General features: G+C 60.9%; 49 protein-coding genes (1 of these 49 running past the window's edge). 27 read left to right on the top strand and 22 right to left on the bottom strand.

The window, feature by feature from the left end; genetic code table 11:
• Together AC1ECN_RS04145 and tsaD are read right to left on the bottom strand one after the other, a co-directional pair.
• A protein-coding gene (locus AC1ECN_RS04145) for an NAD(P)H-dependent glycerol-3-phosphate dehydrogenase (RefSeq protein ID WP_130673228.1) crosses the window boundary here: on the bottom strand, nucleotides 1-61 show its beginning. Its footprint begins 923 nt before the window's first position; the window shows 61 of its 984 coding nt (coding positions 1-61); its start codon is at nucleotides 59-61; its stop codon lies beyond the left edge, outside the window.
• Nucleotides 58-1167: a tRNA (adenosine(37)-N6)-threonylcarbamoyltransferase complex transferase subunit TsaD gene (tsaD, locus tag AC1ECN_RS04150; RefSeq protein ID WP_130673229.1), complete on the bottom strand. Its 1110-nt coding sequence runs from the start codon at nucleotides 1165-1167 to the stop codon at nucleotides 58-60. Before tsaD ends, AC1ECN_RS04145 begins: the two co-directional genes overlap by 4 nt.
• Nucleotides 1168-1239: 72 nt before the next feature.
• On the opposite strand from tsaD, the gene hemC reads away from it, so the two are divergent.
• Genes hemC through AC1ECN_RS04180 form a run of 6 tightly spaced genes read left to right on the top strand, consistent with a single transcriptional unit; the run spans nucleotide 1240 to nucleotide 7102 of the window.
• Nucleotides 1240-2169 carry a hydroxymethylbilane synthase gene (gene hemC / locus AC1ECN_RS04155; RefSeq protein ID WP_130673230.1) on the top strand — a complete coding sequence of 310 codons (930 nt, stop codon included), beginning with the start codon at nucleotides 1240-1242 and terminating at the stop codon, nucleotides 2167-2169.
• A 7-nt stretch (nucleotides 2170-2176) separates the two neighbouring features.
• Complete coding sequence (locus AC1ECN_RS04160) at nucleotides 2177-2893, top strand: uroporphyrinogen-III synthase (RefSeq protein WP_130656572.1); 717 nt, start codon at nucleotides 2177-2179, stop codon at nucleotides 2891-2893.
• 59 nt (nucleotides 2894-2952) lie between these two features.
• Complete coding sequence (locus tag AC1ECN_RS04165) at nucleotides 2953-4224, top strand: COG4223 family protein (protein WP_018482725.1); 1272 nt, start codon at nucleotides 2953-2955, stop codon at nucleotides 4222-4224.
• A 4-nt stretch (nucleotides 4225-4228) separates the two neighbouring features.
• On the top strand, nucleotides 4229-5857 hold the full coding sequence (locus AC1ECN_RS04170; RefSeq protein WP_130673231.1) for a heme biosynthesis protein HemY: 1629 nt from the start codon (nucleotides 4229-4231) through the stop codon (nucleotides 5855-5857).
• A gap of 17 nt (nucleotides 5858-5874) precedes the next feature.
• On the top strand, nucleotides 5875-6360 hold the full coding sequence (locus tag AC1ECN_RS04175) for a tellurite resistance TerB family protein (protein WP_477952267.1): 486 nt from the start codon (nucleotides 5875-5877) through the stop codon (nucleotides 6358-6360).
• The gene (locus tag AC1ECN_RS04180) at nucleotides 6338-7102 is read left to right on the top strand and encodes a glutamine amidotransferase (RefSeq protein WP_024320400.1); all 765 of its coding nucleotides are present in this window, start codon (nucleotides 6338-6340) and stop codon (nucleotides 7100-7102) included. Before AC1ECN_RS04175 ends, AC1ECN_RS04180 begins: the two co-directional genes overlap by 23 nt.
• 7 nt (nucleotides 7103-7109) lie before the next feature.
• Here the strand turns inward: AC1ECN_RS04180 and AC1ECN_RS04185 are convergent, their stop codons facing one another.
• Nucleotides 7110-8360 (bottom strand): MFS transporter, encoded by a 1251-nt coding sequence (locus tag AC1ECN_RS04185; RefSeq protein WP_130673232.1) that lies wholly within the window; start codon nucleotides 8358-8360, stop codon nucleotides 7110-7112.
• 139 nt (nucleotides 8361-8499) lie between these two features.
• Here AC1ECN_RS04185 and AC1ECN_RS04190 point away from each other — a divergent pair, with 139 nt between their 5' ends.
• A complete protein-coding gene (locus tag AC1ECN_RS04190; protein ID WP_245484748.1) occupies nucleotides 8500-8790 on the top strand; it encodes a YggT family protein in 291 nt (96 codons plus the stop codon).
• On the top strand, nucleotides 8787-9098 hold the full coding sequence (locus AC1ECN_RS04195) for a DUF167 domain-containing protein (protein ID WP_130673233.1): 312 nt from the start codon (nucleotides 8787-8789) through the stop codon (nucleotides 9096-9098). Before AC1ECN_RS04190 ends, AC1ECN_RS04195 begins: the two co-directional genes overlap by 4 nt.
• A gap of 4 nt (nucleotides 9099-9102) precedes the next feature.
• On the opposite strand, the gene ppa is transcribed toward AC1ECN_RS04195, so the two are convergent.
• From ppa to AC1ECN_RS04215, 4 genes are all read right to left on the bottom strand, one after another.
• Nucleotides 9103-9636 carry an inorganic diphosphatase gene (gene ppa / locus AC1ECN_RS04200; protein ID WP_477952270.1) on the bottom strand — a complete coding sequence of 178 codons (534 nt, stop codon included), beginning with the start codon at nucleotides 9634-9636 and terminating at the stop codon, nucleotides 9103-9105.
• Between the two features lie 203 nt (nucleotides 9637-9839).
• Nucleotides 9840-10346 carry a GNAT family N-acetyltransferase gene (locus AC1ECN_RS04205; RefSeq protein ID WP_024320403.1) on the bottom strand — a complete coding sequence of 169 codons (507 nt, stop codon included), beginning with the start codon at nucleotides 10344-10346 and terminating at the stop codon, nucleotides 9840-9842.
• A gap of 247 nt (nucleotides 10347-10593) precedes the next feature.
• Nucleotides 10594-12414 (bottom strand): translational GTPase TypA, encoded by a 1821-nt coding sequence (gene typA / locus AC1ECN_RS04210; RefSeq protein ID WP_477952272.1) that lies wholly within the window; start codon nucleotides 12412-12414, stop codon nucleotides 10594-10596.
• 157 nt (nucleotides 12415-12571) lie between these two features.
• A complete protein-coding gene (locus AC1ECN_RS04215) occupies nucleotides 12572-14659 on the bottom strand; it encodes a M3 family metallopeptidase (RefSeq protein WP_130673234.1) in 2088 nt (695 codons plus the stop codon).
• Between the two features lie 229 nt (nucleotides 14660-14888).
• Here AC1ECN_RS04215 and AC1ECN_RS04220 point away from each other — a divergent pair, with 229 nt between their 5' ends.
• The gene (locus AC1ECN_RS04220; RefSeq protein WP_075224988.1) at nucleotides 14889-15320 is read left to right on the top strand and encodes a hypothetical protein; all 432 of its coding nucleotides are present in this window, start codon (nucleotides 14889-14891) and stop codon (nucleotides 15318-15320) included.
• 5 nt (nucleotides 15321-15325) lie between these two features.
• Here AC1ECN_RS04220 and AC1ECN_RS04225 read toward each other — a convergent pair whose 3' ends face one another.
• Nucleotides 15326-15967, bottom strand: coding sequence for a LysE family translocator (locus AC1ECN_RS04225; protein WP_012759334.1), 642 nt, complete (start codon nucleotides 15965-15967; stop codon nucleotides 15326-15328).
• Between the two features lie 543 nt (nucleotides 15968-16510).
• On the opposite strand from AC1ECN_RS04225, the gene AC1ECN_RS04230 reads away from it, so the two are divergent.
• The 8 genes from AC1ECN_RS04230 (at nucleotide 16511) to AC1ECN_RS04265 (ending at nucleotide 25981) form a co-directional block, all read left to right on the top strand.
• Entirely contained in the window at nucleotides 16511-17278 is a 768-nt protein-coding gene (locus AC1ECN_RS04230; protein WP_245278415.1) for a GntR family transcriptional regulator, read from the top strand.
• Nucleotides 17279-17612: 334 nt separating this feature from the next.
• Nucleotides 17613-18926 carry an ABC transporter substrate-binding protein gene (locus tag AC1ECN_RS04235; protein ID WP_024320408.1) on the top strand — a complete coding sequence of 438 codons (1314 nt, stop codon included), beginning with the start codon at nucleotides 17613-17615 and terminating at the stop codon, nucleotides 18924-18926.
• A 127-nt stretch (nucleotides 18927-19053) separates the two neighbouring features.
• A complete protein-coding gene (locus tag AC1ECN_RS04240) occupies nucleotides 19054-19896 on the top strand; it encodes a carbohydrate ABC transporter permease (RefSeq protein WP_130673572.1) in 843 nt (280 codons plus the stop codon).
• Complete coding sequence (locus tag AC1ECN_RS04245; protein WP_163861915.1) at nucleotides 19896-20723, top strand: carbohydrate ABC transporter permease; 828 nt, start codon at nucleotides 19896-19898, stop codon at nucleotides 20721-20723. Before AC1ECN_RS04240 ends, AC1ECN_RS04245 begins: the two co-directional genes overlap by 1 nt.
• A gap of 12 nt (nucleotides 20724-20735) precedes the next feature.
• Nucleotides 20736-21806: an ABC transporter ATP-binding protein gene (locus tag AC1ECN_RS04250; RefSeq protein WP_130662412.1), complete on the top strand. Its 1071-nt coding sequence runs from the start codon at nucleotides 20736-20738 to the stop codon at nucleotides 21804-21806.
• Nucleotides 21807-21878: 72 nt separating this feature from the next.
• The gene (locus AC1ECN_RS04255) at nucleotides 21879-22868 is read left to right on the top strand and encodes an alcohol dehydrogenase catalytic domain-containing protein (RefSeq protein WP_477952276.1); all 990 of its coding nucleotides are present in this window, start codon (nucleotides 21879-21881) and stop codon (nucleotides 22866-22868) included.
• A gap of 112 nt (nucleotides 22869-22980) precedes the next feature.
• On the top strand, nucleotides 22981-24306 hold the full coding sequence (locus tag AC1ECN_RS04260) for an FGGY-family carbohydrate kinase (protein WP_130673236.1): 1326 nt from the start codon (nucleotides 22981-22983) through the stop codon (nucleotides 24304-24306).
• A 58-nt stretch (nucleotides 24307-24364) separates the two neighbouring features.
• Nucleotides 24365-25981, top strand: coding sequence for a dihydroxyacetone kinase subunit DhaK (locus AC1ECN_RS04265; RefSeq protein ID WP_130673237.1), 1617 nt, complete (start codon nucleotides 24365-24367; stop codon nucleotides 25979-25981).
• A gap of 519 nt (nucleotides 25982-26500) precedes the next feature.
• On the opposite strand, the gene AC1ECN_RS04270 is transcribed toward AC1ECN_RS04265, so the two are convergent.
• Both AC1ECN_RS04270 and AC1ECN_RS04275 read right to left on the bottom strand, forming a co-directional pair.
• A complete protein-coding gene (locus tag AC1ECN_RS04270) occupies nucleotides 26501-27280 on the bottom strand; it encodes a class I fructose-bisphosphate aldolase (protein ID WP_130673238.1) in 780 nt (259 codons plus the stop codon).
• A gap of 643 nt (nucleotides 27281-27923) precedes the next feature.
• Nucleotides 27924-29147, bottom strand: coding sequence for an argininosuccinate synthase (locus AC1ECN_RS04275; protein WP_130673239.1), 1224 nt, complete (start codon nucleotides 29145-29147; stop codon nucleotides 27924-27926).
• Between the two features lie 177 nt (nucleotides 29148-29324).
• Between AC1ECN_RS04275 and AC1ECN_RS04280 the strand changes: the two genes are divergently transcribed.
• The 3 genes from AC1ECN_RS04280 to AC1ECN_RS04290 all read left to right on the top strand — a co-directional run bounded on the left by AC1ECN_RS04280 (nucleotide 29325) and on the right by AC1ECN_RS04290 (nucleotide 31563).
• On the top strand, nucleotides 29325-30176 hold the full coding sequence (locus AC1ECN_RS04280; RefSeq protein WP_130673240.1) for an SDR family NAD(P)-dependent oxidoreductase: 852 nt from the start codon (nucleotides 29325-29327) through the stop codon (nucleotides 30174-30176).
• 84 nt (nucleotides 30177-30260) lie between these two features.
• Complete coding sequence (locus AC1ECN_RS04285) at nucleotides 30261-30902, top strand: LysE family translocator (protein WP_018243951.1); 642 nt, start codon at nucleotides 30261-30263, stop codon at nucleotides 30900-30902.
• Between the two features lie 295 nt (nucleotides 30903-31197).
• Nucleotides 31198-31563: a hypothetical protein gene (locus AC1ECN_RS04290; protein WP_130673241.1), complete on the top strand. Its 366-nt coding sequence runs from the start codon at nucleotides 31198-31200 to the stop codon at nucleotides 31561-31563.
• A gap of 132 nt (nucleotides 31564-31695) precedes the next feature.
• Here AC1ECN_RS04290 and AC1ECN_RS04295 read toward each other — a convergent pair whose 3' ends face one another.
• The 5 genes from AC1ECN_RS04295 to AC1ECN_RS04315 form a co-directional block, all read right to left on the bottom strand.
• Nucleotides 31696-32490: an ABC transporter ATP-binding protein gene (locus AC1ECN_RS04295; protein ID WP_011653880.1), complete on the bottom strand. Its 795-nt coding sequence runs from the start codon at nucleotides 32488-32490 to the stop codon at nucleotides 31696-31698.
• On the bottom strand, nucleotides 32487-33365 hold the full coding sequence (locus AC1ECN_RS04300) for an ABC transporter permease (RefSeq protein WP_011653881.1): 879 nt from the start codon (nucleotides 33363-33365) through the stop codon (nucleotides 32487-32489). Before AC1ECN_RS04300 ends, AC1ECN_RS04295 begins: the two co-directional genes overlap by 4 nt.
• A 130-nt stretch (nucleotides 33366-33495) precedes the next feature.
• Nucleotides 33496-34449, bottom strand: a complete 954-nt coding sequence (locus tag AC1ECN_RS04305; RefSeq protein ID WP_018481768.1) for an ABC transporter substrate-binding protein — start codon at nucleotides 34447-34449, stop codon at nucleotides 33496-33498.
• A 93-nt stretch (nucleotides 34450-34542) separates the two neighbouring features.
• Nucleotides 34543-35772, bottom strand: a complete 1230-nt coding sequence (rlmN, locus tag AC1ECN_RS04310) for a dual-specificity RNA methyltransferase RlmN (RefSeq protein WP_130673243.1) — start codon at nucleotides 35770-35772, stop codon at nucleotides 34543-34545.
• A 245-nt stretch (nucleotides 35773-36017) separates the two neighbouring features.
• Nucleotides 36018-36527, bottom strand: a complete 510-nt coding sequence (locus AC1ECN_RS04315; RefSeq protein ID WP_003543638.1) for an invasion associated locus B family protein — start codon at nucleotides 36525-36527, stop codon at nucleotides 36018-36020.
• 336 nt (nucleotides 36528-36863) lie between these two features.
• On the opposite strand from AC1ECN_RS04315, the gene AC1ECN_RS04320 reads away from it, so the two are divergent.
• A complete protein-coding gene (locus AC1ECN_RS04320; RefSeq protein WP_130673244.1) occupies nucleotides 36864-37424 on the top strand; it encodes a sigma-70 family RNA polymerase sigma factor in 561 nt (186 codons plus the stop codon).
• A gap of 56 nt (nucleotides 37425-37480) precedes the next feature.
• On the opposite strand, the gene AC1ECN_RS04325 is transcribed toward AC1ECN_RS04320, so the two are convergent.
• Complete coding sequence (locus tag AC1ECN_RS04325; protein ID WP_012759347.1) at nucleotides 37481-37873, bottom strand: YkvA family protein; 393 nt, start codon at nucleotides 37871-37873, stop codon at nucleotides 37481-37483.
• An 80-nt stretch (nucleotides 37874-37953) separates the two neighbouring features.
• Nucleotides 37954-38259, bottom strand: a complete 306-nt coding sequence (locus AC1ECN_RS04330; protein WP_130673245.1) for a 4a-hydroxytetrahydrobiopterin dehydratase — start codon at nucleotides 38257-38259, stop codon at nucleotides 37954-37956.
• A gap of 35 nt (nucleotides 38260-38294) precedes the next feature.
• On the opposite strand from AC1ECN_RS04330, the gene AC1ECN_RS04335 reads away from it, so the two are divergent.
• A complete protein-coding gene (locus AC1ECN_RS04335) occupies nucleotides 38295-38795 on the top strand; it encodes a low molecular weight protein-tyrosine-phosphatase (protein WP_130673246.1) in 501 nt (166 codons plus the stop codon).
• Here the strand turns inward: AC1ECN_RS04335 and thpR are convergent.
• Both thpR and AC1ECN_RS04345 read right to left on the bottom strand, forming a co-directional pair.
• On the bottom strand, nucleotides 38702-39295 hold the full coding sequence (gene thpR, locus AC1ECN_RS04340; protein WP_029870906.1) for an RNA 2',3'-cyclic phosphodiesterase: 594 nt from the start codon (nucleotides 39293-39295) through the stop codon (nucleotides 38702-38704). The genes AC1ECN_RS04335 and thpR overlap by 94 nt on opposite strands.
• A 68-nt stretch (nucleotides 39296-39363) precedes the next feature.
• A complete protein-coding gene (locus AC1ECN_RS04345; protein ID WP_130673247.1) occupies nucleotides 39364-40008 on the bottom strand; it encodes an arylesterase in 645 nt (214 codons plus the stop codon).
• A gap of 72 nt (nucleotides 40009-40080) precedes the next feature.
• Here AC1ECN_RS04345 and AC1ECN_RS04350 point away from each other — a divergent pair, with 72 nt between their 5' ends.
• The 4 genes from AC1ECN_RS04350 to AC1ECN_RS04365 all read left to right on the top strand — a co-directional run bounded on the left by AC1ECN_RS04350 (nucleotide 40081) and on the right by AC1ECN_RS04365 (nucleotide 44903).
• A complete protein-coding gene (locus AC1ECN_RS04350; protein ID WP_017966199.1) occupies nucleotides 40081-40788 on the top strand; it encodes an ABC transporter ATP-binding protein in 708 nt (235 codons plus the stop codon).
• Nucleotides 40785-43328 (top strand): ABC transporter permease, encoded by a 2544-nt coding sequence (locus AC1ECN_RS04355; RefSeq protein ID WP_164581980.1) that lies wholly within the window; start codon nucleotides 40785-40787, stop codon nucleotides 43326-43328. The genes AC1ECN_RS04350 and AC1ECN_RS04355 overlap by 4 nt, the downstream gene beginning before the upstream one ends.
• 180 nt (nucleotides 43329-43508) lie before the next feature.
• Nucleotides 43509-44237: a Bax inhibitor-1/YccA family protein gene (locus AC1ECN_RS04360; RefSeq protein WP_012759353.1), complete on the top strand. Its 729-nt coding sequence runs from the start codon at nucleotides 43509-43511 to the stop codon at nucleotides 44235-44237.
• Between the two features lie 108 nt (nucleotides 44238-44345).
• On the top strand, nucleotides 44346-44903 hold the full coding sequence (locus AC1ECN_RS04365) for a GNAT family N-acetyltransferase (RefSeq protein WP_130673573.1): 558 nt from the start codon (nucleotides 44346-44348) through the stop codon (nucleotides 44901-44903).
• Nucleotides 44904-44909: 6 nt separating this feature from the next.
• On the opposite strand, the gene AC1ECN_RS04370 is transcribed toward AC1ECN_RS04365, so the two are convergent.
• The 3 genes from AC1ECN_RS04370 to acnA all read right to left on the bottom strand — a co-directional run bounded on the left by AC1ECN_RS04370 (nucleotide 44910) and on the right by acnA (nucleotide 49292).
• Nucleotides 44910-45311 (bottom strand): DUF2794 domain-containing protein, encoded by a 402-nt coding sequence (locus AC1ECN_RS04370; RefSeq protein WP_041935591.1) that lies wholly within the window; start codon nucleotides 45309-45311, stop codon nucleotides 44910-44912.
• Nucleotides 45312-45626: 315 nt separating this feature from the next.
• Nucleotides 45627-46367, bottom strand: coding sequence for a DUF1223 domain-containing protein (locus tag AC1ECN_RS04375; RefSeq protein ID WP_017995441.1), 741 nt, complete (start codon nucleotides 46365-46367; stop codon nucleotides 45627-45629).
• A 234-nt stretch (nucleotides 46368-46601) separates the two neighbouring features.
• Entirely contained in the window at nucleotides 46602-49292 is a 2691-nt protein-coding gene (gene acnA, locus AC1ECN_RS04380) for an aconitate hydratase AcnA (RefSeq protein ID WP_012759357.1), read from the bottom strand.
• A 262-nt stretch (nucleotides 49293-49554) separates the two neighbouring features.
• Here acnA and ccmA point away from each other — a divergent pair.
• Nucleotides 49555-49963 (top strand): heme ABC exporter ATP-binding protein CcmA (gene ccmA / locus AC1ECN_RS04385; RefSeq protein WP_477952282.1); only part of this gene is annotated, 409 nt, incomplete at its 3' end.

Here is a 49963-nt window from a genome sequence, read left to right on the forward strand (position 1 = left end):
TGACGGCGGCAAGCGCCGTGCCGAAAGCCCCCGATCCGACGACGGCGATGGTTTCACTCATGCCTTGGCCCCTCGTTTTCCGAAGCCGATCAGCGTTTCCGCATTGGAATCGAGCGGCCAGCGCGAACGCGGCTGCACGTCGAACGGGTCCGGTGCGGCACCGGTCGCCATCCGTTCCAGTCCTGCCCAGGCGATCATCACGGCGTTGTCGGTGCAGAGGTGCAGCGGTGGCGCGACGAAGCGGAAGCCGTTCTTGTCGCACAGCGCCTGCAGCGTGCCACGCAGTTCGAGATTGGCGGCGACACCGCCGGCAACGACCAGAGCCGGCTTCTCGCCAGTCGCTGGGAATGTCGCCGGGAATTCCGTCTTGAACCGCTGCAGGCCACGGCCGATGCGGTCCTTCAGCGTCCGCGAAACCGCCTTCTGGAACGAGGCGCAGATATCCGCCACATCCTGATCGCTGAGCGGCGCGATGTCCTGTGCAGCCTGCCGCACAGCTGTCTTCAGGCCGGAGAAGGAGAAGTCGAGCCGTGCCTCGCCGACCAGCGGCCGCGGAAAATCGAAGCGATCGGGATTGCCGTCCCGCGCCATCCGCTCCACCGCCGGCCCGCCGGGATAGGGCAGGCCGAGCAGCTTTGCCGTCTTGTCGAAGGCCTCGCCCAGCGCATCGTCGATCGTCGTGCCCCAGCGCTCGTACTGTCCGACCCCGCGCACCAGGATGAGCTGGGTATGGCCGCCGGAGACGAGCAGCATCAGATAGGGAAAGGACAGCCCATCCGTCAGCCGCGCCGTCAGCGCATGGCCTTCGAGATGGTTGACCGCATAGAGCGGCTTGCCGGCGGCTCTGGCAATCGCCTTGCCGGTCATCAATCCCACAAGCAGCCCGCCGATCAGCCCCGGCCCCGACGTGGCGGCGATGGCGTCGACATCGTTGAGCGACACATTGGCGCGCTTCAGCGCCTCCTCGATCAGCTCGTCCAGCGCCTCGACATGGGCGCGTGCGGCGATCTCTGGCACCACGCCGCCATAGGCGCTATGCTCGTCGAGCTGGGAAAGCACCACGTCCGACAGCACGTTGGAACGCCCCTCAGCATCGCGCTCAACGACCGCGGCGGCGGTCTCATCGCAGCTCGTTTCGATGCCAAGGATGCGCAGAAAGGGAACCATGAAGCCTGTTCGTTGATTGCGATGGGATGGAAACCCGTTTACGAGAACTCCGGTAACAACGGAATAGAGCGGATGCAAACAAAACCTTTCCGGATCGGCACGCGGGGCAGCCCGCTGGCGCTTGCCCAGGCGCATGAGGCCCGCGACAGGCTGATGGCGGCGCATCATCTGCCCGAGGACATGTTCGAGATCGTCGTGCTGACGACCAAGGGCGACCGCATCACCGACCGGTCGCTGGCCGAGATCGGCGGCAAGGGCCTGTTCACCGAGGAACTTGAACAGAAGCTTACCGCCGGCGAGCTGGATTTCGCCGTGCATTCCGCCAAGGACATGGCGACGAAGCTGCCTGAGGGGCTTTATCTCTCCGCCTACCTGCCGCGTGAAGATATCCGCGACGCCGTCATCGGCCGCACCGCGCGCAAACTGATCGACCTGCCGCATGGCGCCACCGTCGGTTCCTCATCGCTCCGCCGCCAGGCGCTGATCCGCCGCATGCGGCCTGACATCAACGTCATCACCTTCCGCGGCCTGGTCGAAACGCGCCTGCGCAAGCTCGAAGAGGGCGAGGTTGATGCGACCCTGCTGGCGCTTGCCGGCCTGAAACGCCTCGGCAAGGTCGACGTACTGACCGATATCCTCGATCCCGACACCTTCCCGCCGGCGCCGGCGCAGGGGGCGATCTGCATCGAAAGCCGCATCGGCGATGCCAGGGTCGACGATCTGCTGGCGCCGGTTAACGATGGCCCGACCTTCGACACAGTCTCCTGCGAACGCGCCTTCCTCGCCGCACTCGACGGCTCCTGCCGCACGCCGATCGGCGGTTATGCCGTCTGCGAAGGCGACCTGATCCGGTTCTCCGGTCTCATCATCACTCCCGACGGCCGCAACCAGCATGCGGTGACGACCGACGGCCACCGCCGCGATGCGGCAGCGCTCGGCACCCGCGCCGGCCAGGACGTGCGCGCAAGAGCCGGCAGCGCCTTTTTCGACGACTGGCACTGAAGCGGCCATGCGTGTGCTCGTCACCCGCCCCGCGCACTCGGCGACGAGAACCGCACAACGTTTACGCGATTTGGGCCACGAGCCGCTGCTGCTGCCGCTGCGTCGGCCGCTGCACGACAGCGTCGCCGCCCTAGCCGCGCTTGCAACCACCAGCGGCGCAATCGCCGTGACCAGCGCCGAAGCCATCAGGGTCATCTCCGCACTCGGCGAAAAACTTCGTCCGCATCTCGCCCGCCCGCTTTTCGCGGTCGGCGAAACGACCGCGGAAGAAGCGCGCAGCCTCGGCTTCCGATCCGTCGCTTCATCCCAGGGCAACGGCCGCGATCTCGCCGATCTCGTCGCGGCGGAGAAACCGGGCACGCTGCTCTATCTCGCCGGCACCCCGCGCGCCGAAACTTTTGAAGGAAGATTGCGCGAACTCGGCATCCATTTTTCCGTCGCCGAATGCTACCGCATGCAACCGGCCGTCCCTGATCCCGCCGAGATCGACGCGATCTTCGCTAACGGTTACCCGGACGCCATCCTCTTCTATTCCCGCCAGACGGCAGAGGATTTCTTTCGCATGCCGGAACTCCTATCAGCCTGGCCGGAACACAGGGGAATCCGCCTTCTCTGCCTCAGCGAAGCGGTGGCGCAAGCCATCCCGACGGCTCTAAAAAAAAGCGTCGAGATTTCACCGATGGCGGATGAGAAAAGTCTTCTGTCGCTGCTTTCAAGGCTCTAACCGCCCAAATTTGATCTAACCTCTTCCCTTAACTGGCATCACTGTCTAGTTTCGTTGCAATGCAGGATAAAGAGGACCTCATGGTATCGGGAAACCCGCCACGCCATTCGAAGAGCGCCGACGAGCCGGTCACGATCGACCTCGATGCACAGGAATTCGCCGCTGCAGCCGATACCGAAAAACCGGTAGACAATGAAACTGCCGACGCCGACAGCACCGCTGCCGCCGATGTCGGCCTACCGCCCGAAACCGAGACTGCGTCGCATGCCGAAGATGAAGAGAAGCCTGTGATGGATGCGCCGGAGGAGGAACAGGCAGCTCCAGAACCTTCCTTCACCCCTCCTCCTGAACAGCCTGCGCCGAAGAGCGCCGGCACCTCCGGCCTCATTGCCGCCGGCATCGTTGGCGGCCTCGTGGCGCTGCTTGGCGCCGGCGCCATCCAGTATGCCGGTTACCTCCCGAGCTCGTCTGCGCCGCAGACGACATCGCCGGAGACGGCGGATCTTGCCGGCGAGATCGACGGCCTGAAACAGACCGTCGCCAACCTTGCCGCCAATCCGGCGAGCACGGATGACGGTGAGCTTGCGAAACGCGTCGCTGCGCTGGAAACAGCTGCAACGGCTCCCGCGGCCGGTGCGCCGGCCGATTCTGCTAACGTCGAGGCACTCAACCAGAAGATTGCGGAACTGACCGGTCAGGTCGATCAGCTGCGCTCGACGCTTGCCCAGTCTTCCGAGCAGCAGACGACGAGCGGCGCCGATATCAGCAAGCGCCTCGAAGAGGCCGAAAAGAAGCTGAACGAGCCGCGCGAGGACGTCGCCGTTGCCCGGGCGATCGCGGCTGCCGCCCTGAAGGCGGCGATCGATCGCGGTGGCCCGTTCCTGGCCGAACTCGACACCTTCGCCGGCGTCGCACCCGACGATCCAGCCGTCGCCGATCTCCGAACCTTTGCCGAGACGGGCATTCCCTCACGCACCGAACTGGTGCGCGAGGTTCCCGATGTCGCCACCGCGATCGTCGAAGCCGTCAACCAGCCGGACCCGAACCAGAGCTGGTCGGATCGGCTGATGTCGAGTGCCAAGTCGCTGGTGAGCGTCCGTCCCGTCGGCAATATCGAGGGCGAAAGCGTCGAAGCCATTGCCGCCCGCATGGAGGAGAAGGTGAAGAGCGGCGACCTGCCCGGCGCCTCCGCCGAATGGAATAACCTGCCCGCTTCCGGCAAGCAGGCGTCCGCCGCCTTCAAGCAATCGCTCGAAGCGCGCATCCGCGTCGAGGAACTGGTTGGCGGGGCGCTGTCGAAAGCGGTTTCCGGCACCGGCAAGGAAGGATAAGACCATGCTGATCCGCCTTGTCGTCTTCGCCCTCTTCGTATTGCTTCTCGCCTATGGCTTCTCCTGGCTTGCCGATCGTCCCGGCGACCTCTCGCTGATCTGGGAGGGCCAGATCTACCAGACGAAGCTGATCGTCGCCGCCAGCGCGATCATCGCTCTCATTGCCGCCGTGATGATCGCCTGGTGGTTCGTCCGTCTCGTCTGGACCTCGCCGCATTCGGTGACGCGTTATTTCCGCGCCCGCAAGCGGGACCGCGGTTATCAGGCACTGTCGACCGGCCTGATCGCCGCCGGCGCCGGCAATGCGCTGCTCGCCCGCAAGATGGCCGCCCGCTCGCGCGGCCTCATCCGCGCCGATCAGGAACCGCTGATCAACCTGCTCGAAGCTCAGGCCGCCCTCATCGAAGGCCGCCATGATGAGGCACGCGCCAAGTTCGAGGCCATGGCCAATGATCCCGAGACGCGCGAACTCGGTCTGCGCGGCCTCTATCTGGAAGCCCGCCGTCTTGGGGCCAACGAGGCCGCCCGCCAATATGCCGAAAAGGCTGCCGACAACGCGCCCTATCTGCCTTGGGCCGCGCAGGCGACGCTCGAATATCGCAGCCAGGCCGGCCGCTGGGACGATGCGATCCGCCTGCTCGAACAGCAGAAAGCCGCGCGCGTCGTCGAAAAGGCCGAAGCCAACCGTCTGCACGCGGTTCTTCTGACGGCGCGCGCCGGCGAGAAGCTGGAAAGCAACCCGACCGGTGCCCGCGACGACGCCCTGCAGGCGCTGAAGCTTGCCGCCGATTTCATTCCGGCAGCCCTCATTGCCGCGAAGGCGCTGTTCCGAGAAGGCGGCGTGCGCAAGGCCGCCTCGATCCTCGAACAGGCATGGAAATCGGCACCGCATCCCGAGATCGGCCAAGCCTACGTCAGGGCCCGCAGCGGCGATTCCACGCTCGACCGGCTGAAGCGCGCCGAGCGGCTGGAAGGGCAGCGCCCGAACAATGTCGAATCCCTTCTTGTCGTCGCCCAGGCAGCCCTCGACGCGCAGGAATTCGCCAAGGCCCGCGCCAAGGCGGAAGCGGCGGCCCGCATGCAGCCGCGTGAAGCCGCCTACCTGCTGCTGGCCGACATCGAAGAAGCCGAGACTGGCGACCAGGGCCGCGTGCGCCACTGGCTGGCCCAGGCGCTCAAGGCGCCGCGCGATCCGGCCTGGGTGGCAGACGGCTTCGTGTCCGACAAATGGCTGCCGGTATCGCCCGTGACCGGCCGTCTCGACGCCTTCGAATGGAAGGCGCCCTTCGGCCAGATCGAGGGTCCGCTCGAAGACGGTTCGGCGCCGGCCTCGATCGAAACGGCTTTGAAGACATTGCCGCCGCTGCGTGACGTCAGGCCGGAAAGTCCCGTCAACGACCATCGCATCATCGAGCTGGAACGCGCCGCGACGATTGCCGAGGCTGTGCGCCCCACGCCGGCACCGGCACCGGCACCGACGTCGGCCAAACCGAAACCCGTCGAACCGGCCGCGGGCGATAAAGCGCCAGCACCGAGCGAGACGAAACCTTTCTTTGGCGGGTTGCCGGATGATCCCGGCGTTCGCGATCCCAGGGTGGAACCGGAACCCAAGACACGGCTCCGCCTTTTCTGAAATGGAACGAAAACCGCATGTTCGAACGCTTTCAGGCATTCTTCCAGAATCTCACCGCCGACCACCMGAAGAAAGGTTTTGCCCCTGATGATCCCCGCATCGCAGTGGCAGCGCTCTGCATGCAGGTCATGGAGGCCGATGGTCAGATCAAAGCCAGCGAGAAGAAGCGGCTGCGTAAGCTCCTGAAGGAGCAGTATGCACTCGACGGCAAGCAGCTCGACGCTCTGATAGCCGCCGGCCTTGAGGCCGAAAGCTCCGCCGTCGACTATTATCGCTTCACCGCCGACCTGAAACGTCATCTCAATACCGAGCAACGGCTGGAGCTGATCGGCGTCCTCTGGGACATCGTCTATGCCGATGGTGAGCGCAGCGAGATGGAAGACCATGTGATCTGGCGTATCGCCGATCTGCTCGGCGTCTCCTCGCGCGAGCGCATCCAGAAGCGGCAGGAAGCCGCCGCCAGGGTGACAGACGTCCAGGTTGCGCAAGATGATACCGACTGAGCAAAATCCGAACCGCGACGGGCGCCCGATCCTCATCGTCCTGCATCAGGAACGGTCGAGCCCCGGCCGCGTCGGCCAATTGCTCGTCGAAAAGGGCTACCGCCTCGATATCCGCCGGCCGGTTCTCGGCGAGCCGCTTCCGGCAACACTTGAAGACCATGCTGGCGCCGTCGTCTTCGGCGGCCCGATGAGCGCCAATGATCCCGATGACTTCGTCAAGAAGGAGATCGACTGGATCAACGTTCCGCTCCGGGAAAAGCGCCCCTACCTCGGCATCTGCCTCGGCGCGCAGATGCTGGTGCATCATCTCGGTGGCAAGGTGCAGCCGAATGCCGATGGCTCGACCGAGATCGGCTGGTATCCGCTGCACCCAACCGAGAAGGGCCGCCTGCTGATGCACTGGCCGAGGATGGTCTATCATTTCCACCGCGAGGGCTTCGAACTGCCGCGCGGCGCCGACCTGCTGGCCGAAGGCGATGCCTATCCGAACCAGGCCTTCCGCTACGACGACAACGCCTGGGGGCTGCAGTTCCATGCCGAACTGACCCGGGTGATGATGCATCGCTGGGTCGTGCATGGCGCCCATCGCTTCATCCTGCCGAACGCCCAGCAGGGCCGCGAACATCTCGAAGGCCGCATGCTATTCGATGCGCCGCTGAGAGCCTGGCTCACCGAATTCCTCGACATCGTCTTCGAGGGAAAGACGGCGAAGGCGGCGTCCTCTATCGCTCTTCGCGCATAATCGGTTTCTAAATCGATTCCGACGATACAGTGGGCGCGTCCAGCGTATCGATCCTGCGCAGTTTGGGGAAACTCGACGCCCAGATCGCCGCCACGACAAGCGTTCCGATCCCGCCGATGACGACCGCCGGCACCGCGCCGAAGAGCGCCGCCATCGTGCCCGCCCTGAATTCCCCGAGCTCGTTCGAAGCGCCGACGAAGACCATGTTGACCGCATTGACACGGCCGCGCAGCTGGTCCGGCGTCCAGAGCGCAATCAGGCTCTCGCGGACATAGACCGACACCATGTCGGCCGCCCCCATCAGCGCCAGCGCCGCGATCGAGACCTCGGTATTGGTCGAGACGCCGAAGATGATCGTTCCGACGCCGAACAGGGCGACGCCGATGAACATGTAGATGCCGGCGCGATGTTTGAGCGGATAGGCGGCAAGGAAAATCGCCATGACGATGGCGCCAAGTCCCGGTGCGGCGCGCAGCAGTCCGAGCCCCCAGGGACCGAGGGTGAGGATATCGCGCGCAAAAATTGGCATCAGCGCCGTGGCCCCGCCGAGCAGCACGGCGAAGAGATCGAGCGAGATCGCCCCGAGCACCACCTTTTCGGCGCGGATGAAACTGAAGCCGCCGAGGATCATCGCCCAGCTCTTGGTCTCGCCCGTCGTCTTCTGCACCGGTTTCGGGATCATGTAGAGAAGGGCGGCACCCAGCACGGAAAAGATCACCGCCACCGTATAGGCAGTCGACGCACTGACGCCGTAGAGCAGACCGCCGAGCACCGGGCCGGTGATTGCCGCGAGCTGCCAGGAGGACGAATTCCAGGCGATCGCATTGGAGAGTGCCTGCTCCGGCACGAGATTGGGCGCCAGCGACTGCACTGCCGGCGACATGAAGGCGCGTTCAACACCGAAGATCAAAAGCATCGCGAAAACAGGCAAGGGAGTGAAGGTCCCCATGACAGTCATAACCAGCAGCGCCAGCGTGCAGAGCGCGCTTACCAGCGAGCAGAGGGCCGCGATCGCCCGGCGATTGTACCGGTCGGCCACAGAACCGGTGACGAGGATGAGCAGCAGTGACGGCAGGAACTGCACGAGACCGATCAAACCGAGATAGATCGCGCTGCCCGTCTGGTCGTACATCTGCCAGCCGACCGCGACGCTGACGATCTGCTGCGAGAAGGAAAGCAGGAAGCGCGCGAAGAAGAAACGCGTGTAGGACGAATGCCGGAACGCGGCAAAACGGTCTCCGGTGGGCGAAAACGACATGGATGTTTTCCGAGGAGACGGGCGCCGGAATAGCGGCAAAGCCGCCCGTTAAACATGATTCACCGTGCGCTTCCACACGGCACTTGCCCGTTTAGTCGCCAATGTCTACATGTCTGTCAACAACGAATTGGAGACGATGATGTTTGCGCTGTTTCAAACCATTGATTTGGCTTTGAATATTTACACCTGGATCCTGATTGCCAGTGCCATTTTTTCCTGGCTCTATGCCTTCAATGTTATCAATTCCAGCAATCAGTTCGTCAATTCGGTCGGCACATTCCTCTATAATGTCACCGAACCGGTGCTGAAGCCGATCCGCAACCGGCTGCCGAACCTTGGCGGCATCGACATTTCGCCGATCATCCTGCTGCTGATCATCTTCTTCCTGCGCACCTTGCTTTGGACCACGCTGTACCCGCTGGTCGCTTGAGCCGTCCCTGGAGCCTTTTCGATGACCATCTCCGCCTCGCCGTCCGGCTGATGCCGAATGGCGGGCGAGACGTGCTCGACGGCATCGAGGCCGACGGCGAGGGCGAAGCGTTCCTGAAGGCACGCGTCACCGCCGTGCCCGCGAAAGGCAAGGCCAACAAGGCGCTTATCCTTTTGATCGCAAAATCCCTGCGCATTCCCAAGTCCAGCGTCAGCCTCGTCTCGGGTGAGACCGCGCGCAAAAAAATCCTCCGGATCGACGGCGATCCGGAGGATTTGGTAAAAAAGCTCGAGATATTTTTAGGCTGAGCGATCAGCCTTTCTTCTTGGCGCGCTCGACGGCTTCGAGGATGAGTTCGCCTGCTTCCTTGGAGTCGCCCCAGCCGAAGATCTTCACCCACTTGCCGGGTTCCAGATCCTTGTAGTGCTCGAAGAAGTGCTCGATCTGCTTCAGCGTGATCTCGGGAAGATCGGTGTAGTCCTTCACCTTTTCATAGCGCAGCGTCAGCTTCGGCGACGGCACGGCGATGATCTTCTCGTCCTTGCCGGAATTGTCTTCCATCTTCAGGACGCCGATCGGGCGCACATTGATGACGCAGCCGGKAACCAGCGGACGGGTGCTGGCGATCAGCACGTCGATCGGGTCGCCGTCTTCCGACAGCGTGTGCGGCACGAAACCATAATTGCCCGGATAGGTCATCGGCGTATAGAGGAAACGATCGACCACCAGCGTGCCGGCTTCCTTGTCCATCTCATACTTGATGGGATGGCCGCCGACCGGAACCTCGACGATAACGTTGACGTCCTCAGGTGGATTATTACCGATTGCAATGGCGTCGATGCGCATAAGAAACTCCCGCGAGGTTGAATGTGCTGGCAGCCAGATAATCAGTTTCATGTGGCAACGCAACATCGCACAGCGCCAATGCTTGACTGCAGCGGCGCACATTCACATCAAAAGTTTCTAATAGGAGATAGTGGAACGCCGACTCCAGCGCCACTCGTCTTTTCAGACGCGCCAAGGACGCTGCGGGCACTTTGAATGGCCGTTCAACTCCAGATGAAGCCGATCTTCTTCAATTGCCTGTGGTCGAAACTTTCCATGCCTTCGCAGAAATCGACGCCGCCATGATGGCGGTAGAAGTCGCTGGCGGTCTCGTTATCCTCGAGGCACCAGACAACCAGCCCGTTGCAGCCGAGCGACTTCAAGAGCCGGCGCGCCTCGCCGAACAGCATCCTGCCAAGGCCGATACCCTGATACTCAGGCCGAAGATAAAGCTCGTAAATCTCGCCTTCCTGCGGCAGAGCGCGGGCGCGATTGAGCCCGAGTGTCGCGTAGCCGGCAACTGTTCCGGCAACATCGAGAACCAGCAGCGTTGCCGGCCCGCGCGTTGCCTTGCGCCACCAGCTTTCGCCGCGCCGCTCGATCATCTGCGTCAGCGCGCGATGCGGAATGATGCCCGCGTAGGTGTGTTGCCAGGCAAGCCTGTGTGTTTCCGATATGGCTCGGGCATCTTGCGGCTCGGCCCGCCGGACATCGATCGACAACGTCTTCATAACGTTTACTCTGGTCCCGCCGAAGGCAATTAACCATATGCACAGAGGCATTGTGATCGATTGCCCACAGACTTGATATGTGGACGACGATCAAAAGTTAACGCTTTTTTAACGATTGTCACAAGACGGAATCGACGCGGCGCACAATAAAAAACCCCGGCGCGCAAGCCGGGGTTTTTAGGGATTTCTCTCCAGCGCTGCGCCTCTTTTCGAGAGCCGCAAGACGCTATCGCACTTTGAATGGCTCTTAGAGCGCCGCCTTCGTCTTTTCGAAACGCTTGCGATCGTTTGCGTCGAGATACATCTTGCGCAGACGAATATTCTTCGGTGTCACTTCCATCAGCTCGTCATCCTGAATCCAGGAGAGCGCGCGATCAAGCGTCATCCGGATCGGCGGCGTCAGCTTCACCGCTTCGTCCTTGCCGGCGGCGCGGATGTTGGTGAGCTGCTTGCCCTTCAGCACGTTGACTTCAAGGTCGTTGTCGCGCGAATGGATGCCGATAATCATGCCGGCATAGACCTTTTCGCCCGGCTCGATGATCATCGGGCCGCGATCTTCCAAGTTGAACATCGCATAGGCGACGGCTTCGCCGGGAGCGTTGGCGAGCAGCACGCCGTTGACGCGGCCACCAATCACACCCTTGTAGGGCTGGTAGTCGTGGAACAGGCGGTTCATGATCGCCGTGCCGCGCGTATCCGTCAGCAGTTCCGACTGGTAGCCGATCAGGCCGCGGGTCGGTGCGTAGAAACGCAGGCGAAGACGGTTACCGCCCGACGGACGCAGCTCGACCATTTCGGCCTTGCGCTCGGACATCTTCTGCACGACGACACCGGAATGTTCTTCGTCGACGTCGACGACGACTTCCTCGATCGGCTCCAGAAGCTGGCCGTTTTCATCCTTGTGCATCACGACGCGCGGACGCGACACGGCAAGCTCGAAGCCTTCGCGACGCATGGTCTCGATGAGAACGGCGAGCTGAAGTTCGCCACGGCCGGACACGTAGAACGAATCCTTGCCTTCGGCTTCTTCGATCTTCAGGGCGACGTTGCCTTCCGCTTCCTTGAAGAGACGGTCGCGGATGACGCGGCTCGTCACCTTGTCGCCTTCGGTGCCGGCCAGCGGGCTGTCGTTGACGATGAAGGACATGGTGACAGTCGGCGGATCGATCGGCTGCGCCTGCAGCGGCTCGGTGATCGAGGGATCGCAGAAGGTGTCGGCGACCGTGCCCTTGGAAAGGCCGGCGATCGCGACAATATCGCCCTGATGCGCTTCTTCGATCGCCGTGCGCTCGATGCCGCGGAAGGCGAGGATCTTGGAAATACGGCCGGTTTCGATCGTCTTGCCGTCGGCGTGGAGAACCTTCACTGCCTGGTTCGGCTTGATGGAACCGGAATTGATACGACCGGTGATGATGCGACCGAGGAAGGGGTTGGCTTCGAGGATCGTGCCGATCATCGTGAACGGACCTTCGTGGACGGTCGGCTCCGGAACATGCTTGAGCACCAGGTCGAGAAGCGGCGTAAGACCCTGATCCTTCGGACCTTCCGGATTGACGTTCATCCAGCCGTCGCGGCCGGAACCGTAGAGGATCGGGAAGTCGAGCTGCTCGTCGGTCGCGTCGAGGTTCGCAAAGAGGTCGAAGACTTCGTTGATGACTTCTTCGTGGCGGCCATCAGGACGGTCGATCTTGTTGATCGCGACAATCGGACGAAGACCGACCTTCAAGGCCTTGGAGACAACGAACTTCGTCTGCGGCATCGGGCCTTCAGAGGAGTCGACGAGAACGATCGCGCCATCCACCATTGAGAGAATGCGCTCGACTTCACCACCAAAGTCGGCGTGGCCAGGGGTGTCGACGATGTTGATGCGGACACCCTTCCATTCCACCGAGGTCGCCTTGGCGAGAATGGTGATGMCGCGTTCTTTTTCGAGATCGTTCGAGTCCATCACGCGTTCAGCGACACGCTGATTTTCGCGGAACGAGCCGGACTGCTTGAGAAGCTCATCCACCAGGGTCGTTTTGCCATGGTCAACGTGCGCGATGATCGCGATATTGCGAAGTGACATATGTGAAATCTCTGAGGCTGGGGCGCACGCTCTAGAGGACGCGCCTATTAGTTTGGGGCGTCCATACAGTTTTTTTTGCGTTTGCGAAAGGGGGGAACGCGCAAAAGCTGCGGCAAGGCTGTCGCCCCGCCGCATCATAGCGTGTCATCAAATTGTCTTAGGCGTCGCTGCCTGTCAATTCCTCGAAGGTCGAAAGTCCCTTTTTGACAAGCATTGCATCCGGGCTCGGCAGCTTGCCGCGGAAGGCCGTGTAGGCGTCCTCCGGATCGACCGAGCCGCCGACCGAATAGATATTCTCCTTGAGCTTACGCGCCATCTCGCCGTTGAAGGCGTCTCCCGTCTCCTCGAAGGCGGCAAAGGCGTCGGCGTCGAGCACCTCCGACCACATGTAGGAGTAATAGCCGGCCGAATAGCCGCCGGAAAAGATGTGCTGGAAGTGCGGCGTCGCATGGCGCATGACGATCGACTTCGGCATGCCGATCTCGGCCAGTACCTCGGCCTGCACCGCCATCGGGTCCTCGACGGCCGTTCTCGTGTGAAACGCCATGTCGACCAGCGCCGACGAGGTGAACTCGACGGTATTGAAGCCGGCATTGAAGGTCCGGGCGGCAAGCACCTTGTCGAGCAGGGCCTGCGGCATCGGCTCGCCGGTTTCGACATGCACGGCGTAACGCTTCAGGATAGCGGGCACCGTCAACCAGTGCTCATAGAGCTGCGACGGCAGTTCGACGAAATCGCGAGAGACGCCGGTGCCCGCAACCGAGGGATAGGTGACGTTCGAAAGCATGCCGTGCAGCGCATGGCCGAATTCGTGGAACAGCGTACGGGCATCGTCGAGCGACAGCAGCGCCGGCTTGCCTTCCGCCGGCTTGGCGAAGTTGCAGACATTATAGATGATCGGCAATTCGCCATGGCGGCCGTTCTTCAGCTCCAGCCGGTGCTGCGATTGCAGCGAGCTCATCCAGGCGCCTGATCGTTTCGAGCTGCGGGCAAAATAATCGCCGAGGAACAGGGCGACGAGCTTGTCTTCGCGGTCCCTGATTTCGAACACCCTAACGTCAGGGTGATAGGCGGCCACGCCCTTCTTCTCGACGGCCCGGATGCCGAACAGCCGGCCGGCGACGTCGAAGCAGGCTTCGATAATCTTCTCGAGCTGCAGGTAGGGCTTGAGTTCAGTTTCGGAGAAATCGAACTTCCGCGCCCGGATCTTTTCGGCATAGTGGCGCCAGTCCCAGGGCATGACCTCGTGGTTCCGGCCCTCCTCGGCGATCAGCGCCGCAATATCGGCCTCCTCCTCGCCGGCGCGTTTCACCGCCCGCGCCCAGACAGCCCTCAGCAGGCCGTTCACGGCTTCCGCCGTCTTCGCCATCGTATTGTCGAGCTTCAGCTCGGCGAAATTGCCGTAGCCAAGCAGCGTCGCCACCTGATGGCGCAGCGCCAGCGTTTCCCTGATGACAGCGCGATTGTCCGTCTCACCATCATTTTCACCGCGCGCCACCCACGCCTTGAAAGCCTGCTCGCGCAGATCGCGGCGCTCCGAGAATGTGAGGAACGGCTCGATGATCGAGCGTGACAGCGTCACCGCATATTTGCCCTCCTCGCCGCGTTCGCGCGCTGCCCCCGCCATCGCGTCGCGAAGGAATTCCGGCAAGCCCTCGAGCTCGGCGCCATCGGAAAGCACCAGTGCCCAGGCCTTTTCGTCGGCCAGCACGTTCTGGCCGAATTGCGTCCCGAGGCCGGCAAGCTTTTCATTGATCGCCGCAAGATTTTCCTGCTCGGCCTTTTCAAGCTTGGCGCCCGATTTGACGAAGCCTTTCCAGTGGCGTTCCAGCACGCGCGTCTGTTCGAGCGTCAGGCCAAGGCTCTCGCGGCTCTCCCAGAGCGTGTCGATGCGGGCAAAAAGTGCGGCATTCATCCCGATCTTCGAATAGTGGCGCGACATCTTCGGCGAGATCTCCCGCTCCAGCGCCTGGATCACATCATTGGTATGCGCGCCTGCCTTGTTCCAGAACAGCGCCGAAACGCGCGACAGCGCGTCGCCGGCAATCTCCAGTGCCACGACCGTATTGTCGAATGTCGGCGCATCGCCGTTTCCGGCGATCTCGTCGATCTCCCTTTCATGCGCGGCAAGTGCGGCTTCGAAGGCAGCGGCAAAATCACCGTCATCCAGGGCATCGAAACGCGGCAGGCCGTGAAGACCGTCCCAGGTCACCAGCGCCGGATTAAAATCATGTGGAGAAGGCATCGGAGAATTCCTTTTTGGCATGCAAGTGAATCGGCAATATAGGAGAGCCGCCATAGAATTGGTATGTTACCGGGAAGAACCTTTTGCCTCGCCTGCCAAATTTGGCGGGCGCCAGCCAAATCTGGTGGACAACAATTGATACGTGAAAATTAACCAATCGTTAACGATTGACGCGAATCAGGCGCAGGCGCTAGTTTTCTGATGTTCTTCTTGTAAGGGGACATGCGCCATGGAAATTTTTTCTGTGCGGTCTTCTCAGAGTTTGCTTTTTAAAAACAATCCTAATAACGCAAAAAGTTCGAAGACCTCTGATATTCAAATCGAGACCAGAGCTCCCGCCCCGGCCTCGTTCCAGATCGAAGACGAAGTTGGCGAAGGCCCGGATTTCACCGCGGTCAGCCCTGGAGAGCTGCGCAATTACGCGCGCCAGAGTTTCGACAGCGGCCTGATCGATCAGAACACCTACGCCGCGATCTCAGAACCGCTGCCGATGCATGCGATCGATCCGCTCGGCAACATCGTCGATCTCTCCAGCGTCACCGACGGCACCAGCTTCAATTTCCTCGATTATTACAAGAACCAACTGCAGGTCGCCATGTCGATCGGCGATGCTGACGAGGTCCAGACGCTGAAATCGATCGTCAACTTCCTGGATGGCTGATCTAATCAGGCCTTGCGCCAGCCGAGCAGGCCGGGCGTTGCGTGCCAGAGCGCCTGGGCGGCAAATCCCATGAAAAGCACGCCGGAGCAGCGCACGATCAATCGCTCATGGGCACGATAGAAGCGCCGCACCGTACCGGCGCCGATGATGCCGATCAGGATGATGTCGGCAGTCACGAAACCGACGAACGACACGACGAGCAGCACCGGCAACGCCTCGAAATCGAGCGCGCCGGCCGAGCCTGCAACCAGTGCTGTGAAAGTGGCGAGCGCCACCGGATAACCCTTCGGATTGGTGACGCCGAAGATCAGACCACGGCGAAACGGCCGCTCAACCACAACAAGCGCCTGCCCCTCCGCTTTCGGCTTGGCATTGACAGCGCTCCAGCCGATCCAGGCGAGATAGAAGCCGCAGGCAAGGCCGAGCAGGTCGAAGACGAAGGTTCCGATCGTCTTTGCGCCGACGATCGCGATCAGCGCCAGCGACGACCAGATGAGATCCCCGACCAGATGCCCCATCATGAAGAAGGCGCCGGCCTTGCGGCCCTGCCCGGCGCCGATGCCGAGCAGCTGCAAAAAGGCGGGTCCCGGAATGAGCACGTAGAAGAGCGCCGCCAGAAAGGCGCCGAAGAGCAAAGACTGCGTCATGGAAATGCTCCGGAGGATGATGACAGCAGACTAAGCGATCACGGCCATCCGTCAAGGGTGGTGCACTGCCATGGAGAGTGGGATCAGGTAGCAAACGCTACCGGAGGCGGCTTTTGGCCCGAGGCGGACATCGGTTCGTTGTTGAAGGATGCGGCTGCTTTGCGCCCTCATCCCGGTCATAGAGGCAATTTTAGCCGCTCCCGGAAAGCGGCCATAGCATTGGTTTGACGCGACGACATCTATGCACCAAAAGCGGGCGACCCTTAGAATTACCCCTCGTGCCACATCCGTTCCGCGACGCGATGATCGCTCAACATGAAGTTCGGATTCGGAACGAAGCCTTTGATTTTTCTTGCTGCATCGACCCAACTCCCAAACGCCGGGATGGTTCGAAGAGGCTCTTTCCATCAGTATGAACGTAATGTACGATCAAGGGATACAAGATGGGCTTTCCCGATCTTGCGTACGGACAAGCCGGCGACGGACAATAATGTTCCCGCTGTTGCACGGCTAGAATCGCAATAGGTTGGCGCGGTGGACCAAGTGGCACAGAATTCCGGCGAAATCGACAGGACGTCCCCCGAGCCTTTCTATATGCAGTTGTCGAAGCTGATCGAAGACGCCATTGATCGAGGAACCTATCGGCCGGGAGACAAAATCCCGGGAGAGACCGAACTGTGCCGTATCTATGATTTGGCGCGCTCTACCGTTCGCGAAACCCTACGCGTTCTCGAAGACCGCAATCGAATTCGTGTCGTCGCACGTCGTGGAGCGTTCGTCATCGACCCCAAAGGTTCCGGATGGGTCCTCCAAGTCGCTGACGGATTCTTCGAAGGTGAGGTTCACAACAATCAGAGGAATGTCGAGACGCGGGTGCTTGAGACCAAGCTTGCTCCGCCGTCCGGAGCTGCCGCCCGGGCGCTCAACAGGTCGCCAGAGGCGAACTGCCTTCTGCTGCGCCGCCTTCGTCGCCTTGATGGGAATCTTGCTCTATACTCGATCAATTACTTGCTTCCGGAGTTTTACGACATGATTCTGGAGAGCGAAGTGATGCAACCCCATGGCTCGCTGAACCGGGTTCTCAAGGCGAACGGCTACCGAACCTTCGGGGCGAGGCGCACCGTTGAATCCATTGGAGCGCCTGCGCCTGTCGCGAAGCTTCTCGAAATTCCTGAGGGCACTCCGGTGCTTCTGATCACCTCGGTCTCATGGGATCAGGACCAGAAACCCTTCGATTTCTACACCTCCTGGGTACGGACCGACATCGTCAAGGTGACGGTTGAAGCATCCGCCAACATCGGCGCTCAATAACCTGCCAATCGTTTCCCCATACACCCCAACCAGAGCCAAGTGAGAATCCACTTGACCTTGGAACTCAGCCGTGGCACGGTCTGTACGTACAAGATGGACAATAGTTACAGATCAGACTGATCCGTCGTTACGGTCCGATGCTACGGGAGGGGGTTGCGTACATTTGGAGGAGTGCCCGCCTGCGTATGTCCGAACGGCAGCGCGGCTCAACGGCAAGGGCTCATCCAAAACTTTCCGAAGAAGTCGTCGCTCCGCATCGCCATCGCGAGCGGGGCGCAGGGATGGCCGCCATCGACATTTTGGGCGGTTTGATAGGAAACCTGAGGAGGAATCGATGCACTTGAAGAAACTTATGGCCTCGGCATCTGTGGCGCTCATGGCCATGCTGAGCGCGGCGCACGCCGAAACGACGCTGACCATCGCGACGGTGAACAACCCTGACATGGTCGTGATGCAGAAGTATTCGGCTGAATACGAGAAGGAAGCGGGCGTTAAGCTGAACTGGCTCGTCCTCGACGAAAACACCCTGCGCCAGCGCGTCACCACCGACATCGCCACCAACGGCGGCCAGTTCGACATCATCACCATCGGTCTCTACGAGACACCGATCTGGGGCAAGCAGGGTTGGTTGAAGCCGTTCGACAAACTGTCCACCGAGTACGACGTCGATGATATCCTGCCAAGCGTCCGAGACGCCCTGTCGTATGAAGGTCACCTTTATTCGGTGCCGTTCTACGCAGAAAGCGCGATGACCTTCTACCGTAAGGATCTCTTCGAAGCGGCCGGTCTCACCATGCCGGAAAACCCGACCTGGACCCAGATCGCCGAATTCGCAGCCAAGCTCGACAACAAGGAAACGGGCGTCCATGGCATCTGCATCCGCGGTCTGCCGGGCTGGGGTGAGAACATGGCTCTCCTGGGCCTCGTCGGCAACGTCTTCGGCGGCGTGCAGTTCAACATGGATTGGACTTCCGGCGTCAACAGCGAAGCCTGGAACAAGGCGATCCAGTTCTATGTGGACCTCGCCAACAAGTACGGTCCTCCTGGCGTCGTCGGCAACGGCTTCAATGAAAACCTGAACCTTCTCGCCGAAGGCAAGTGCGCCATGTGGAATGACGCCACCGTCGCCGCCGGCCTTCTCTTCGATCCGAAGCGTTCGAAGGTCTCCGACAAGCTCGGCTTTGCCCAGATGCCGATCGAGACCTGGGACAAGGGTGGCGCATGGCTGTGGGCATGGTCGCTCGGCATTCCGTCGTCCTCGCAGCATGCAGACGAAGCCCAGAAATTCATCGAATGGGCGACGTCGAAGAAGTACATCGACATGATCGGCGAGAAGGAAGGCTGGGTCACCATTCCTCCCGGCACCCGCAAGTCGACCTATGCGAACGAAAATTACATCAAGGCCGCTCCGTTCGCACTGCCAACCTTGAAGGCCATCGAAAGCGCGAAGCTGACTGACAACACGGCTGTTCCGAAGCCCTACGTCGGCATCAACTTCGCGATCATCCCGGAAATGCAGGCGATCAACAACTACCTCGGTCAGCAGATCGCCGCCGCTTTGACTGGAAAGATGTCGGTCAAGGACGCTCTCGATGCGGCGGCGGCTAACTCTGACAAGATCATGAAGAAGGGTGGTTACATCAAGTAATCCTTCTGCGCAGACCTGCGGCGGCCATCGTCGGCCGCCGCAGGTTTTCTTGATCTCGAGGGAGGATTTAATGGCTTCGACCACCACACCAATACCTGTTCCCGCACGTGCGAGAGCCGGGCGCGTCATGAAAACCTGGCCCCTCTTGCTTCCATCTGTGGTGGTTCTGGCGATCTGGGCCTTTGTGCCGCTCGTACTAACGCTCTGGTACTCGTTCCAAAACTACAATCTTCAGATGCCGCCAGCGGTATTCGGGGGTCTAATCAACTACGAGTTCCTGTTTACTGACTCCGACCTGCCCCTTGTGGTCCTGAACACGTTGATCATGGTGTTCGTGCCGCTGGTCGTCACCGTAGTGCTCGGAACCGCGTTCGCAGTCATTTACGACGGCCCGTTTCCCGGTCAGCCGATCGCGCGCATTCTCGTCATCACACCCTTCTTCGTGATGCCCACCGTCGCGGCGCTCGTCTGGAAAAACCTGTTCTTCCATCCGGTTTGGGGATTGTTCTCCTGGCTGCAACAGTCGCTCGGGATGCAGCCCATCGATTGGTTCTCCAGTCATCCCATGACCGCGATCATCACCATCATTTCGTGGGCATGGACGCCCTTCGCGACGCTCATTCTTCTGACCGCGATGCAGTCCTTGGACCGCGAACAGATTGAAGCCGCGCGTATGGACGGTGCCAGGAGCATAGCGCGCTTCTACTACGTAGTGCTTCCCCACCTCTATCGACCCATCGCCGTGCTCGTGATGCTCGAGACCGTCTTTTTCCTCTCCACCTACGCGGAAATCTACGTCACCACGATGGGCGGACCAGGATCGGCGACGACCAACATTCCCTTCTACATCTACTCGCGGGCGCTGATGGGGTTTGACGTCGGACTGGCGTCCGCAGCCGGGGTCTTCGCGATCATCATTGCGAACATCGTTGCTTTCTTCTTCGTTCGCATCATGTCGGAGCAAATCTGATGGCCAACTCCCAACAAAAGCGCCATGACAAGGTCCGCATGGTCCTCGGCTGGATCGTCGGCATCATCATGGCCTTCCCTGTTTTCTGGATGGGACTCGCGGCGTTCAAGACGGAGCAGGACGCGGCCGCGATCCCGCCCAAGCTGTTCTTCTCTCCGACCCTGGAAAACTTCGTCGAGATGAATGAGCGCGTGAACTATCTTCACCACGCTCTGAATAGTGTCCTGGTCTCCGGGACGTCGACCCTGCTCGCGATCCTGCTTGCCGCCCCCGCAGCTTATGTCATGGCGTTCTATCCGACCAAGAGAACCAGATCACTCATGCTCTGGATGCTGTCTGTCCGGTTCATGCCTGCGGTCGGCGCTCTTATCCCGGTGTAYCTCATCCTGGTGTACCTCCGCATGATCGACACGCTGAGTGCGCTGATCCTCATCACCTGCCTCGCCAATCTGCCGCTGATCGTCTGGATGCTGTTCTCCTATTTCAAGGAAGTCCCGGCTGAAATCCTCGAGGCGGCTCGCATGGACGGTGCCGGGCCGATCACCCAACTCCGGTACCTGTTGATCCCGTTAACGGCTCCTGGCATCTCCTCGACAGCGTTGCTTGGAATGATCTTGGCTTGGAACGAGACCTTCTGGTGCATCAACATCACAGCAACGAAGTCCGGCACCCTCGCGTTGGCTATCGCCTCGTTCGCGAATTCGGAAGGTCAGTTCTGGGCCAAACTCTCCGCGGCGTCGATCGCCTCGGTAGCCCCCATCCTCTTCTTCGGTTGGATCACCCAGCGCCAACTCGTGCGCGGACTGACCTTCGGTGCCGTGAAATAACAGGAAACGAACATGTCCACTCTTGAATTGCGTAACATCCACAAGTCCTACGGCGCTGTGAACATCATCAAGGACGTCAGCCTGAGCGTCCACGACCGTGAATTCGTCGTCCTCGTCGGTCCGTCGGGATGTGGCAAGTCGACCCTGCTTAGGATGATAGCGGGCCTTGAGGAGATCACCGGAGGTGAGCTCACGATCGACGGCGAACTTATGAACGACGTGTCCGCAGACGCCCGCGGCCTCGCAATGGTGTTCCAGAGCTACGCGCTCTACCCGCATATGTCGGTGTCCGATAACATGGGCTTCGCTCTCAAGCTCGCCAAGGTCCCCGAGAGCGAGCGCAATCAGAAAATCCTTCAGGCCGCCAAAATCCTTCAACTCGAGCACCTGCTCGAGCGTAAGCCCAAGCAATTGTCCGGCGGCCAACGGCAGCGCGTCGCGATTGGCCGAGCGATCGTCCGGCAGCCCAAAATCTTCCTGTTCGACGAGCCGTTGTCGAATCTCGATGCGGCATTGCGCGTCCAGATGCGCATCGAACTCGCGGAACTGCATCGCAGGCTCAAAGCGACGATGATCTATGTGACGCATGACCAAATCGAGGCGATGACCATGGCGGACAGGATCGTCGTCCTGCGTGATGGTGTCATCGAACAGGTCGGCACGCCGCTCGAACTCTACAACACCCCCGCGAACACCTTCGTGGCAGGCTTCATCGGCTCGCCCAAAATGAACCTCGTCGAGGCACGCGTCACCGAGGTCGAGGGCGGCAACGCCAAACTCTTCATCAACGGCGGTTCGACCCTCAACGTCGCAGCGCGGCCGGGCTTGAATGTCGGAGACACCTTGACCGTCGGTTTGCGGCCGGAGTCCATTGGACCAAGCGAGACAGGCACGGTGACGGGCGTCGTCGATGTCGTCGAGCACCTCGGCAGTGAGACCCTCTGCTACATCAATCTCGGTTCCGGCCCTTTGCTGACCGCCAAGCTCGATTCTGCCGCACCGGTCGCGGTCGGAGACACGATGAAAGTTGGGGTGCTCAAGGGCAAGCCGATTTTGTTTGCCCAATCAGGCGAGGCTTTGTGAGATCGCTGAACCAGCGAAACAACTGGAAACGCCCATCGGAATTAGTGGCGGAGCCGCCCGGAGAGACAGAGAATGAGAGCCATCCAAATCACCAGCGGTCACAAGATCAGCGTGATCGAATGCACCAAGCCGACGGTCGACTCCGACGAAGTTTTGGTGAAGCCTAGCTGCTGTGGCATCTGCGGAACCGATCTGCACATCCTGCATCATGGCTTCGTCGGAACCAAGTATCCCTGCACGCCCGGTCACGAATTCGYAGGACGGGTCGTGGAGGTTGGACGCGACGTCAAGCACCTCAAGGAAGGCGACTATGTCGCCGTCGACCCGAATGTGGTCTGCGGCACCTGCCGTTGGTGCAAAGAAGGACGACCCAACCTCTGCATCCATCTGACCCCCATCGGTGTCGGTCGGCCTGGCGCGGCGGCGGAATATGTCGCTGTGCCCGGAAAGAACGCCCTAAAGGTGAAGGAAAGCGTTGGCGATGGTCCCGCCGCGTTGATTGAGCCTCTGGCCTGCGCGCTTCACGCGGTGGAATCCTCTCGAGGCGTCGCCGGGCGAAATGTCCTCGTCATCGGTGGCGGGACGATGGGTCTTCTCATTGCGCTGTCGGCCAAGGCTCAGGGCGCGGGAGCGATCTCGATCTCTGATCCCTCCACCGCCAAGCTGGAGATTGCCCGGAAAGCGGGCATCGCCGACGCCAGAATCCCCGGTGAATTCGAAGGAAGCCACTTCGACGTCGTCTTCGAGGCCGCAGGCGTGCCGCGTGCGCTTGCTCAAGGCATCGAGCTTTTGGAGAAGACCGGGACGCTGGTGCAGGTCGGCGTTCACGATGCGGATAAGACTGTGCCGATCAACCCCTTCCTGCTCTACGAACGCGAACAGACATTCGTCGGCTCGAACTCCTGCGCAGCGATGTTTCCGACTGCCGTGGACCTCATCGAGGACATCAAGGCTCAAACTGAGCTGATGATCGGCGAGCCCTTCAGTGTTTGGGATTTCGAGGCGGCCGTCGATAGTATGAGCCAGGGTAAATCGATCAAGACCCAGCTCAAGTTCGATTGATGGTGCGGATGCCTTGTGGGTGCAAGTCAACCTTCGGCATCCATAATAGGGTCGCCGCTTCGACATTGGGTCGGAGTCTTGGTTCCTGTTTAACGTTTAGGCCGGGTGCGAAATGTCGATCTGCGGTATCGATATGGGAACGACCAATCTGAAGGTGGCGCTCTTCGACGACGCCAATCGGATGATATGGATCAAGTCGGTACCGACGCCTCGGATCGAGGATCGTTTTGGGGTCGCCACAGATGTGCGGAAGCTCGTCGAGATGGTCGAAGACTTGGTGATTGAGGGCTGGGCTGAGACAGGCCGCCGAGGTCCAATTCTCGCGATCTCGACAGCCGGGGTTGGCGAGGACGGCGTCTATGTCGGCGAGAACCTTGAGCCCATTGCCTACTCCATACCTTGGTTCGACATGCGGGCGAGCGCCGAAGCGACCGAGCTTGCGCAAAGCGACGCCGCCACGCCTTCCGCCGGGATCGAGATGGAGCCCACCCGAACGGCCGCCCTATGGCTGTGGACATCAAAGATAATGCCGGAGACGAGCCGACAGGCAGATCGGTGGCTCTGCCTTACGGACTATCCTCTTGCGAAATGGGCGAAGAAGGACTTCGTCAGCGACACGCTCGCGTCGAGGACGGGATGCTTCAACCCCACCACGCGCGAGTGGATCGATCCTCTGCTTCGAGAGAGCCGTGCACCCGCGCTGCCACACGTCGTTTCGGCGGGAACGGTAATCGGCACGATGAAAAGCGAGCGGCTTCTCTCCAGCGGAGCCGTGGACGCCAACACGCTCCTCGTAGCCGGCGGACATGATCATCCTGTCGCCGCCCACGCGATACACAAGCTCGCGGCGGACGCCCGCGTCGACTCGATGGGCACCGCGAACGTCATCTACGGTGATGCTCCGAGATTTGAGACAACGGCATTCGATCCCCAGATCGCGTTTACCGCGTCGATCGAGGGGCCCGAGAAGGTCGGTTGCCTTGGAGTTTTCGAGTTCACCGGAGCGGTCAACAAATTCTCCGGCGGCATGGAGGCCATCAGGCGCGAAATGGCGCTTCCGAAGATTTCGGGAACACCGGGCGATCCCGCACTCAGTCGGTTCGCGACTGAACGGCATCTCCTTGAGTGGGCGACCTTTAATGCGCGCCGCATGCTGGAAAAGCTTGAGCGATATGGCGTGCCCGAGGGACCTGTCTATGCCACTGGCGGCTGGAGCCGATCGCGGGCGCTGCTGGAATTGAGGGCAAGCATATTCGGCCGTGAGATATACGTGCCGGAAGAGAGGGAGCTCTCAGTCCTGGGTGCAGCTCTGTTCGCAGCGGAGGCAACGGGCCAAAAGGCTACATTCGACACGTCAGTCTCCATCATCGAGCCGGACAGCGCGTGGATGACGGTCTACGGCGATCTCTACGGTCAGTTTCTCGAGCATAGAAACTGAGAGGCGAGCTTCGACACCCAGATTGCAAATATTTCGGAAATTGAATGGAGGAACTTGGATGTCCCAGTTCGTAAATGCCTGCGAAGTCATGGTCACCGAGGCAATCGATGGCTTGATAAGAAGTTCGGGCGGCCGCTTGAGCCGGCTTGATGGCTTTCCACACACCAAAGTGGTGCTGCGAAGCGACTGGCGGGGTTCCAAGGTCGCGCTTGTTTCTGGCGGCGGTTCCGGACATGAGCCGAGCCACGCAGGATTCGTCGGCAAGGGCATGCTCACCGCCGCCGTGTGCGGCGACGTCTTTGCCTCACCTTCTGTTGATGCGGTCCTGGCTGGCATCCTCGCGGTGACGGGGGACTCGGGCTGCCTTCTCATCGTCAAGAACTATACCGGGGACCGCCTGAATTTCGGTCTCGCCGCGGAACGCGCAAGGGCGCATGGCAAGAAAGTGGAGATGGTCATCGTCGACGACGACATCGCTCTCCCCGAACTGCCTCAGGCCCGTGGCCTGGCGGGCACGCTGTTCGTCCACAAGATCGCCGGGGCCTTGGCCGAAGAAGGCGCGGACCTCGACAAGGTCGCCGCATCAGCACGCCGTGTCATCAAAGGCATCCGCAGCATCGGCATGTCCCTGAGTACCTGCACCGTCCCCGGTTCTCCGAGAGAAAACAGAATTCCGGAGGGCAAGGCCGAACTCGGGTTGGGCATCCATGGCGAACCCGGTGTTCAGCAGGTGCCGTTTGACGGTGCCCGTGGTGCGATCGACGCCGTCGCTGAAAAGTTGGCTTCGGGGCAGAACGGCCTTCCGTTGGTGGCCCTGCTGAATAACCTGGGCGGAACCTCGGTTCTCGAAATGAGCGTGTTGGCTCATGACCTCATCGGCTCCAAGCTCGCGGGCCTCCGCTACATGATCGGACCCGCCGCGATGATGACGTCGCTCGACATGCGAGGGTTCTCGGTATCGACGCTTCCGGTGACGGAGGAGGATGTCCGCGCTCTGTCATCTCCAGTCGCAGTGATAGCATGGCCTGGCATGTCGGAAATCGGCGAAGCCAAGACGGTCGGCATGCCCGCGATACTTTCGGCAAAGGTGGTCCCGGCTTCGGAAAATGCCGCGGCCAGACGCATCCTGAAGAAGGCGTGCGCCACGTTGATCGCCTCCACAGCTGATCTCAACGCTCTCGACGCCAAGTCCGGCGACGGCGACACCGGGTCCACGCTTGCTCGAGCGGCCAATGCATTGATCGCCGATGTCGAGAAGATGCCTTTCGCCGACATCACGGCGCTTTTCCGGGCCATCAGCCAGACCCTGAGCCAGACCATGGGTGGGTCGTCCGGCGTCCTCCTAGCCATCTTGTTTGCCGCCGCCAGCGACGCGGCGTCGAAGGGTATGGATGTCGCGGAGTCTTTGTTGGAAGGTCTGTCCAGAATGCAGGTGATCGGCGGAGCCGGCATCGGCGACCGTACCATGGTCGACGCCCTGCTGCCTGCCTTGCTTGCTCTCAAACTTGGCCTTGCGCAGGCAGCGAAGGCCGCTCGCGAAGGCGCGGACAATACCGCGTCGATGCTCAAGGCGCGCTCTGGTCGCGCGTCATATGTGGGAGCGGATCAGCTCGCCGGACATGTCGATCCGGGGGCGGAAGCCGCGGCTCGCTTGTTCGAAGCCATTGCCGACTAGCTCTCGCGGTATTGAAAATGATTTCGATAAGAGCGGTTGCCGACACAGGCCGGCGACCTCTCTTTGTTTGTGGGTTTGTCAAGAAGCTGGACGCCTGAGGTCGGTCGTCCAGAAGTCAATCTCAAACATCTAAATGAAAAAGCTCGCCACGGTGCCGGTGCGGAGTCGTTCGCTCGCTAGACCTTATTTATTTGGTCAGTATTATCGGCGGTTGCACAGCTCGAGGACTCCGAGGGGACGATGGCGAAGTACTCAAAGGGCTCGAAATGGAGGCGATGGGACCTTCATGTGCATTCGCCCGCCTMGCTTCTTTGGGAGGGCATAGCTCTATCTAATCGAGGAGACGGCCTGTCGCTTGGCGCGACGTACTTAGATTCCCCATCACGTTTGCACGAAATTCAACTGCGTCCGATTACCTACTGACAACTGAAATCGTGCAAACAAAAAACTGCGGGCGAAGATCACCCGCAGTTTTCCCGGCTCTGGGAGGGACGCCGGATTCCGCTACGCCGAGCGGAATTAATCGTTGAACTTCACGGCCCGCGTGAGCTTAGCGATCTGAGCGATTGTCTCCTCGCCCTTCTTGCGTTCACGCTGCCAGATGTTTCGGCCGACGATGACGCCTCGAGCTCCGGACCGGATGGTTTGGGCTACAGCATCAACAGTGTCAGCCGGATCGCCTGCCAGTGGTCCGCCTGCGATGACCAGTGGCACCTTGAGTTCGTCGACTAGACGCTTCGTGCGCTCTTCGCCGGGGAAGGCGATCTTGATGATGTGGGCGCCGAGGTCATAGGCGATACGAGCGACTTTTTCTTCCTCGGCAATGACTTCCTCAGTACGGGGCGCGCCGATGATAACCGGCTCCAGAACGAGCGGGATGTCCCAATGGTCGCAGGCGGATACTACCTTGCCGACGCGGGTGCACATTTCGACACGCTCACGATTGTTCATGTTCCAGGGGAACAGCATCTTAACGGCGTCGACGCCCATGCGGACGGCCTCTTCCACCGTGGTGATGAGGCCGTGGGAGCCTCCTTCAAGCACGCGATAGTCGTAGTATGTGTCGATGGTCAGCACACGGGTCAAATGGGGGTGTGCAGCGAAAAACTTCTCAGTCTGCTTTACCTGGCCCGGGGTCATCATAAAGCCCGTGACGTCGTTGTTCGCCCAAGCGACAAAAGGGGCCGAAGGCGTTTCCAAGCCTTCGATACGGTCAAAAATCAGTCCATGATCGACTGGCATGATGATCGCCACGCGATCGCTTGGGAGAGTACGACGTAGACGATATTCCATCGACATGACGATAAATCCTATCTTTCGTTGGCACAGTTATGCCAACCTCCTCCATTCGTGTCCTGTCCCTGCTGTACGGACAAGACGGACGTTGCGTATCTATGCCCTGTCAGTGGAAACTGTCAAGCGACAATTGCTGCCTCGAATGTCTGCGGAACAGTGAAGCGGGGCCTCCCTTATCTTGATGCCCGAGCTGGATGGCACTCCTCAGAAACGGCTCCATTGACACCTGATCGATAAAATACCTACCGTCCTGATTGTACGAACAAGGTGGCAGCATGGTCCAACACACGATATGGGTCCAACACACGAAATGACCGTCCACGGCCGCTTGGGTAGTTTTCCGATGTTGCCAGGGCCGGTTGACGGGGCGATGCTCAAATATTCCTAGCCTCAGCTTCGGGCCAATCCCAGATCTTGGCGCGCCCTTTACCCAAATGTCCGCTTTTGCGTTGCGTGTCTTAGCAGCGGACGGTCTGATGTCGGCCCCGTAGCGGTCGTCTATCCAAGCCGAGCCGATGTCCGTTGTTGATGCAATCCGACCATCCAGAACGCTCTAAGAGTTTGGTGGCGTTTGCCACCTCACTCCACGAAAAAGCCCGCGCGGCAATGCCGGCGGGCTGATATCCGGTTCGAAGGTGAACCGTGATTATTTCACGAGGTTGCGCTTGGCGAGCGTGCGCAGGCGCAACGCATTGAGCTTGATGAAGCCGGCCGCATCCTTCTGGTCGTAGGCGCCCTGATCATCCTCGAAAGTGACGAGCTTGTCGGAATAGAGCGACTTGTCGCTTTCACGGCCGATGACCATGACATTGCCCTTGTAGAGCTTCAGCGTCACTTCGCCTTCGACATGCTCCTGGCTCTTGTCGATCAGCGCCTGCAGCATCTCGCGCTCCGGCGAGAACCAGAAGCCGTAATAGATCAGCTCGGCGTAACGCGGCATGATGTCGTCCTTGAGATGGGCGGCACCACGGTCGAGCGTGATCGATTCGATGGCGCGGTGCGCCGTAAGCAGGATGGTGCCGCCTGGGGTCTCGTAGACGCCGCGCGACTTCATGCCGACAAAACGGTTCTCGACGAGGTCGAGACGACCGATGCCGTTGTCTCGTCCGTAATTGTTGAGCGCAGCCAAGAGCGTCGCCGGGCTCATGCGCACGCCGTTGATCGAAACCGCGTCACCCTTTTCGAAGCCGACCTTGATGGTCGTTGCCTTGTCGGGTGCAGCCTCAGGCGAAATGGTGCGCATATGCACATATTCAGGCGCCTCCTTGGAGGGGTCCTCGAGAACCTTGCCCTCGGAAGAGGAATGCAGAAGGTTGGCGTCGACGGAGAATGGCGCCTCGCCCTTTTTGTCCTTGGCAACAGGGATCTGATGCTGCTCGGCGAAAGCCAGCAGGTCGGTGCGGCTCTTGAACGCCCAGTCGCGCCACGGCGCGATGATCTTGATGTCGGGGTTCAGGGCATAGGCGGAGAGCTCGAACCGGACCTGGTCGTTGCCCTTGCCGGTCGCGCCGTGGGCGATCGCATCGGCGCCGGTCTTCTTGGCGATATCGATCAGATGCTTGGAAATCAACGGACGGGCGATCGAGGTGCCGAGCAGGTAGACGCCTTCGTAGACGGCATTGGCGCGGAACATCGGGAAGACGAAATCGCGCACGAATTCCTCGCGCACATCCTCGATGTAGATCTCCTTGATGCCGAGCATCTCGGCCTTCTTGCGCGCCGGCTCCAGCTCTTCGCCCTGGCCGAGATCGGCGGTGAAGGTGACGACTTCGGCGCCGAGTTCCGTCTGCAGCCACTTCAGGATGATCGAGGTGTCGAGGCCGCCGGAATAGGCGAGAACGACTTTCTTCACGTCTTTGTATGATGCCATGATGATGAGGTCCGTTGCATAAAAGGCCGGCGAAAACCCGGTGTCGCGGCACTTTTAGCGAGATTGGCGCGTGACGCAAGACCAAGTGCGACGGGATGGTGCCGATACCGTTTGACAGCGCCAAAGCGGAGCCCATATTCGCCAGCGTCCGCAAATGCTCGAGGAGAGGTTGCCCCCGTGACGAATATTCAAGACATTTTCAAGAAGTCCAATGTTGCCGTCATCACCGGCGGCGCCTCCGGCATCGGTCTTGCCGCGGCGAAATATTTCGCCGGATGCGGCATGAGCGTCGCCATTGCCGATCTCGGCGGCGATCGGCTGGCCGACGCGGCCAATGAACTCAAGGCCATTGCCGGCGAGGAGAATGTGATGGCGGTCGAGACCGACGTCGCCAGCAGAGACTCGCTGGAATCGCTCGAGCGCGCCGTGCTCCAGCGTTTCGGCCGTGTGCACGTACTGATGAACAATGCCGGCATCGGCCCGGAAACCTCGATCTTCAGCCCGCAGGCGAACTGGGACAATATCTTTGCCGTCAACCTGATGGGGGTGATCAACGGCACGCGCACCTTCGGCCCGAAGATGCTGTCGCACGGCGAGCCGGGCCTGATCATCAACACCGGCTCCAAGCAGGGCATCACCACGCCGCCCGGCAACCCCGCCTACAACATCTCCAAATCAGGCGTGAAAGTCTTTACCGAAGCGCTGCAGCACGAGCTTCGCAATACCGAAGGCGGAAAGATCTCCGCCCATCTTCTGATCCCAGGCTTCGTCTTCACCGGCCTCACCAAGGGCGACCGCGCCGAAAAACCGGCCGCTGCCTGGACCGCCGAGCAGACGGTCGATTTCATGGTCGAGAGCCTCGAACGCGGCGATTTCTATATTCTCTGCCCCGACAATGACATCGCGCGTCCGGTCGACGAGCGCCGCATGCTCTGGGCAGCCGGCGATATCGTCGAGAACCGGCCGCCGCTGTCACGCTGGCACAAGGATTATGCCGACAAGTTCAAGGCCTTCCTCGAACAGAAGTAATCGGCGCCATCAGAAGGTTTGATTGGTAATTTTCCGAAAGCCGGGTAAGAGATCGTCGGATCTTTCCGGCTTTCGGAGCATGTCATGGATTTCCTGCCCAGCCTGCCGACCCTTCTCGCCTTCGCCGCCGCGACGCTGCTGCTTGCGGCAACCCCAGGCCCCGATATGACGCTGTCGATCAGCCGCGCGCTCGCCCAGGGCAAGAAGGCGGCGCTCTTCGTTGTCGTCGGCACCAGCCTCGGCATCGTCGTCCACACCATGCTGGTCGCTTTTGGTATTTCGGCGCTGATCACCGCCTCGCCGACCGCCTTCCTGATCCTGAAGACCGGCGGTGCCGCCTATCTGCTCTGGCTGGCGGTGCAGGCTATCCGCTTCGGCTCGAAGCTCACCGTCGCCAAGGTCGAGGAGCAGAAGGGCACGCCACTTTCCAACATCTCCTCGGGCTTCTGGGTCAATCTTCTGAACCCCAAGGTCATCATCTTCTTCATGACCTTCCTGCCGCAATTCGTCAGCGCCGGCGATCCGGCCGTCACCCAAAAGCTGCTCTTTCTCGGCTTCTGCTTCATCCTGATCGGCATGCCGGTCAACGCCAGCGTCGTCTTTGCCGCCGACTGGCTGGCCTCATGGCTGCAGAACAACAAGAAAGTGCTCCGCGGCATGGACTACACCTTCGCCGGCGTCTTCTCGGTCTTCGCCGCAAAGATCCTGCTCACCCAGGCGAGATAGCCGCGGTTGCGCAGCAATCCCGCGGTTGCGCAGCAATCCGCCCGCGGTCGGTTGATCGATCCGCCCGTGGTCGGGAAACGATCCGCCGCCAGCTACACCAATATTCGCGAGACGCCATGCCGGAGCAGGCAGTCACCCCGAATTTCGTCGTCTTCCAAAATTATTCCATGCCTTTCGCGCGATTACTTGTGATCAACATATGATCGTAAGTCGGCAATTGTGGCTAGGCCACGCCACCTTCGCTGCCCACATATCCTTTACGGCTCACGAAGAGCTGCCTTGAAAGGATAAGTCCATGATTACGTTCCGCAATATCATAACAGCAGGAGTTGTTGCGCTGACGCTTGCAGCCACGTCCCTTACAGCGACAACACCTGCCTTAGCTCACGGCGGCGGAGGCCATGGCGGTGGCGGCTTCTCGCGGGACGGCGGCCATTTCGGCGACGGTTCCCATATGGGCGGAGGCAATTTCGCCGATCGCGGCTTCGGAGCGCATCATTTCGGCGGAGCCGGCCATTTTGGCGGACATCGCGACGGCCGTTTCGTCTTCCACGATAGAAATCGTCTGTTGTTCGGCGATGACGACTATGACCCGGAACAGTGCCAGCCGGAATGGCTCAACCAGTACGGCCATCGCGTGCTGGTGGAAGTCTGCTCTTGATGACGGTCCCCCTGGCCTCTGAGGACAATCCGCCGCGGTCGGTTGATCGATCCGCTCGCGGTCGGTTGGCCGATCCGCCCCCGCGGTCGTGAAACGATCAGCTGCCCGCTAACCGATCAGCCCGCTGTCGGCCTAGCCGATCAGCAACGCGTCATCATCCAACGTCTGGCCGCGCATCTTGCGGAACATCGCGATCAGGTCCTCGACCTGCAATGTCTTGCGGCTGTCGCCGGCGACATCGAGCACGATCTCTCCGCCATGCAGCATCACCGTCCGGTGGCCGTAGTCGAGCGCCTGGCGCATCGAATGCGTCACCATCAGCGTCGTCAGCTTGCGCTCGGAAACGATCTTCTGGGTCAGGCCCATGATGAATTCCGCCATGCCAGGGTCAAGCGCAGCTGTATGTTCGTCGAGCAGCAGCACCTCCGAGCCCGCCAGCGTCGCCATGACGAGCGAGACCGCCTGCCGCTGGCCGCCGGAAAGCAGGTCCATGCGGTCCTTCATGCGGTTCTCCAGCCCGAGATTGAGCTCGGCGATCCTCTCGCGAAAATGGTCGCGCCGTTTTGCGCCAAGCGCCGAAACGAGCCCGCGCCGTTCGCCGCGACGCGCCGCAAGGGCCAGGTTCTCCTCGATCGACAAGGCGCCGCAGCTTCCGGTCAGCGGGTCCTGGAAGACACGGGCGACCAGTCCGGCGCGCGCCGCCGTCGTCTTGCGCGTCACGTCGGCACTGCCGATCAGCACCTGCCCTTCGCTCGCCAGCACATCGCCGGCGAGCACACCGAGCAGCGTCGATTTGCCGGCGCCGTTCGAGCCGATGACGGTAACGAAGGAGCCTTCCTCGATCGTCAGGCTGACACCCGAAAGCGCCTGCTTCTGCAGCGGCGTGCCGCGCCCGAAAACGACCTTGATGTTCTTGAGGTTGATCACGACGCGGCACCTCCGCGCAAACGGGGAAGGATGAGCGCCACGGTCACCAGCACGGCGGTGACGAAATTGAGGTCGGACGCCTGCAGGCCGATGACGTCGCTCGAAAGCGCCAGCTGGATCGCGATGCGATAGAGGATCGAGCCGAGCACGCAGCCGATTAGCGCGATCAGCAGACCACGCCGCCCGAGCAGCGTCTCGCCGATGATGACGGCCGCCAGACCGACGACGATCGTGCCGACGCCTGAGGTGACGTCGGCAAAGCCGTTCGTCTGGGCAAACAGGGCGCCGCCGAGCGCCACCAGCGCATTCGAGATCGCCATGCCGAGATAGATCTGCCGGCTGGTATCGACGCCCTGGGCCCGCGCCATCCTTGCATTGGCGCCGGTCGCCCGCATTGCCAGCCCGGCATCGCTTTCCAGGAAACGCCAGACCAGGATGAGCGCGATGACGACGAGAACACCGACGAAGAGCGGCCGCACGTAGAAATCGCGAAGGCCATGACCGAAGAACGGGCTGATCATCGTGTCGGCATTGATGAGGGCGACATTGGGTTTGCCCATCACGCGCAGATTGACGGAAAACAATGCGATCATCGTCAGGATAGAGGCGAGCAGGTTGAGGATCTTGAAGCGCACGTTGAGCAGCGCCGTCACCATGCCCGCGGCGGCACCGGCCGCCATGGCGATCAGCGCTGCAAGCCAGGCATTGACGCCGGCAATGATCAGCACGGCCGTCACCGCCGCGCCAAGCGGAAAGGAGCCATCGACCGTCAAGTCGGGGAAATCCAGAACACGGAAGGCGAGATAGACGCCGAGAGCGACGAAGGAATAGACCAGTCCGAGTTCGACGGCCCCCCAGAATGCGATTTGGCTCAAGGCTTCCGCCCCTCTTCTGTCCGTTTCCGCTCCGCGCCCTGCGCGAAACATCAGGCTTTTAATACCATCAGCCGCGCCCGCGTGGAACGGGAGCGGCTGCAAACTCGATCAGCGACGGCAGTCGCCTTGTTTATTCGATGACTTTGGTAGCGCGGGAAAGCACGCTCTGCGGCAGCGTGACGCCCATCTTCTCGGCCGCCGCCTTGTTGACGACGAGGTCGCTGCCGGCGGCAGTCTTGACCGCGATGTCGCCGGGGTTCTCGCCCTTCAGCACACGCACGACGATCTCGCCGGTCTGCTTGCCGACATCATAATAGTTGAAGCCGAGGGCGGCGATCGAGCCACGCGAAACCGAATCCGTATCGGCGGTAAAGAGCGGCAGCTTGCTCTCCTCGGCCACCGCGACAGCGCCTTCGAGCGCGGAGATGATCGTGTTGTCGGTCGGAATGTAGATCACATCGGCGCGGCCGACGAGCGCGCGTGTCGCACCCTGGACCTCGGCCGATTTGGTGGCAGCCGATTCGACTACCTTCAGGCCAGCCTTTTCGGCTTCAGCTTTCAACACGGCGAGCAGCGAAACGGAATTCGCCTCGCCGGAATTGTAGAGATAGCCGATGGTTTTCACATCGGGCAGGATTTCCTTGATCAGCGCTAGGTGCTCGGCGACCGGCGACATATCGGAAAGGCCGGTGACATTGCCGCCGGGCTTGTCCATGTTCTTGACGAGCTGGGCGCCGAGCGGATCGGACACGGCCGTGAAGACGACAGGAATGTCGCGCGTCGAGGAGACGACGGCCTGGGCCGAGGGTGTCGAGATCGGCACGATGACATTGGGCTCGTCGCCGGCGAACTGGCGGGCGATCTGGGCCGCCGTCGCCGGATTGCCCTGCGCCGATTCGAACACGAATTTCAGGTTCTCGCCTTCCTTGTAGCCGGCGGCCGTCAGCGCATCGAGAACGCCCTTGCGCGCCGCATCCAGCGCCGGATGTTCGACGATCGCCGTCACGGCGACGGTGACATCATCGGCCTTTGCGGGCAGGGAAAGGGCCAAAGTGGCGGCAAGAGCGAGCAAAATCGGGCGCATGGGTATCCTCCTGAATGATTTTGGGGGCACTTTTAGGAAAAGTGCCCCCTGAAATCAATCGCGGAGAATTGTAGCGAGGATCAAACTTGCTGATCAGTCGTCGGCACCATGATTGGCGATCATCATCGCCTCGAAGGCCAAACGATCGGTCTTGCGCATGCGTTCCGACTCCGATTTCAGCTGGCCGCAGGCGGCAAGAATGTCGCGACCGCGGGGTGTGCGGATCGGCGAGGCATAGCCTGCCGAATTGATGAAATCGGCGAACTTCTCGATCTGCTCCCAGTCCGAACACTGGTAATTGGTGCCGGGCCACGGATTGAACGGAATGAGGTTGATCTTTGCCGGCACGCCCTTCAGGAGCTTGATCAGCCCCTTGGCGTCTTCCAGGCTGTCGTTGACATCCTTCAGCATCACATACTCGAAGGTGATGCGCCGTGCGTTCGAAAGGCCAGGATAGGTCCGGCAGGCTTCGATCAGCTCCTTCAGCGGGTACTTCTTGTTGATCGGCACCAGAATGTCGCGCAGATCGTCGCGCACCGCATGCAGCGAAATCGCCAGCATGACGCCGATTTCCTCGCCGGTGCGGAAGATCTCCGGCACGACACCGGAGGTGGAAAGCGTCACGCGGCGCCTGGACAGCGACAGGCCGTCACCATCCGTGGCGATCAGCAATGCCTGCTTGACGGCATCGAAGTTATAAAGCGGCTCACCCATGCCCATCATGACGATGTTGCTGACCTTGCGGCCCTCGGCAGGCATGATCGTGCCCTGCGGCGCTTCACGGTCCGGGAAATCCCCAAGCCGGTCGCGGGCAAGCAGCAGCTGCGAAAGAATTTCCTCCGCCGTCAGGTTGCGCACCAGACGCTGTGTCCCGGTATGACAGAAGGAACAGGTGAGCGTGCAGCCGACCTGGCTGGAAAGACAGAGCGTGCCGCGGCCCTCTTCCGGAATGTAGACGGCCTCGATCTCGACGGGACGCCCGGCGCCGCGGGCGGGAAAGCGCAGCAGCCACTTGCGCGTGCCGTCGTTGGAGACCTGCTCCTCGACGATCTCCGGACGTTCGATGGTGAAATGCTGCTTCAGCATCTCCCGCATGTCCTTGGCGACATTCGTCATATGGTCGAAGTCAGAGACCCCGCGCACATAGATCCAGTTCCAGAGCTGCGAGACGCGCATCTTGATCTGCTTCTCGGCCACACCCTTTTCCCGGAGTGCCGCCCCCATCTCCTCGCGTGACAGCCCGATCAGGGACGGCTTCTCGAAGCCGGAAGCGGCACGAGGCGCCTGAGGCGTGATGACATCAATCGCATCCATGACGGACATAGTCTTTCATCCCGAATTCGAACACGTAACCGCCCCGCAAACCCTGCGAACTTCAGGGCTGAGCCGGAAGACTGGCGGGTGCATGACGGCACATTGGCAGAAATTGAATGGCGGAACGGCGACTGATATCGCGATCTGTCCGCTGTTGCGCGGCCTTTAGCATCATTTTGCCCGCGCGTCACTATAGATGGAAACGACAAGAGCCGGCGCAAGGCCGGCCCTCGAAGCTCTGACAACAAAAAAGCTTACTTGCAGGTTTCGATCTGCTTCAGCGCAGCCGAGATACCCGAGAGCGAATAGCTGTAGGAGGTGCCGGTGCCCTTGCGCGAAACGGCATTGACCGTCATCGAATGACCGGTCTTCATCGCGGCGACGAGGGCCGGCTCCTGGGCAGCGTTCTCGACCCAGCCGGCCTTGTCCTTGGTGAACATTACGAAGGTCTTGTTGTCGATGACGACGTTGATCTTCGAATTTTCCTTGACCGTGTAGCCCATCATCGCCTGCGGCTCGTAGGAGATGTTCTGGCCCGGACGTTGGGAGACGATGAAGAAATTGTCGCCGTGGTCGACGCTTGCCGGCTGCTTTGCCGTCGGAACGGACAGCACGTAGCAGACGGTGCTGCTGCCCGACTTGTAGGAGTAAGCGCCCCATGCCTGGAACTGCTGGATGCGGTTCGGCGCGGCCTGCTGCGCTGTCGCAACTCCGGCCATAACAAGGGTGAGTGCGAGAGCGGATACGATACTTTTTACAAACATGGATTCCTGCCGGTTCTTGCGATTCAAGGCCCGAAGCGATCATAGCGGGCGCCGCATAATCACGATCTGCTTTATTTTGACTTAATTCAGGTTACCAAATGGTCAACGATAGCTGCGATTTGTATGTGCCTGTGTCATTTCAGCTCGAGTGTCAATTTTCGCCCCTTTGACGGTATCGACCGCGACACCGTGCCCCAATGGCACTGGCCGTCCGTTCGGCTGAATTTAAGACACAAAGATTCAGGCAAGAGTTTGACCTTTCCCAAATCCGTTGTACCTCAGTAAGACTTGGAAATCCGAGACGAAATTATTGCCGCAGGGGGCTGGTGAGGGGATATGGATGCCGAGGAAAGACAGCGTTTCGCTGCCCTCGCGAAGGCCGTCGCGAACGATCGCGACCAGCAGGCCTTTTCCATCCTGTTCGACTATTTCGCACCCCGCCTGAAAGCCTGGCTGATGCGCCAGAGGATGACATCAGGCGAGGCTGAGGAACTGGTCCAGGAGATCATGATCGTGCTCTGGCACAAGGCAGAGCTCTACGATGCCACGCGATCTTCCCTCTCGACCTGGCTTTTCCGCATTGCCCGCAATCGCCGCATCGACATGCAACGCCGCGCCAATACCCGCATCTTCGATGAGACTGATCCGGCCCTGCAGCCGCCGGGCGATATCGGCGCGGAAGAAATCATCGCCAATGACGATCGCGACGCCAAGATACGCGCCGCCGTCGGTCAATTGCCGGAGGAACAGCGCGACATGCTGCGCGCCGCCTTCTTCCTCGGTCAATCGCATTCGGAGATCGCCGAATCGACCGGCCTGCCGCTCGGCACGGTGAAGTCGCGTATCCGGCTTGCCTTCGGCAAGCTCCGCAAGGTGCTGGAACGCGAAATCGCCTGACGAATGTCGCCCAAAGTGGGCAGCGGTTTTGGAAGGACGAAAGATCGCGACGCGCTTTAGATCGTCTTCATCGCTTCTTCCGGCCGGTCGGCGAGAACGCGGTCGGCCGCTTCGTAGTGGCCCGGCCGGATGTGGCCGCGAACCATGGCGAAGGCAGCCGAGAGCACGGCGATGTCGTCGGAAAAGCCGATGACGGCGAAAATATCCGGGATCATGTCGATCGGCATGACGAAATAGGCGAGTGCTGCAAGCAGTACGCCGCGCACCTTCGTCGGCGTCTGCGGATCGAGCGCGCAATAGAAACCGGCAACGACATCGCGCGAGAACGGGATCTGCCGCACGGCCCGCCGGAATGTCGGCCAGAATTTCTGCCTGACGGTCTTCTCGCGCCGGCTCTGGGTGTCCTCGTCGCCCGGCAACAGGATTTCCCCGAATTTGACCTCGTCCATCCCTGCATCCCTTTTGTCCATGCGAACATATGGTGACGGCGCCCAGTCTTTCAATCGGCCCCTTTCAATCGGCCCCGCTTTCAAGCAACACGTCGCGCCGCCGCCTTCTCCATGGCTTTGGCGAGCTTGAAATCCAGCTCCGTCAGCCCGCCGGCATCATGCGTGTTCAGCGTCACATCCACCCTGGAATAGACGTTGAACCATTCGGGATGGTGGTTGAGCTTCTCGGCCACGAGCGCTGCCTGCGTCATGAAACCGAAAGCCTCGACGAAATTTGCGAACTTGAACGTCTTCGATATTGACGAACCCGCATCATTGAGCGCCCAGCCCGAAAGCTCGGTCAGCTCAGCCTCAACCGCCGTCCGTTCCAGTTTTTCCATTTTCATGCCATGCTCCTCTTCTCTGTCCGACAGGTTCACCGATGAAACGCATCAGCATCCTTTTCGTTTGCATGGGCAATATATGCCGTTCTCCACTCGCGGAGGGAATTTTTGGCCACCTCGTCGCGGAGGCCGGCTTGACCGGCGATTTTACGATCACTTCCGCCGGCACCGGCGGCTGGCATGAAGGCGACCCGCCCGACCGGCGTTCGATCGCCACCGCGAAAAATCACGGCATCGACATATCGGGGCAGCGCGCCCGGCGCATTCAGCCGAGGGATTTCACGGATTTCGATCTGATCCTCGCCATGGACCGTGACAACCTGGCGGCACTCGAAAAGAGCGCGCCGCATGGGGCGAATATCCGCCTTTTCGGTGATACCGCGCTGGGAACCGGAGAGGATATTCCCGATCCCTATTATGGCGGCCCTGAAGGTTTCGAGCTGGTCTACACCAGGCTCTTGACCGGCTGCTGCAGGCTGCTCGAAACGCTGGGCGTCGAGCGTGCCTCGTGCAACGGGAACACTTCCTCGGTGAGGTAAGGCCCTCCACCGACCGATTCGCGCGACGAAAGCAGCACGAAGCGCGGTGCGGTGAAGGTTGTTGTGTGGAAGTTGCCGCGTCCGGCCAGATATTGCACGACATCGTCGAGCCGCGAGGATTTCAGCCGCGCCAGCGTCACATGCGGCATGAATTTGCGGGGATCCGGCGGCAGCCCGATGCGCTGGCAGATCCGCTCGATCTCGCCCTGCAGGGCATACATTTCAGGCGATTGCGAGACGCCGGCCCAGACCGAATGCGGTTTCTTCGAGCCGAAGGAACCGATGCCTTCCAGCCGGAACTGGAATTCCGGCCGGTCGATCCGGTCGAGGCGTTCAACGATTTCATCGGCCGTGCGGCCGTCGACATCACCGATGAAGCGCAGGGTGATGTGGTAATTCTCCACATCGATCCATCGTGCTCCGGGGAGGCCACCGCGCAGCAATGAAAGACTCATCGCCGCATTGCGCGGAATTTCGAGGGCGGTAAACAGTCTCGGCATCACGAGCACTCCCCGAATCTTTTGCAGGTGCTCACACGGAATCATGCAATCAATAACCGCGCAAGCCCCTATTTCTTCACAGAAGAAATCGTTTCGACGAAATTTGTGACAGCAGGCTCCATCTTTTCGACCATGACGTCGACACCTTTCGTATTTGGATGCATGCCGTCGTCAAGCTTCAACCCAGCCTGCAGCGCGACGCCGTCGAGGAAGAAGGCATAGAGTGGAAGCCCATGTTTTTCCGAGAGCTTCTGGTAGATCGGGTTGAATCGTGCGGCATAATCCGCTCCCATGTTCGGCGGCGCTATGATACCGGCGAGCAGCACGGCAATCCCTCGCTCCTTTAGCCGGATAATCATCTGATCGAGATTCTTCGCGCTCTCCTCTGGCGGGATGCCGCGCAACGCATCATTGGCGCCAAGCTCGAGAATGACCCCATCGGTGCCGTCGGGTACCGACCAGTCGATACGCGCAAGGCCCCCTGTCGTCGTGTCGCCGGAGACCCCGGCATTGGCGATAGTGACGTCGAGGCCCTTCGCTTTCAGGGCCGCCTGCAACTTTTCCGGAAAGCCGTCGCCGGGCGGCAACTGATAGCCCGCCATCAAACTGTCCCCGAAACCGACGAGATTGATCGTCCGGGCATTGGCTGCAGTGGCAAGGATCAGCGAGACAGCGATGACGGTGAATTGAAGGGCGGCAACTTTAAATCTCATTCCAGCTTCCCTAGATTGGCGAAGTGCCGTTATGCGGCCATTCGATTACGGACTTATATAGGGCGATTTCTGTTGGCAAAAACCATTATCGAGTTGAAGGGCGCCGATCTGACCCTCGGCAGCGCAGCCGCCTCCGTTCATGTGCTGAAGGGCATCGATCTCGATATCGCGGCCGGCGAATCCGTCGGCATCGTCGGCCCTTCCGGCTCCGGCAAGTCCACGCTGCTGATGGTGCTTGCGGGACTGGAGAAGCTCGACAGCGGTGAGATCAACATCAATGACACCCCGCTCCATAGCCTCAGTGAGGACCAGGTCGCCGATTTCCGCGGCCGCAACATCGGCATCGTCTTCCAGTCCTTCCACTTGATCGCCAACATGACGGCGCTGGAAAACGTCGCCGTGCCGCTCGAACTCGCCAATGTCGGCAACGCCTTCGAGATCGCTCATCGCGAGCTGAAATCAGTCGGCCTCGGCGAACGGCTGAACCACTATCCCGGTCAGCTTTCCGGCGGCGAACAGCAGCGCGTGGCGATCGCCAGGGCGCTCGCCCCGTCGCCGGCCCTGCTGATCGCCGATGAGCCGACCGGCAATCTCGATACCGAGACCGGCCGCCAGATCGCCGACCTTCTGTTCTCCAAGCAGGCCGAACGCGGCATGACCCTGCTTCTCGTCACCCACGACGTCTCGCTTGCAAACCGATGCTCGCGCCAGATTCGCGTCCGCTCCGGCCGGATCGAAGGCGACAGCGCCGCCCGCCGCAGCGAAGCGGCGATCGCATGAGGATCATCACGCCACGCGTCTCGCTCGCTTTTCGCCTGGCACTGCGCGAGCTGCGCGGCGGCATCCGCGGCTTCTACATCTTCCTTGCCTGCATCGCGCTCGGCACCGGCGCGATTGCCGCCGTCAATTCCGTTTCGCAGTCGATCACCGATACGATCGCCTCGCAGGGGCAGGAACTGCTGGCCGGCGACGTCCGTTTCGAACTCAACAACCGCGAAGCCACGTCTCAGGAAATCGGTTTCCTCGAAGGCCTCGGCACCGTTTCGGTGTCGACAGGCCTGCGCTCGATGGCCCGCAAGCCCGACGGGTCCGATCAGGCGCTGGTCGAGGTCAAGGCCGTCGACGACGCCTACCCACTCTACGGCAAGTTCGTGGCCGAGCCGGACTATCCGCTTGCAGCCCTGCTTTCGGGCCAAGGCGGCACCTATGGCGCGGTCGCAGCGCCGCTGCTTCTCGATCGGCTCGGGCTTGCGGTCGGCGACGAATTGCTGCTCGGCAACGTCAAGCTCAGCATCACCGGTACGGTGAAAACCGAGCCGGATGCGCTGTCGGAAGGTTTTGGCTTTGCGCCGCGTCTGCTCGTCAGCCGCCAGGCGCTTCAAGCCTCCGGGCTGATCCAGACGGGAAGCCTGGTTGAACACGCTTACAAGATCCGGCTGGAAGACAAGGCCGCGATGTCGGGCATCCAGGCGCGCGCCTCCAAGGAATTCCCCTCCGCCGGCTGGGCGATCCGCACCAGCGACCGTGCCGCGCCCTCGCTCACCGAAAACATCACCCGCTTCTCGCAGTTCCTGACGCTGGTCGGCCTCACCGCACTGATCGTCGGCGGCGTCGGTGTCGCCAATGCGGTGCGCGCCTTCCTCGATGCCAAGCGCACCACCATCGCCACTTTCAAATGTCTCGGTGCGCCGGCGCAGGTCGTCGTCCTGATCTATCTCATCCAGATCGCCATCATCGCTCTCGGCGGCATCCTGATCGGCCTCGTCATCGGCGCCCTGTCGCCGATGCTCGCCGCGCAGTTCCTGGCGCAATTCCTGCCGGTCTCCACGACGCCGACCCTCTACCCCGGCGCCCTGCTGCTCGCCACGCTCTTCGGCATCCTGACGACGCTCGCCTTCGCCATCCTGCCGCTCGGCCACGCCCGCGAAGTGCCGGCGACCGCACTGTTCCGCGAGCAGGGCTTCGAGGCCCGCCGCCTGCCCTCCTGGCCCTACATCCTGCTTGCCACCTTGTTCATGGTCGCCCTTGCCGGGCTTGCCATCCTCACCGCCTATGATCGCTTCATCGCCGTCGTCTTCGTCGGCGCGATCGTCTTCGCCTTCGTCGTCCTGCGTCTGGTCGCCGCGCTGATCGCCTGGCTCGCGCGCCGCAGCCCGCGCGTCAATTCGCCGGCACTGCGGCTTGCGATCGGCAACATCCACCGCCCCGGCGCACTGACGCCCTCGGTCGTCCTCTCGCTCGGCCTTGGCCTGGCATTGCTGGTGACGCTGACCCTGATCGACGGGAACCTGCGCCGGCAGCTGACCGGCCGCATGAACGAGGGTGCGCCGAACTTCTTCTTCGTCGATATCCAGAGCGCCGAGGTCGGCGCCTTCCGCAATCTCGTCCAGGGCCAAGCGCCACAGGGCAAGCTCGTCGAAGTGCCGATGCTGCGCGGCCGGATCATCGCCTTCAACGGCGAGGACGTCACCAAGATGAACGTGCCGGCCGCCGGCCGCTGGGTGCTGAACGGCGATCGCGGCATCACCTATGCCGAAAACCTGCCTGACAACACCGCCCTCGCCGAAGGCAAATGGTGGGACAAGGATTACAGCGGCGAGCCACTCGTCTCTTTCTCCTCGGAAGAGGCACATGAGCTCGGCCTCAAGATCGGCGATAAAGTCACCGTCAACGTGCTCGGCCGCAACATCACGGCGAAAATCGCTAATCTGCGCCGCGTCGAGTGGGAATCGCTGTCGATCAATTTCGTCATGGTCTTCTCGCCGAATACCTTCCGCGGCGCCCCGCATGCGTGGCTGGCGACCCTGACCGATCCCTCTTCGACACCGGCCGAAGATGCGGCGATCCTGAAAACCGTCACCAACACCTATCCGACGATCACCAGTGTGCGCGTCAAGGACGCGATCGATATCGTCAACCAGCTGGTCGCACAGCTCGCGACCGCGATCCGCGCTGCGGCCTCCGTCGCCCTTTTCGCTTCGATCCTCGTCCTTGCCGGCGCGCTTGCCGCCGGAAACCGGGCGCGCACCCACGACGCGGTGGTGCTGAAGACGCTCGGCGCCACGCGCGCCATGCTGATCCGCGCCTTCAGCTACGAATATCTGATCCTCGGGCTTGCGACCGCGATCTTCGCGCTGATCGCCGGCGGCGTTGCCGCCTGGTTCATCGTCGCCCGCATCATGCGCCTGCCCTCGACCTTTCTGCCCGACGTCGCGGGACTGACGCTTGTCACCGCGCTCGTCCTGACCGTCGGCATCGGCCTGATCGGCACCTGGCGCATCCTCGGGCAGAAGGCGGCACCCGTCTTGCGCGAGCTTTGACCGGGCAGCGGCACCCAAACCCTTCACCTTACGGCGATTTAACCGATCGAGCCTTTGCAAGCCTCTTGTTTGCAAAGGGCGAAAGCCTCATATTATCCGCAGGCATGCTGGAGCTCCGCAGCGGCGCCCGGGTCGAAAACCCCGACACCGTATTTCCATCGGAGCTTGTAAGAGGAAACTATGGCTGATCTTCGTAACTATCAAAGCCGCGCTCAGACCGGCGAGATGATTGATCAAGGCCTGCGCGCTTATATGCTCAAGGTCTACAACCTGATGGCGCTGGGTCTGGCGATCACCGGTGTGGCCGCATATCTGTCGTTCCAATTCGCCTTCGCCAATGGCGAGCTGACCGCTTTCGGTCAGGCGATCTATGTGAGCCCGCTGAAGTGGGTGGTCATTCTGGCGCCGCTGGCTCTGGTGTTCTTCCTGAGCTTCCGGATCAATACGATGACGGTGGCCGCCGCTCAGACGACCTTTGCGGTCTATGCCGCGCTCGTCGGCCTGTCGCTCTCATCGATCTTCCTGATCTACACGGGTCAGAGCGTCGTTCAGACCTTCTTCGTCACCGCCGCCTCCTTTGGCGCGCTGTCGCTTTACGGCTACACGACGAAGCGTAATCTGTCGGCGATGGGTTCGTTCCTGATGATGGGTCTTTTCGGCTTGATCATCGCCTCGATCGTCAACATCTTCCTGGCGTCGTCTGCCGTGCAGTTCGCCATCTCGGTGCTCGGCGTCCTGATCTTCGCAGGCCTCACCGCCTACGATACCCAGCGGATCAAGGAATTGTACCTGGAAGCCGATGACGTTGCCGTGGCTGGTCGCAAGGCGATCATGGGTGCGCTGACGCTCTATCTCGACTTCATCAACCTCTTCATGTTCCTGCTGCAGTTCATGGGCAACCGTAAATAAGCAGGACCGACTGATCGAAAAGGCGGCTTCGGCCGCCTTTTTTGTTGCGCAGGCTTTCGCGGGATGGTTTTAGGAAGACACATCCTCGCCAACGGACCTGCCGCCAAAATGTCCTTCCTCCTGCGCGACGCCACACAAGCCGATATTCCCGCCATTGCCGATATCTATCGCGAATCCGTCCTGAACGGCGTCGCGAGCTATGAGATCGTGCCGCCCTCCGAGGCCGAGATGGCGTTGCGTTTTTCGGCGATCGTCGGCCAGCAATATCCCTATATTGCCGCAACCGATGCGGATGGAACTCTGCTCGGCTACGCCTATGCCTCGGCCTTCCGCACGCGTCCTGCCTATCGCTGGCTGGTCGAGGATTCGATTTATCTGGCGCCGCAAGCCCGCGGCCGCGGTATCGGCAAGGCGCTGCTCGCCGAACTGATCATCCGTTGCACCACCCTCGGCTTTCGGCAGATGGCAGCTGTCATCGGCGGCGCCAGCCCCGCCTCGATCGCGCTCCATCGCACGGCCGGCTTCGAGGAGGTTGGTCTGATGAAGGGCACCGGCTACAAGCACGGCCGCTGGCTGGATACGATGTTCATGCAGCGCGCCCTCGGTGAGGGTATGAGCACAGATCCGGACCCGTCGACCTATCCCGGCACGCTGTTTAACGGCTGATGCGGCTTACTTGTCGACGAGCTTCAGGGCCTTGTCGAAGACCTTCAGCACCTGGTTCAGCTCGTGACCGCGCTTCAGGATCGTGCCGTTGACGCTGATCACGCAATAGGCGCCCTGCTTGGCGGCGAGCTTCGGGTTTTTTTCGATGCGGAAGAGCGGCATTTCGCCGGAACGCTTGAAAACGGAAAAGACCGCCCTGTCCTTCAGGTGATCGATGGCGTAGTCGCGCCATTCACCATCACCGACCATCCGACCGTAGATCCAGAGGATCGCGTCCAGTTCGCGCCGGTGGAAGGTCACCGGAAGCGGGTCCTTGCTTTGCTTGTATTCCCTGAGATCGACGACGACTGAGGAACTGTGGTCGACGGAACGGCTTTCGCCGTGTCGCAAATCCGGCTGATCTGTCATCAGTCTCACAAGGCCTCCACATGTGACAGGAGGGTGACAGTTTGCCCGAGCCGCCGCAAATTGCAAGAGTGCCGGCTGTCACATTCAGCCGCACTACAGCGCCGCGCGTCTCTCGGGCAAGGGCGCTGGGCAGGCCAACGCTTTCTCCGCAGCGCCGCATTTCAGTCAAAACAGCGCCTCATTTGCAGGAGATTTATGAGCTCCAGTTTGGCGCCAGCGCGCCAAAGGGCCCGGCGGAGCGTATCGACCTTAACCCCAGCCCCGAATACGCTCGGCCGGGCCGCCCCAGCATTTCATCCGCAGCCGGATGAAATTTCAGATATTTTTGCCAGCCATCACCACGGTCGCGCCAAGGATCGCAGCCGGATCGCCGTCTGCGGTTGCCGATTGAAGAAGAATCGCGCAGCCCTCGAGCTGCGGCCGTTGCAGCACGCTAGCCGGCAGCGTCAGACTGGTCGCCTTGCCGTCCCACATGCCGACGGTTTCGACATTGGTGACGCTGTGGAGATAGGAGATCTTCTGGCCGCTGTTCTCGCCCTTTTCGACGTCGATGGTCTTTTCCTTGTCGAAATAGACCATCACGACATTGGCTTTGCCCTGTCCCGCGCCGATCTTGATCTCCAGCTCATCGCCGCGCATCGCGGCACTGATCGGAACGGTCAGCCCATTGCCTTCGCTGCTATAGGTGTTGATCTGGCTGTTGATGCCATTGAGATCGGCGCCAGCCAGATGGCCGCGTCCATTGACGATCGCCTGCGGCGTGTAGACGTTGCTGCGGCCCATTGTCTTGGCATAGCCATACTGCCGCTCGGTATTTTCCTTGGAACTCAGCGTATCGGCCCAACCGAGATAGTTCCAGTAATCGACATGATAGGCGAGCGCGATGACATCGCCCTGGTTCACCAGCTTGCGGAAAGCGGCATCAGCAGGAGGACAGGAGGAGCAGCCCTGCGCCGTGAAGAGTTCGACGACACCTTTCGGTGTGCCGTCTTCGGCCTGCAACGGGCCTGAGAGAACAACGCCGGCGATCAGCGGAATCAAAAAACGGGGGGACATTCACCTGCACCTCTTTTTCAGCGCCGACGGCATGTTGGAACCGGAGGCCCTGACATATGAACGTACGAATAATCCTTCCGGGTCCAAACGAAAAGTCACGAACGGGTGAGACGTAGCTAGACGGGAACTTGCGTAAAACAAATCATCGTGAGCCCCGTTTAAAGACTGTCGCCGCAAAGAAAAACCGCCGGAAACTGCTCTCCGGCGGCCATTATCATGTGAGTGTCTTAAAAATCAGGCAGCGAGGTCGCGCAGAACCGTCTGCAGGATGCCGCCATTGTTGAGGTAGACTACCTCGTCGAGCGTATCGACGCGCGACAGCAGCGGAACCTCCTTCACGGTGCCGTCGCCATAGGTGATCCTGGCGATCTTCTTCTCGCGTGGCTTGATCTTTTCCAGACCTTCGATGGTGACGAGTTCGTCGCCCTTGAGGCCGAGGCTCTGCCAGGTCGTGCCCTCTTCGAAGACGAAGGGGATGATGCCCATGCCGACCAGGTTCGAGCGATGGATGCGCTCGAAGGATTGGGCGACCACCGCCTTGACGCCGAGCAGGTTGGTGCCCTTGGCAGCCCAGTCGCGGGAGGAGCCATTGCCATATTCGACACCGGCGAAGATGACGAGCGGCACGCCTTCCTGCTTGTACTGCATCGCGGCGTCGTAGATCGAGGTCTCTTCCTTCGACGGGTAATGGATGGTGTAGCCACCTTCCTTGCCGTTCGGGCCGAGCATGTGGTTGCGGATGCGGATATTGGCGAAGGTGCCGCGCATCATCACTTCATGGTTGCCGCGGCGCGTGCCGTACTGGTTGAAGTCGGCAACGGCGACGTCGTGGTCGATGAGGTAGGCGCCGGCCGGCGATGCCGCCTTGATCGAACCGGCGGGCGAGATGTGGTCGGTGGTGATCTTGTCGCCGAACAGGCCGAGGACGCGGGCGCCCTTGATGTCGGAAACGCCGCTGCCCTTCTTGCCCATGCCGACGAAGTAGGGCGGGTTCTGCACATAGGTCGAATTGTCGTCCCAGGCATAGGTCTGGCCCGGCGGGATCTGAACGGCCTGCCAGTTGACGTCGCCCTTGAAGACGTCGGCATACTTGCTTTCGTAAAGCTCGCGGGTCACGTATTTCAGGATGAATTCCTGAACTTCCTTCGAGGTCGGCCAGATGTCCTTGAGATAAACCGGGTTGCCGCTCTGGTCCTCGCCGATCGGCTCCTTGGTCAGATCCGTCTGCACCGTGCCGGCAAGCGCATAAGCGACGACCAGCGGCGGGGATGCGAGATAGTTCGCCTGCACGTCGGGCGAGATGCGGCCTTCGAAGTTGCGGTTGCCGGAGAGAACGCCGGAAACGATAAGGCCCTTGTCGTTGATCGTCTTCGAGATCGGCGCCGGCAGCGGGCCGGAATTACCGATGCAGGTGGTGCAGCCGAAGCCGACGAGGTTGAAGCCAAGCTTGTCGAGGTCGGCTTGCAGGCCCGACTTGGCGAGATATTCGCCGACGACCTGCGATCCCGGTGCCAGCGAGGTCTTCACCCACGGCTTCGTCTTCAGTCCCTTGGCAACGGCGTTGCGGGCAAGAAGGCCGGCGGCGATCAGCACTGACGGGTTGGAGGTGTTGGTGCACGACGTGATGGCGGCGATCGCCACGTCGCCATGGCCGAGATCGAAGTCGGTGCCTTCGACCGCATAGCGGTTGTTCAACTGGCCGGGCTTCTTGTAGTCCGCGTCCATCGAGCCGGCGAAACCGGTCGCGATATTCTCGAGCGAGATACGGCCTTCCGGACGCTTCGGGCCGGCCATCGACGGCACGACGTCGTTCAGATCGAGTTCCAGCGTATCGGTGAAGACGAGCTCGGAACCGTCGCCCTCACGCCACATGCCTTGTGCCTTCGAATAGGCTTCGACGAGGGCGATTCGGTCATGTGTGCGGCCGGACATGGTAAGGTAGTTGATGGTTTCGCCATCGACCGGGAAGAAGCCGCAGGTGGCGCCATATTCCGGGCCCATGTTGCCGATCGTCGCGCGGTCGGCGAGCGGCATGTTGTCCATGCCGGGGCCGAAAAATTCGACGAACTTCGAAACGACACCCTTCTTGCGCAGCATCTGCACGACGGTGAGAACGAGGTCGGTCGCGGTCACGCCTTCCTTGAGCTTGCCGGTCAGCTTGAAGCCGATGACTTCGGGCAGCAGCATCGAGACCGGCTGGCCGAGCATCGCAGCTTCCGCTTCGATACCGCCCACACCCCAGCCGAGAACGCCGAGACCATTGATCATCGTCGTGTGGCTGTCCGTGCCGACGCAGGTATCGGGATAGGCGATCGTCTCGCCGTCCTCTTCCTTGGTCCAGACGGTCTGGCCGAGATATTCGAGATTGACCTGATGACAGATACCGGTGCCGGGAGGCACGACGCGGAAATTCTTGAAGGCCTGCTGACCCCACTTCAGGAAGCGGTAGCGCTCGCCGTTGCGCTGGTATTCCAGCTCGACGTTACGGGCGAAAGCCTGCGGCGTGCCGAATTCGTCGACGATGACGGAGTGGTCAATGACGAGATCGACGGGAACGAGCGGGTTGATCTTCTCGGGATCGCCGCCGAGCGACACCATCGCGTCGCGCATCGCGGCAAGATCGACGACGGCGGGAACGCCGGTGAAGTCCTGCATCAGCACGCGCGCCGGGCGATAGGCGATTTCGTTTTCGACCGCACCCTTGTTGTTCAGCCATTCGGCGACAGCCAGGATGTGCTCCTTGGTGACCGACTGGCCGTCTTCGAAGCGCAGCAGGTTTTCGAGCAGCACCTTCATCGAATAGGGAAGCTTCGACACGCCGGCCAGACCGTTTGCCTCAGCCTTGGGCAGGCTGTAATAGACATAGTCCTTCCCGTTGACGGAAAGCGTGGAACGACAATTGAAACTGTCAAGAGATTTAGACACGAGATACCCCGTTTCTGATAGCCAACACAGTCGTGCGAACGCCTATGCACTTAATGCACATCAGGATGYGGGTACGGCCATTTCCGCTGTCCGCACGTGGAACAGACGCTCCAAGTTCGGCGCAAGGATGAAATTCACGCCGACCGCTGGCGTGGTTGCAGGTCTTATAGATAATTTCCTAAAAACTTGCCATACCCGAGGACGGTCAAAATCGGACATTTTTTGACCCCGCCGCAAGCCGAAACCAGGAAAGAGCCGACGCATGCATCTCACCGCCGAAAATCTGGCTGCAAGGCGCGGTGAGGATCTCATTTTCGTTAACATTTCCTTTCACTTGGCAGCCGGCGAGGCGCTTGTCCTCACGGGAAGAAATGGATCGGGAAAGTCCACTTTGTTGCGTGTGGCCGCCGGCTTGCTGAGGCCGGAAAAAGGCACCGTCATCTTCCACGATGGAGAGAGCGGGGCAGACAGACATGCCGGCGAAGTAAGCCACTACCTCGGCCATAGAAATGCGATGAAGGATGAACTTACGGTTGCAGAAAACCTCGGTTTCTGGCGCACCTTTCTCGGCAATATCGGAAGCGGTGCCGGTCTCTCCATCGAGGACGCCGCTGACGCCGTTGGCCTTTCGGAAATCACCCGCCTTCCCTTCGGTTATCTCTCCGCCGGCC

The sequence above is a fragment of the Rhizobium sp. 01N447_2 genome, from assembly GCF_056399245.1.

What these genes read in the sequence shown, in the direction of transcription:
- AC1ECN_RS04185 (WP_130673232.1), bottom strand. Translation starts at nt 8,360, where the DNA reads ATGTCGTTTTCGCCCACCGGAGACCGTTTTGCCGCGTTCCGGCATTCG.
- tsaD (WP_130673229.1), bottom strand. Translation starts at nt 1,167, where the DNA reads ATGGTTCCCTTTCTGCGCATCCTTGGCATCGAAACGAGCTGCGATGAG.
- AC1ECN_RS04220 (WP_075224988.1), top strand. Translation starts at nt 14,889, where the DNA reads ATGGAAATTTTTTCTGTGCGGTCTTCTCAGAGTTTGCTTTTTAAAAAC.
- AC1ECN_RS04190 (WP_245484748.1), top strand. Translation starts at nt 8,500, where the DNA reads ATGTTTGCGCTGTTTCAAACCATTGATTTGGCTTTGAATATTTACACC.
- AC1ECN_RS04165 (WP_018482725.1), top strand. Translation starts at nt 2,953, where the DNA reads ATGCAGGATAAAGAGGACCTCATGGTATCGGGAAACCCGCCACGCCAT.
- hemC (WP_130673230.1), top strand. Translation starts at nt 1,240, where the DNA reads ATGCAAACAAAACCTTTCCGGATCGGCACGCGGGGCAGCCCGCTGGCG.
- AC1ECN_RS04225 (WP_012759334.1), bottom strand. Translation starts at nt 15,967, where the DNA reads ATGACGCAGTCTTTGCTCTTCGGCGCCTTTCTGGCGGCGCTCTTCTAC.
- AC1ECN_RS04320 (WP_130673244.1), top strand. Translation starts at nt 36,864, where the DNA reads ATGGATGCCGAGGAAAGACAGCGTTTCGCTGCCCTCGCGAAGGCCGTC.
- AC1ECN_RS04355 (WP_164581980.1), top strand. Translation starts at nt 40,785, where the DNA reads ATGAGGATCATCACGCCACGCGTCTCGCTCGCTTTTCGCCTGGCACTG.
- AC1ECN_RS04205 (WP_024320403.1), bottom strand. Translation starts at nt 10,346, where the DNA reads ATGAAGACGTTGTCGATCGATGTCCGGCGGGCCGAGCCGCAAGATGCC.
- AC1ECN_RS04345 (WP_130673247.1), bottom strand. Translation starts at nt 40,008, where the DNA reads ATGAGATTTAAAGTTGCCGCCCTTCAATTCACCGTCATCGCTGTCTCG.
- AC1ECN_RS04290 (WP_130673241.1), top strand. Translation starts at nt 31,198, where the DNA reads ATGATTACGTTCCGCAATATCATAACAGCAGGAGTTGTTGCGCTGACG.
- AC1ECN_RS04315 (WP_003543638.1), bottom strand. Translation starts at nt 36,527, where the DNA reads ATGTTTGTAAAAAGTATCGTATCCGCTCTCGCACTCACCCTTGTTATG.
- AC1ECN_RS04335 (WP_130673246.1), top strand. Translation starts at nt 38,295, where the DNA reads ATGAAACGCATCAGCATCCTTTTCGTTTGCATGGGCAATATATGCCGT.
- AC1ECN_RS04325 (WP_012759347.1), bottom strand. Translation starts at nt 37,873, where the DNA reads ATGGACGAGGTCAAATTCGGGGAAATCCTGTTGCCGGGCGACGAGGAC.
- AC1ECN_RS04330 (WP_130673245.1), bottom strand. Translation starts at nt 38,259, where the DNA reads ATGAAAATGGAAAAACTGGAACGGACGGCGGTTGAGGCTGAGCTGACC.
- AC1ECN_RS04260 (WP_130673236.1), top strand. Translation starts at nt 22,981, where the DNA reads ATGTCGATCTGCGGTATCGATATGGGAACGACCAATCTGAAGGTGGCG.
- AC1ECN_RS04365 (WP_130673573.1), top strand. Translation starts at nt 44,346, where the DNA reads ATGTCCTTCCTCCTGCGCGACGCCACACAAGCCGATATTCCCGCCATT.
- AC1ECN_RS04265 (WP_130673237.1), top strand. Translation starts at nt 24,365, where the DNA reads ATGTCCCAGTTCGTAAATGCCTGCGAAGTCATGGTCACCGAGGCAATC.
- AC1ECN_RS04250 (WP_130662412.1), top strand. Translation starts at nt 20,736, where the DNA reads ATGTCCACTCTTGAATTGCGTAACATCCACAAGTCCTACGGCGCTGTG.
- AC1ECN_RS04240 (WP_130673572.1), top strand. Translation starts at nt 19,054, where the DNA reads ATGAAAACCTGGCCCCTCTTGCTTCCATCTGTGGTGGTTCTGGCGATC.
- AC1ECN_RS04215 (WP_130673234.1), bottom strand. Translation starts at nt 14,659, where the DNA reads ATGCCTTCTCCACATGATTTTAATCCGGCGCTGGTGACCTGGGACGGT.
- rlmN (WP_130673243.1), bottom strand. Translation starts at nt 35,772, where the DNA reads ATGTCCGTCATGGATGCGATTGATGTCATCACGCCTCAGGCGCCTCGT.
- AC1ECN_RS04160 (WP_130656572.1), top strand. Translation starts at nt 2,177, where the DNA reads ATGCGTGTGCTCGTCACCCGCCCCGCGCACTCGGCGACGAGAACCGCA.
- AC1ECN_RS04360 (WP_012759353.1), top strand. Translation starts at nt 43,509, where the DNA reads ATGGCTGATCTTCGTAACTATCAAAGCCGCGCTCAGACCGGCGAGATG.
- AC1ECN_RS04235 (WP_024320408.1), top strand. Translation starts at nt 17,613, where the DNA reads ATGCACTTGAAGAAACTTATGGCCTCGGCATCTGTGGCGCTCATGGCC.
- AC1ECN_RS04270 (WP_130673238.1), bottom strand. Translation starts at nt 27,280, where the DNA reads ATGTCGATGGAATATCGTCTACGTCGTACTCTCCCAAGCGATCGCGTG.
- AC1ECN_RS04375 (WP_017995441.1), bottom strand. Translation starts at nt 46,367, where the DNA reads ATGTCCCCCCGTTTTTTGATTCCGCTGATCGCCGGCGTTGTTCTCTCA.
- AC1ECN_RS04285 (WP_018243951.1), top strand. Translation starts at nt 30,261, where the DNA reads ATGGATTTCCTGCCCAGCCTGCCGACCCTTCTCGCCTTCGCCGCCGCG.
- AC1ECN_RS04275 (WP_130673239.1), bottom strand. Translation starts at nt 29,147, where the DNA reads ATGGCATCATACAAAGACGTGAAGAAAGTCGTTCTCGCCTATTCCGGC.
- thpR (WP_029870906.1), bottom strand. Translation starts at nt 39,295, where the DNA reads ATGCCGAGACTGTTTACCGCCCTCGAAATTCCGCGCAATGCGGCGATG.
- AC1ECN_RS04170 (WP_130673231.1), top strand. Translation starts at nt 4,229, where the DNA reads ATGCTGATCCGCCTTGTCGTCTTCGCCCTCTTCGTATTGCTTCTCGCC.
- AC1ECN_RS04305 (WP_018481768.1), bottom strand. Translation starts at nt 34,449, where the DNA reads ATGCGCCCGATTTTGCTCGCTCTTGCCGCCACTTTGGCCCTTTCCCTG.
- AC1ECN_RS04370 (WP_041935591.1), bottom strand. Translation starts at nt 45,311, where the DNA reads ATGACAGATCAGCCGGATTTGCGACACGGCGAAAGCCGTTCCGTCGAC.